A 56,796-nucleotide genomic window follows, 5' to 3' on the forward strand; every position below is an offset into this window, starting at 1 on the left:
CCGCGACCAAGGCTGCGCCTTCCCCAACTGCACCATCCCCGCACCCTGGTGCGAAGCACACCACATCACCTACTGGACACACGGCGGACCCACCACCACCAACAACGGCGTCCTGCTCTGCAGCCACCACCACCACCTCATCCACAAAGAACAATGGACCATCACCACCACCAACCACACCCCAACCTTCATCCCCCCACCCCACATCGACCCCACCCAAAAACCCCAACAAAACCACTACTTCAAACCACCACCACCACCCCACCAATACGAATGAACCAGACGGCCTTGCCACTACGGTTGCCCAGAAGTCCCGGCCGGGACCCCCCTTGCCATCAGGCTCTTCCGGCCCGGCCCGGCCCTTCCTTCGACAACACCACCCGGGGACCGGCAGCCTCAGTTAGGCTTCAAGCATGACGGGCACATCAGTGCGAACGTTGCTGAATTTCTCTGCCTAGATCAGTCCAGCGAGCCTATTCAGCCGGGCCAATCGAAGGAGCACATGGGCCTTGACCGGAAACTTGGGTGCCCCGGCAGTGTGGCCGCGGCCACCGGAACTTCCTGCACCGGTATTCTCCGACCAGCGGTGGCTCGACGCAGTCTTCCTCCACTGGCGCATCGCGGAGGAAGAGGCAGCAACTTTCATGCCCGATGGCGTCCGGCCGGACGTGTTCGATGGCAGTTCGTGGGTGGGCCTGATCGGTTTCCGCATGGAACAGGCGGGACTTGGACGCGGGCCGGGCATTCCCTATCTGGGGAGCTTCAACGAGGTCAACGTTCGGCTGTATTCGCGGGAACCAAATGGGACCCGCGGCGTAGTGTTCCTGAGCCTGGATGCGAACCGGCTGCCCGTCGTTCTGGCAACGCGAGCGGTGGGAATTCCCTACGTGTGGTCCCGTATCCGGCAAAGGCCGCCTTTTCCCGGCAGTAGCGTCGTCCGGCGCCAGCATGGCCACAGCGAGGTCGAGGCCGCCGCGATCACTGATGAATTTCCTGTGGGCTACTCCGTGCGCCGGTTCGGCAGCGCGGCGGCACGCAGCGACTTCATGGTGGTTCCCAGACTCCGCGCCGCCGCCGGCGATCCCCTGTCAGTCTTTCTGACCGCCAGGTTCGGCATGCATGGGCACTTCTTCGGAAGGACGGCCTTCATACCGAACACGCACCAAGCGTGGCCACTGTTCGGAGCTAATGTCCACCAGCTCAGCGACGGACTCATCAAAGCTGCCGGCATCAGTGTGGGCGGGCCGCCCGAGTCTGTCCTCTACTCGCCTGGAGTCCGGACCAGATTCGGCAGGCCACGCCTGGTCAGCGCCAGCGCCACCGGCTAAACCTCACGATCCGGCTGATGCAAACCTTTAGACGTCCTGCCAGCCCTGGCCTTCGCTGAAAGTACTCACCAGCGTGCCCACCCCCGCCTGCAGGGAGTTCGACGGGTCGAAGTACAAGGATGCCTCCGAGGCGCGGCTGTGGGTGATCAGCTGCTCAGCCTCGAGCTTCGCCTCGGGCACGGTAGCTCCGATAATTGCCGTACGGGCCGGGAGCTCGGGCGTGTGCACCACGTCGGCGCCGGTCTGGGTCAGCGGAACCGTGGTGCCGGTGTTGATCTCGTCGTGCGGGAACTCGAACTCGGCATCACCGGGAGCGGCAGGAACTGTGTACTCCAGGAAATAGGTCATACTCCACCCTTGCAGAAAAGCCGCCACTGCCAAAAGCCCTGATGGACTACTCGCCCAGGCCGGCCTTCCTGAGCGCCTCCGCCATTGCCGTGTTGACGGGCTGGGCTACAGGAGTGGGACGGCCACCACCCGCGGTCCTGCCTGACGGCTGCTTCCCTGGCTGTTGCCGGTCCGGGCGTCCACTGCGCTCACCCTTGCCGCCGCCCACTCCCCGGCGGTTGTCGTTCCCGGCCGGTCTCCCTGCCCCGGGCTTCGCCGAGCCGCTCCGCCCGGAACCTGCACCGCCCCTGGCCGGTTCGTCGTCGAGCTTTAGGGTCAACGAAATCCGCTTCCGCTCAGGATCAGCTTCCAGGACCTTGACCCTGACCACCTGGCCGGACTTCACCACCTCGCGCGGATCGGACACAAAGCGGTTGGCCAGGGCGGAGACGTGGACCAGGCCGTCCTGGTGGACTCCGATGTCCACGAAGGCACCAAACGCCGCAACGTTGGTCACGGTTCCTTCGAGAATCATGCCCGGCAACAGATCAGCGATCTTTTCGATCCCCTCCGAGAAGGTGGCGGCGGCAAAGGCGGGCCGGGGGTCGCGCCCCGGTTTGTCCAGCTCAGCCAAGATGTCCCTGACCGTCGGCAGACCGAAGGTATCGTCAACGAACTTCTGTGGGTCCAGGGACGACGCCGGGGCCGCGCCGGCGGCCTTCAAAACCTTGCGCGCGACGCCGTATGCCTCCGGGTGCACGCTCGACGCGTCCAACGGCTCGGCTCCTCCGGAGATCCTCAGGAAGCCGGCACACTGTTCGAAGGCCTTCGCGCCCAGCCGCGGTACCTTCTTGAGGTCGGTGCGCTTGTTGAAGGGTCCGTGCTCGTTCCGGTAGGCCACAATGTTTTCGCTCAGCAAAGGACCGACGCCGGCCACCCGGCTCAGCAGCGCGGGCGAGGCGGTGTTGACGTCAACACCCACGGCGTTGACGCAGTCCTCCACGACGGCGTCCAGGCTGCGGTCCAGCTTCGACGCCGTCACGTCGTGCTGGTACTGGCCCACGCCGATGGATTTGGGGTCGATCTTCACGAGTTCGGCCAGCGGATCCTGCAGCCGCCGGGCAATGGAAACGGCGCCCCGGAGCGAAACGTCCATTCCCGGCAGTTCCGCGGCGGCGAGCGCGGAAGCAGAGTAGACGGACGCGCCAGCCTCGGACACCACGAGTTTCTGCGGTTTCCGGTCCACGTCCGGGAGGAGCTTGATCAGTTCGGCAGCCAATTTGTCCGTCTCGCGGGACGCCGTGCCGTTGCCGATGGCTACGAGTTCGACGGCGTGCTGCCGCGCCAACCGCACCAGGGTGGCCAGGGCGTCGTCCCACCTGCGTGCCGGGGCGTGCGGGTAGACCGTGTCTGTGGCCACCACCTTGCCGGTGCCGTCCACCACTGCGACCTTGACGCCCGTGCGCAGTCCGGGATCCAGCCCCAGCGTGGCGCGGTTTCCAGCAGGGGCGGCCAGCAGGACGTCGCGGAGGTTTGCTGCGAACACCCTGACCGCTTCGTCTTCCGCCGCCGCGAATAATCTTGCCCGGAGATCAGAGGTGAGGCGGGACAGCACGCGCGAGCGCCATGCCACCTGCGCGGTCTGCAGCAGCCAGGCGTCGGCGGGGCGGCCGCGGTCGGCGACCCCGAGGAACCTGGCCACGGCGGACTCGTAGCGGGCGCGGGCGGCGGTGAGGGCGGCCTCGTCCGATGGATCGGCTTCGGCGAGGTCCAGCTCAAGGATGCCGTCCTTCTCCCCGCGGAACAGCGCGAGGACCCGGTGGGACGGCATCCTGTCCGGCGCCTGGGCGAACTCAAAGTAGTCCGCAAATTTCTGGCCTTCTGCCTCTTTGCCCTTCTTGACGCGGGACACCATCCGGCCCTGGACCCACAGCCGGTCCCGCAAATTCGCTGCGAGGTCGGGATCCTGGGCCACCCTTTCCACCAGGATGGAGCGTGCACCTGCGAGCGCGGCGGCGGCGTCATCAACGGAATGCGCGCTGTTGAGGTACTTCGCGGCCTCGCGGTCGGGATCCAGGTCCGGCCGCTTCAAGAGTGTGTCCGCGAGCGGCTCCAGGCCTGCTTCCCGGGCGATCTGGGCCTTCGTCCGCCGCTTGGACTTGAACGGCAGGTAGATGTCCTCAAGCCGCGACTTGGTGTCCGCCGCCAAGATTGCCTTGCGCAGTTCCGGCGTCAGCTGGCCTTGCGCTTCGATCGCGTCGAGGACGGCACGACGGCGGTCCGCCAGCTCCCGGAGGTAGCGGAGCCGTTCGTCGAGGTCGCGGAGTTGGGTGTCGTCCAGCGTCCCGGTGGCTTCCTTGCGGTACCGGGCGATGAACGGAACTGTCGAGCCGCCGTCGAGCAATTCAACTGCAGCCTTCACTTGCCAGGCCTTGACCCCCAGCTCAGCAGCGATCTGGGCAAAGAGTTCGTCCTCCCCTGATGCGCTGGGGCGGACGGAAGCGGCGGAAGGTCCTGGCATTTGGGTCACCAGAACATCTTGCCTTACCGGCCTGCGGGGCTCCACCGCCGCCGTACTCGCTGAGGCGCCATAGGGAGAAGCAGGTATTCCCCTGGGACGCGCAAAGTGCTGTAGTGGACTAGCCATCACTGGCACCCATGCTCGAGGAAGAGGCCACCATGCGGGAATTGCTGGTTGTGTTTCAGGACGGGTTCGACGAAGCGAACGTCACCGTGACCGTGAACGGGAAGGCTGTGCGCAGGGATGTGGGGATTTCCACGAATCCGCTTCTCGGCATCGCGTCAGAGGTCTCGGTGGAGCTGCCGGCCAAGGGTGCCCAGGTGGGCGTTGAGGTCACCAACCGTGGGCTGAAAGCCATCACCAAGGTCAGCGGCAGGCCCAAGAGTGTGCTGGTGTCCATCGAGGACGGGCGCTTGGTGATGAAGGAAGGGACCGGCCGGGAAGCCGTGCTCTAGCGCTTTTTCCTTGCGGCAAAACTGGCTCTGGTAAGAGTCCATTCGTTGGAGTAGCATCTGATCACCGCCGGCATCCGATGGAGTCCGGCGGGCCACATAATTCTTCAGCCGTGAGGTCGTCGGATGACCTTCCGGTGTTGCTGCCCGGGACCAGCACCCCAGACAGCCAACGACGGCGGCACCCATGATGGGTGCCGCCGTCGTCGTTTTGTTCAGCTCGGCCGATCCGCCGCTCAGCCCTGGTAGGCCGGGTAATCCGTGTAACCGGTGGCGCCTTCGGCGTAGAAGGTGGAGGCGTCGGGCTCGTTCAGCGGAAGGCTTTCCTTCCAGCGGCGGGCAAGGTCCGGGTTGGCGATCGCGGGGCGGCCCACCACCACGGCGTCCGCATGGCCCTCAGCCACCAGGCTCACGGCTTCTTCCCGGGTGGTGACCACGCCGAAGCCTGTGTTCACCAGGAAGGTGCCGCCGAAGCGTACGCGAAGGTCCTGGACAAGTTCGCCGGCAGGTTCGTGGTGCAGGATGCTCAGGTAGGCGAGGTTGAGCGGCGCAATGCTGTCCACGAGGACTTCGTACGTAGCACGAACATCCGCGGCGTCGGTCTCGGCAATGCCCTGGACGTTGTGCTCCGGGGAAATGCGCAGGCCCACCCGGTTTGCGCCGAGGGCGGCAACCACTGCGTTGACCGTTTCGATCACAAAACGGGCGCGATTCTCGGGTGATCCGCCGTAGCTGTCGGTCCGGATGTTGGAATTTGGCGCCAGGAACTCGTGCAGGAGGTAACCGTTGGCCGAGTGCAGTTCCACACCGTCGAACCCTGCCTCAATTGCGTTCAGGGAGGCGTTGACGATCTCCTGGATGACGACGGGGAGTTCGTCGGTGGTCAGTGCCTGCGGCACCGGGTAGGGCTTCTTGCCGGCCGGCGTCCGGACGTCGCCGTCAATCGCTACTGCACTGGGGGCGACGATGGGCAGACCGCCGGTGATGTCAGGGTGCGAAACCCGGCCGCCGTGCATGATCTGGGCGAACATGCGCCCGCCTTCGGCGTGGACGGCATCCGTAACCTTTTTCCACCCTGCAACCTGCTCCTGGGTGACGATGCCCGGCTGGCCGGGATAGGCCTGTCCTGCGGGAGTGGGGTAGGTGCCCTCGCTGACGATGAGGCCAAGGGACGCGCGCTGGCGGTAGTGCTCGACGACGAGCGGGCCCGGGATGCCTTCCTGACCGGCGCGGAGGCGGGTCAGGGGTGCCATCACCAGCCGGTTGGGAAGTTCAAGTTCGCCGAGGCTGAGTGGGGAAAACAGCATGCGCAGTTCCTTTCGAAGGCTGAAGACGTACTGCCTTTGCCAACTGTGGGGCGCGTGCAACTATTCCGGACATTCGCGGGTGCGATAGGGATCACAGCCAGTTCTGCCCTGCTTTTGAACCTACCGTGGTGCTCCGGCACCCGGACAGCCCTGCCCCTGGGGATTGGTGTTGCAGTCGTCGGCGTAGTTGCGGGTGAGCGAGCGCCAGACGCTGATCCCTTGCGGGGGCGCGCTGAACTGGCCCTGGCCGGGTATCGGAAGGGGTGGACCGGAGTTCACCGAATAGGTGCCTTGGAACGAGGTTGTCAGCACCGCCTGGAAATCGCCGGTGGATGCGTAGGCGTGGCTGGTCCGGGTCTTCTCGCCCCACCTGTCCTGCGGCAAGGCGCCGCCCATTGACGGCTGGGGGCCGAAAACCGTGCCGTCCCCGTAGTTCCAGGTGTATTGGACGGGTGTCGCCACCACGTGTACCTGTTGGCCGAACATGGTGATGTCGAACTGCTGTTCAATGGCTTCCGCGTAAAAGTTCGTCTCCGCGCCCCGGAGGGTATTGGGGCTGGGCTGCGCCACAACCTTCCCGGCGTTGACCGGCAGGTTCTGGAACTGGCGCTGGATATCGGCGGCGATCCGGGGCAGGAGGTCCTCGGGCTTCGGATCGTAAAGGCAGGTGGGTCCTGAGTGATGCGCCCAAACCGCGCCGGGTACGCCCCGCGGCCGCGACAGCCACACGACCGGAATGCCCTTGGCACCGTCCTCCCGGTCCTTGCAGTCGAGCTGGCGGGCAAGGCAAGGGGTGTCAAAGTCTCCTCCGCCGAGGTGGCATTGGAGCTCGTACTTGTACTCGTTGGGGTCGGAGACTCCAACGCTAGGTGATTCGAGTGATCCTTTCCCTGTGTCCGAATCAACAACCCAGGTGTCTACTCCAACGCCGTTGTCGACAAAGCCGGAATCAGTACCACTATCGGCGACGGCCGGTTGCAGGCCGATGAGCGCCAGGACTAGGACTAAAGCGACCCGTACAGGGCCCTTCACTAGGTGGTGGCTCCTCATCATCGAAGCGGGTGAAGCCCGTTGACACGCCAGGCAGAATCTTCAAAGCCAACGAGCAATACGTTGCCCGTATTCGAGGGCTTTGTCGCAGCTCTGAATTCTGCCCCTCCGCCCTCATAGTAGGTAATGGTGTCCTGGAGCACTTGGAGGATTACCTGGTAGTTGCCGTCTCCTGAACGCTCGAAAGTGGTGGTTGCGGCAGGAATGGTGATCTTACCCCCAGCCAGCCATCGGTCCCCCTGATAATTTGTTGTCAGGGAACTGGTAATGTTCGAGCAAAATTCGCAATTCGGCGAAGTTACAGCCTGTACAGACGAAATATCGCCCGTCTGGTACGCGAAGTTCAGGAGCTCAAACCAGTATCGTGTAAACGCCTCTAGTCCTTCCCTCGTTTCTGTCTTGGCTACTTCCGGCAGCACGGGGACGGGAACGTTTTGGGCAGGCCCGGACGCGTCGGCTGGCTTATAGACGGCGCTGGGTGTGGGGGTGGGAGTCGGCGTGGTGCTGGCTGTGGGCGTCTCGGCCGCCACGGGCGACGAAGTGCCGCCCGGCCCCGGAGAGCCCCCGGAATTGCAGCCGGACAGAGCCAGTGAAAGACCAATAACAAGGGCTGCTGCCCCGGACCGCACAGCGCGGGACGTAAAGAAGTTCTGTGATGTCATGGGCCGCTGTACCCCCAGTAAATTTCAAGACGGCTTGCTCCGGACAGTGAGTTAAGGGTAGCCCACGTCACAATTCGGCGACCGAACTTATCCACAGGCGGACCCGGTTCCGTTTCTACCATCCGGAATGCGACAGAAGAAGTCATAAAGGAAGCCGGCACACCACGTGCACCGGCTTCCTTTTTGTAATGACCGCCAGAACTAAAGCGCCTATTTTCCGGCCGGGAGCACCAACTCCCCTGTCTTGTCCGTCGACAAGGCGAGCGAAGAAACGTACTGGATACCGCCGTCGGGAGCGTCCTGCGCGGAACGCACCATGTCCGGCCGCTCGAATTCCAATCCCGTCACGTGGCACAGGAGCTTGGCGTCGCTCGGGTTCCCCTCGGCGTCGAACATGGGCAGATCAATGCCGTCTTCGGTGCGGCGAAGATAAAACCTGCCGCGGGTCAGCACAGCGAGAACCGGCGGCAGGACCAGCGCCAGGCCAACCGCGAAAATGGGCGAGTACGGCTGGATTGCGGCACCGAACGCACCAAAGAACACGGCAATGGAAATTCCTGCGGACACCAGCATGGACACGAATCCGACCGGGTTCACGGCGTACAGCATGCCGCGGCGGAACTCCGGCACCTTCGGCGAGATCTTCAGCAGGTACTTGTTGATGGCGATATCGGACGCCACCGTGACCACCCAGGCCATGGCGCAGTTGGCGTAGAAACCGAGGATGGTATTGAGGAAATCGAACATGTTCGCTTCCATCAGAACCAGCGCAATCAGCAGGTTCACCACGACGAACACCATCCGGCCCGGGTACGTCTTAGTGATGCGCGTGAACGAGTTGGTCCACGCCAGGGAGCCCGAATATGCGTTGGTGACGTTGATCTTGATCTGCGAGATGACCACCAGCACCACGGCCAGCGTCATGGCCAGCCAGGCCGGCATCATCTCCTGGTAGACGCCCAGGAACTGGTGCACGGGCTCATTGGCCGTGGCAGAGGCGGCGGGGTCCAGTGTGGCGATCAGGTAGATGGCGATAAACAGTCCCACAATCTGCTTGATCGCCCCAAAGATCACCCAGCCCGGCCCGGCAAGGATCACCGCACGCCACCAGGCTCCCTTGTTGGCCTCAGTACGCGGCGGCATGAACCGGAGGTAGTCGATCTGCTCGGCGATCTGCGCCATCAGGGACAGGCACACTCCGGCTGCGAGCATCACGGATGCCAGGTTCGGTCCGCCATCGCCGGACGCACCCGTGTACGCGAAGAAGCTGTCGATGCTCTCCGGATGGGACATCAGCAGGTAGCCCACGGGAACCACCATCAGCAGCAGCCACAGCGGAGTGGTCCACACCTGAAGTTTGGCCAGGGTGTTCATCCCATAAATCACCAGCGGGATGATGATCACGGTGGAGGCGGCATACCCCAGCCACTGCGGGACGCCGAGCCCGAGCTCCAGGCCCTGCGCCATGATGGAGCCCTCCAGCGCAAAGAAGATGAAGGTGAAGGTCGCGAAAATAACGTTCGTGACCACCGATCCGTAGTAGCCAAAGCCGGAACCGCGGGTGATCAGGTCCAGGTCGATGTTGTACCGGGCCGCGTAGTAGGCCAAGGGGAATCCGGTGGCGAAGATGACGACGGCTGCCACCAGGATCCCCAGGATCGCGTTGACAGTGCCGTACGAGATCCCGATGTTCGCGCCGATCGAGAAGTCCGCCAGGTAGGCGATGCCGCCCAGCGCGCTCGTTGCCACCACCCCGGCACTCCACTTGCGGTAGGAGCGCGGCGCGAACCGCAGCGTGTAGTCCTCCAGGCTTTCCTTGGTGGCGTTCAGCGCCGCGGTGTTGCCTGCCGTCGGGGTTGCCGGGGAATGTCCGACGACGGCGGCACCGGATGGCGCCGCCGGTTCCAGTAATTGCGTTGTATCTGAGTCGTTGCCCATTGGGTGCGTCGCTTTCGTTTGCGTTTAGCCATCACGGCCCTGGGTGCGACGCTATCCAGCAGGAAAGACAGTCCGGTCACAAGCCTGTTTCGGAAGTGTTAAGCCTTGACGGACCTGTCACAAACAGGCGGAGATGGGTACAAAGCCTCTGGCGCATTTCTACTGCGGGTAGAACAATGGCCGCATGATGTTTGAACACGCGGACGGCAATCCCGTCCTGGAACTCGATAACGAGCAGTCCTGGCGCCTGCTGGCGGCAACGCAGCACGGGCGGCTGGTGGTTTCTGTTGCGGGGGAACCGGACATTTTCCCGGTGAATTACGTGACCTCAAACCGGAAGGTCTACCTGCGCACGGCGCCGGGAAACAAACTCGCGCAACTGACCATCAACGCCCAGGTGCTGTTCGAGACCGACGGCATCCTCTCGCAGGAGGCCTGGTCGGTTGTCCTGAGGGGCACAGCGCGTGTGCTCAGCAATTCGGATGAGCTCGCAGCCATTGAGGAGCTTGGCCTGAAGACCTGGGTTCCAACACTCAAGGACTTCTACGTGGAGATCGAACCGAAGTCCGTCAGTGGCCGGCACTTCGTGTTCGGCGAACAGCCGGAACGGGAGATCTAACCGCTCCTAGACTGGAAGGATGGCGGACAGGTCCACTGCAGACAAGCTCACCCCCGAGCAGCGCAGCTGGAACATGTCCCGGATCCGCGGCAAGAACACCAAACCCGAGCTTCTGGTCCGCAGGTTGCTGCACGCCAAGGGCTATCGGTACCGCCTGCACGGCAGGTCCGGCGGCACCAAACTGCCGGGAAATCCGGATCTCGTCTTCGCCGCCCGGCACAAGGTGATCTTCGTCAACGGCTGCTTCTGGCATTTCCATGACTGCAGGGTGGGCCTGCACGCTCCGAAAGCCAACGCCGAGTTCTGGGCCGCCAAACGCGCCCGGACGCGAGAGCGCGACGAAGGTCAGCGCCGGCAGTTGGAAGACGCCGGCTGGGAAGTGCTGACAGTCTGGGAGTGCGAGCTGAAGGACCGTTCAGCCCTCGAAACCCAGTTGGTGAACTTCCTGGACGCCGGCGGCTGACGCAGGAATTCTTGAGGAAATCTTTAGCCGCTGCCGGCACTGTCCTTGATCCTGGCGAGGCAGGATGAACGGGTTGCCGCGATCAGGCAGCACGCCACTGGCAGTTTCGGAGCGGCTATCCCCTATCCCCTAGCTTCTCCGGGCCAACAGGGCGGACTTGAAGGCGGATGCCGACGAGTCACTGCTGTTGATGCGCCAGTCCGTTTCCTTCTGCAGATGGAACCAGACGAAGCCCATCACGTCCGGCTGCGCGGCCAGATAAGACACCAGGTCCGTGTTCCAGGCGGCTTTGGAACCACCCAACTCACTGGACGCTGTCTCCGCGATCAGGACGGGTTTTCCGGGTGCCAGGGTGCGGAGCTGGGAGATGCCGGGGCCAAGAAGATCCACCGGGGAAACCCAGCTGCTCCAGGTTTGGGACGTGCCCCAGTTGTAGCCGTCCAGCGCCACGATGTCCACGTAACCTGCCCCCGGGTACAGGCCGGCCAGGTCGGTCGAGCCCCAGTAGGGCACGTTCGGGGACCAAACCCACTGGACATTGGCGGCACCCGTCGCGGCGACAACGTCGTGCACATGACGCCAAGCGGCCACATAGTCTCCGGGCTGGTTGCCGTTGACGCCCTCGGCCCACGGATACCAGTTGCCGTTCATCTCGTGCGCAAAGCGCAGCATGACCGGCTTGCCCCAGGCCGCCAGCGACTGGCCCCACTGGGTGATATTTGCGTCGAAGTCACCGGCAGCCACCCGGTCAAGCGAATAGGCCGGCTGTTCCACCCCGCCGCCCCAAGCCCACGGCTCCCAGGTCACCAGGGGCGTGGCACCCCGCGAGCGCACCGCATCCATCTCGGTGATTGGCGGAGACTGCAGGAAATCCTTGTAGATCATGACCATCGAGGGACTTTCCCCGGCCAGGGTGGCCACCTCGTCAAGCTCGGTGCCGGCCAGCGCTCCCCCGGCGGTTGCCACTCCGAAGCGCAAGGGAGCCGTGCTGACTGTGGGCGGCTGCGGGGCGGGCGCTGGTGCTGGAGCCGGGGCAGCCTGAACCACGAAAATCGCGGAAGCCTTGATGGACGAGGTCTTGGCAGTGATGGTGAGGTTTCCGGTTGACGCCGCTGGAATGGTGATCCCCGTACTGAAAGCACCCGTCGATGTGGTCTGGAACGCGAAGGTCGTGGAACCCACAATCACCGTCCCGGTAGTGGAGACCTTGAACCCTGTTCCGGTAACGGTCACCGCGGAACCGGCCGGACCGGAAGCCGGGTTGAGCGTAACTTGAGGTGAAGTGGCTGCGCTGGCCGGCTGGATTATGGACACGGCCAAACCAGCCACGATTAAGAGCGCGGCAAATAAGGTCCTGAGCGTTCGGAACACGGCAATCTATCCCCAGATTGAAGGCGGCTTTGGGCCGCTGTTGACGTCAATGCGGAAAGCACTGGCCTTGATCCTATGGGCAGCAAACCGCACTCCCATCAAGAAAACCACAATTCTTGCCGAGTCTTCTGCAAGGTCAAGGGAACGGTCCTAACCTGAAAAAAGACGAAGCACCTCCGCATTACCACCCTGTTTTCCGAGTCAGCAATTCCAGCAGAAAGGAGTGTCATGAGCACTTCAGATGATGCGCCCAGGCCGCTGGTAGACCAGTCCGTCCTGGACCGGCTGCGGGAAGAGCTTGAGGAGGAAGAAGGCTACAGCAGGGTCTTCGTGGGGAACTTCATCGAGTACCTGCCACAACGGCTGGCCCGTTTGCGGCTTGCCCTGACCACCGGAGACCTCGACGGATCGATGGATGCCGTCCTCAGCTTGAAGACCTCAAGCCAGATGGTTGGAGCCGAGCGGCTGGCGGGGCTTGCCCTGGAACTGGAGAACGAGATCCGGGCCGAGGCGCGACACGCTGACATGACGGTGGCATTGCCCAGGCTGGCAGCCGCGTACCTGCGGCCCATCACCCAGTGCAGCAGGCAAACCACGCACCGGCTGCAGGCTCAGTGCTGCCCGGGCGCCAAGCGATAACCCACTCCGCGGACTGTTTGCAGCCACCGCGGCTGCTGCGGCGAGTCGCCCAGCTTTTTGCGCAGGTTTCCCATGTGGACCTCGACGGAACGTTCGTCGGCCTCGCTGATGTAACTGCCGACGTCGTAATCCTCATCCCGAAGCCTGCGCACCAGGTCGGACTTGGTCCGGACCGTCCGGCCGGCTTCCAGGAGCGCGTACAGGAGTTCGAACTCCGTGCGGGTCAGGTTCATCTCTTTGCCGTCGACGGCCACCGTGCGGGACGCGTAGCTAAGCTCCAGCCCGTTGTGGCTGAAGTTTCCACGCTCGGGGTGGGCAGTTCCGTCTTGGGAAGCATCCACCGTTACCTCGCCGGGGTCGGGAACGGAGCGTGGCCGCCGCATCATGGCCGCGACGCGGGCGCGCAATTCGCGCGGCCGGAACGGTTTGGTGAGGTAGTCGTCCGCACCCGATTCGAGCCCGATCAGGGTGTCCAGTTCCTCGGTGCGGGCCGTGAGCATCACGATGTAGGCATCCGAAAACTCGCGGATCTGCCGCGACACCTCGAATCCGTCGATGTCCGGCAACCCCAGGTCCAGGGTGATGACGTCAGGATTCAGGCTCTTTGCCATCAGGACGCCCTCCGCGCCGCCGCTGGCGACCGAGACGTCGAATCCAGCCTGGGTCAGCACAGTGCGAACCAGTTCCCGAATGTCGTGGTCATCCTCGATGACCAGACCCACACGTGCCTCACTCATAGAGCCCCCTCAGTGCCAACGTCAGAAGTATAGCTGGCTGCGGATATCCTGCTGGTATGGCCCTGCAAACCCCCACATCCGCGTCTTCCACCCCATGAGCGACCCCACAGCCTGGTCCTCCGGACGGCTGCGGTTTTTCAAGCGGCCCTTTCACGAGTACCGGCTGACGGACCGGGTGGCCATGAGCCAGATGCCGTTGTTCGTGACCACCATCCTGACGGCCCTGCTGGTCTGGGCGTTCTTCCCGGACACCATGGACAACTCCCTTTTCGTCACGTTCCTCATCTCCCAGCTGGCGATCATGGCGCTGTGCTACCTCATCCCATGGGAGCGGCTGCCCTACACCAGCTTCCTGGCCATCCCGCTGCTGGACTTCATCTCGATCGCCGCCGGCCGGGAGGGCGGACAGGAAAGCCTCGCGGGTATCAGCCTGCTGGCCGTGTTCCCGGTCATCTGGCTCTGCGCGTCGGGCTACTACCCGCGGGCCGCCTTGTGGCTCTCCTTCCTGGGACCGCTGGCCATTATCTGGGTGCCGTTGCTCCTGAAGGGAAACTACACGCCACAGGACTTTGCCCGGTCGCTCCTGCTGCCGGTCATGATGCTGGGCATTGGCGTCTCAGTGAGCGTCCTGACCCTGAGCATGATGCGCCAGCAGACGCAGCTGGAGGAAAAAGACGAGCAGCTGCGGGCCAACCTGCGCATCAGCAAGCGCCAGGAGGCCCTGTTAAACACCGTGCTGGAAACCGTGCACCTGGGCGTCCTTGCCGTCGACGCCGACGGCCACGACGTCCTGATGAACCGGAAACAGCGCGCCAACCATGAACTGGCCAGGCCAAAGAATATCGCGGACCCCAACGAGTCACAGCTGCTGGTCTTCGGCCCTGACCGCAAGACGCTGGTCGCCGTGGAGGAGCGGCCGGTCCGCCGGGCCGTCCTGGGGGAAACCTTCACCGATTACCTCGTCTGGCTGGGCGAGGGGAAAGAACAGCGGGCCTTTGTCACGACGGCACGCGCCATGAAGGATTCCGATGGCAACCTCGGCGGCTCCGTCATCGTCTTCAGCGACGTCACGGACCTGGTGAACGCGCTCACCGCCAAGGACGACTTCGTCTCCAGCGTCTCCCACGAATTCCGCACGCCATTGACCTCCATCCTCGGGTACGTGGAGATCCTGCTGGCCGATGAGCTGGAAGGGCCGCAGCGCGAGATGCTGGAGATCATCCGCCGGAACTCCGAGCGGCTCCTGACCCTGGTGTCGGATCTGCTGTCCAGCAGGAACGGCCAGTTGATCGTCACGCCCCACGCCGTCGATGTGGCCGAACTCGTGCGCAGCAGCGTCTCCTCCGCGATGCCGCGGGCCGCCGCCGCCGGCGTTGAACTGCGGGCCGAAACCCCGGAGCGCCTGGAAGCTCACGTGGACAGCGCCCGGATCTCCCAGGTCCTGGACAACCTGGTGTCCAATGCCATCAAGTACTCACCGGACGGCGGCGAGGTGGTGGTGTCGCTGGCGCAGGAGGACGGCCACGTGGCCTGCCGCGTCACCGACACCGGCATGGGGATGAGCCCGGAGGACGCCTCCGAAGTGTTCGCCAAGTTCTTCCGCACCAGCAGCGTCCGCCGCACCGCCATCCCCGGCGTGGGCCTGGGCCTGCCCATCAGCAAGGCGATCGTCGAGGCACATGGCGGCACCATCGGCGTCGACAGCACGCTGGGCGAAGGGACCACCTTCATGTTCCGGGTGCCGGTGTAGCGGCCCGCGCCCGCGGGGTTACCTGGCGGGGCCTGCGGGGGCAGGACGCGGGTGGGAAACCACCTCGCCCCAGGACTGGCGGGCGAGGTCCCTGACGGAGGCAAGGATGGCCGACGGCGGCTGGCTGAGATCCAGCGGGAACTCCACGATGTCGATATCGGTGTTAAGGATGCGGCGGAGTTTCATTTCGCCCTTGCCGGCATAGACGAGCCAGGCGGTGGGTACGGCCAGCGCCGTGCAGTGCGCCAGCATCTGGTAATGGTCTGCGGTGAGGGACGCACCGGCGTCCGACGCGGCCCGGTACTTGGCGTTATACGCCACCACCGGCCGCCCACCCAGCAGGTGGACAGCATCCGGGCGCACGGACAGGCGGTCCGAGTCGCGCACCGCCTCGCTGAGGAGGGCGTTGTACCGCAGCCGAAGCTCCCCCGGATACGCGGCCATCGCCGCCCGCAGTGCGGTGCCCACGAAGTCCCCGAACACCTGGGCCATGTCCACCACGAACGAGGCCGTCCGCTGCCTGCCCTCCCCCGCTTCCGCGGACGCGTTGCGCAGGATCAGCTCCGCCAGGCGCAGCACGGCGTGGTAGCGCAGGTTCATCCTGGTGGGCTTCCACGGCGGCACCGGCGCCCCGGACGGAAGGCGCGTGACGGCGTCGAGCTTTCCCTTCAGCTGCCGCAGCCGGCCCAGCACCTCCGGCCGTACCCCCGGCACCTGCCCCATCCGCTCCAGCGCAGCGCGCAGGATCCGGTTTTCCGCGATGTCCTCGGTGAACTCGTCGTAGGAGACCTCCAGGGGAACCAGCATTCCTGGACGGCGGGAGATCTGGTCCGAAATCCGGATGCGTCCCTTGACCGTCCGCAGCGACTCGTCCACGGTGAGGTAGCCCTGCAGGACACCACGGCCCAGGGCCCGTTCGGCCAGCTGCGCCAGCGACTCGGCCAGGGCGCTCCACAGGTCCCGGTCCTCGTCAGCGGCCACCAGGTCCGGCCGGAAGCCCTGATCCCCCGCATAACTGAGGAGGAAGAGGAGCCGGCTGAGCCCCAGCCTGTCCTTGGGCCGGACGTCCAGCTGGAGCGTGGGGGTCCGGACGGAGCCCACCTTGCCCACCGGTTCAATCCGGTACAGCCCCATGCCCATGGGGGATGCCTTGGCCAGCCCGCTGGAGTTCAGGAAGGAAGCACTTGGCGCGTCCAGCCGTTCCACCAGGCCGCCTGACAGCTCGTCCAGGACCAGGTGCCGCACGGACGCCCGGGGATCAGCGCGCTGCAACGCGTCCCAGCAGCTGGTCCAGCCCGAAGCGCTCCTCCAGCTGCGCCCGCGTGAGCTGGCCGTGGTAGTGCTCCTCCAGCAGCGGCATCAGCTCATACTTCCAGATCCGGCGGAGCCCGGCCGGGGTTTGGGCCGCCGGCTTCATGAAGTAGGACGGCCCGATCATCAGGTCCCGGTCCCACTCGTCGATGGCACCGTTCAGCGCATCCAGCAGCAGCGCCGGGGTGGTGTCCAGCTGCCGGGCCTGCAGGAACCGGAGCAGGGAGCCCTTGACCGGCTCGGTCTGCGGGTGCAGCTCAATGAAGGAGAACCGGCGGCGGATGGCTGCGTCCATCATGGCGATGGAGCGGTCCGCAGTGTTCATGGTGCCGATGATGTAGAGGTTGTCCGGCAGCGTGAACGGTTCGTTGGGGCTGTACTGCAGGTAGATCCGGTCGTCGCGGTATTCCAGCAGGAAGTACAGCTCGCCGAACACCTTGGCCAGGTTGGCGCGGTTCATCTCATCGATGATCAGGAAGTACGGCTTCTTCTCGTTCCCGGGCTTGGCGGCTTCCTCGGCCAGGCGGCGCAGCGGGCCAGCCACCAGCTTGAAGGACACCTGGCCCTCGTCCGTCTTGTCCGGCCGGTAGCCCTCGAAGAAGTCCTCGTAGGCATAGGACGGGTGGAACTGGACCAGCTTGACACGCTCGTCGGTGGTGTCGTCCGCCAGCTCGGCGGCGAGGTGCTTGGCCAGGTAGGTCTTGCCGGTGCCCGGAGGGCCGTAGAGGACCAGCTGGCGGTTCTCCTCCAGCAGGTCCGCGATCTCCTGGAGCGGTTCCAGCTCCATGTGCAGCGACGCCGCGAATTCCTGCGTCAGCGGGCGGAAGCCCTCCTGGACAGGCTGGACGACGGCGGCACCGTCAGTGTCGCCGTCGGGCTCGGTTTCCGCCTCGGCAGGCAGCAGCGCCTGCAGCGCCTGGACCACCCGGGTCACGTCCACCACGATGCCGGGGGTGGCGAGCTGGCGCTGGACGTGCCGGGGAAGGCTGGTGGTGGTGTGCCCGTCGTCGAACCAGCGCACCTTGCGCCGCAGCCGGCGGTTGTCGTCGTTGTACTCGGGCTCCCCCAGCACGCCGCCCAGCCGGACAGTTCCGGCGTGCTGGTAGAGCACCAGATCACCCGGTTTCATGACGGTCAGGAAGGCAAACACCGCAGTCTTGGTGTCCTCGCGTTCCACGTAGCCAAGGTGTTTGTAGTCCTCGTCCACGGCGTGCTGGACCAGGCCGGCGGTGACGCCGGGGTCCAGGTGCCGGAGATGTTCGACGTCGAGGGTCACCTTTTCCTCGCCGTGCCAGGCCGTGAGCAGCTCGGCGTGGTCGCTGTGCGTGCGGAGCAGCCAGGCCCGCCGGCCGGGGTCGCCCACTTTGCGCCACTGGCTGACCAGCTGGCGGGAGTACCAGTCCGTGCGCTGGCCCGCCTGCTCGTCCAGGTGCAGCCGGATGCGGTGGATGTCCGCCGTGATGTCCTCTTCGCTGTCGCCGTTGGCCCCGCCCACCAGCGACGCGAACGCGTCCCGGATTTCCTGCCGCTCCACGTCCGCCACCACCGGCTCGAAGTAGCTGGGCCAGGCCAGGAACTCAATGCTGCGGCGGATGGCGGGCTGATCGTCGGGAGTTGATGCAGCGAGGCGGTGGAACTGCACGGGGTCCTTGATGGCCGCCTGCACCACGCTTGCCGGCCGCTGCGCCACGTTCTGCACAAACCGGCACAGCCACTTCAGGTGGTCCCAGATGGTCCAGTTGAATTCGGCGGTCCGGTCGCGGATCACGCCGTGGTCCGTCATGCCGGCGTACAGCTCCTCGGGAAGCTCCAGCGGCGGCTCAAGCCAGCCCGCGGCCTCGGCCACGCGGGCGCGCTTGACCTTCAACGACTTCACTTCGTGGGCCAGCGGAAGCGACTGCAGGAACAGCAGCTCCACGGCCAACTGCTTGGCCCCGCGGGTGGCGCCCTCCAGGTTCTCGCGGAGGTTGGTCATCATCGGGGCCTTGGAGTCGGCGATGCCCCGGTCCAGGCGGTCGAGCAACTCCGCGGCCGCCGGAACCGACCAGGTCCGGGTGCGGCCGTCCAGGGGTGAAGCCTTGCCTTGGAGACCGGGCCCCAGCACGAACCACGCCGCATCCTCGATCTCCTTGGAGATGCCGAGGGCGCGGGTCATGGCAACAGTGGCAGTGGGGGTCATGCCTCCAAATTTACAGGGTCAAGCTGGGCGGCCGCTCCAAACCGTCCGGCCGCCCATCCGCCATGCCGGGCTAAATGCCGGTGGCGGGCCGCTTCCTGCCGAAGACGAAGTACCCCATGGGGCCGATGAAATTGATGAAGGAGGCCGCCCGCCAAACAGCCTTTGGGCCGTTGATCAGCTCGGCGGGCCTGCGCGAGATGTCCCGTTGGGCGGCAACCAGCAGGGACACCTGCATGATCGCGGTGAGGATGATGCCCGCCCTGCCGGATGGGGACATTTCCTTCCATGTCTTCTTGTTCCGGCGGCCATGGGTCTTGTTCTTGGCCATCTTGTTTTTAGCCATCTTGTTTTTAGCCATCGGGGCTTCCTTTCACCGTTCGCTGGTTGTTCCAGTCCAGTGTGTCCAGACCGGCCCTGTCCAGAGGCTTACTGCCTGTAGGGGGCCATCCGTTCCTTTTGTTCCTGGCTGAGTCTCTGCACCCGGCCGGTCGTTTCGTCCACGAACGCCAGGTGGCTGCTCGCCTTCACGCAGTCCTCGCGGGTGACGGGGTCCTGGAGCAGGTAGTGGATATCGAAGCTGGCTCCCTTGACGGCGCCGATCCAGAGCTGCACCACCGCCGGAATGTTGCGGTACTCCAGCGTCCGGACGTAGCGGATCTTGTGATCCACCACCAGCGCCATGGTTCCGGCCGGAACGTCGTTGAACAGCGATACCGGCGGCTCCACACCGGGCAGACCCGCGCCCCGGGGCGGCCCGAAGGCGGCGATCCTCGCCTCCTCCAGCATCCTGACGATCTGGACATTGTTGATATGGCCGTAGGCGTCCATGTCTCCCCAGCGCATCGGCACCAGGACCTCAATGCGCTTACCGCCGTCCGGCCCGGCCCCTTCCGCGGCCTCCCGTCCGTCTTCCTGCCGCTGCAGCCGCTGGGCTGCCTCGGCCTGCTGGGCGCTCAGCTGCGCACCGCCGTCGAGTCGTCCACCGGTACTTCTCCGGCATCTGCACCCGCGAACTGTGACATGTAGAGGCGGTGGTAGGCGCCCCGGGCATCGAGCAGCACCTGATGGTTGCCCTGTTCCACGATTTGTCCGTTTTCCATGACCAGGATGGTATCGGCATCGCGGATGGTGGAGAGCCGGTGGGCGATGACGAAGCTCGTGCGGTCCGAGCGCAACGCGGCCATGGCCTTCTGCACCAGGAGTTCGGTGCGGGTGTCCACGGAACTGGTGGCCTCGTCCAGGATCAGCAGCGAGGGGTTCGCCACGAAAGCACGGGCGATGGTGATGAGCTGTTTCTCGCCGGCGCTGACGTTGTTGCCCTCCTCATCAATCACGGTGTTGTAGCCCTCGGGCAGCGCCCGCACGAAGCGGTCCACGAAGGTGGCCTTCGCGGCGGCCATCACCTGCTCGTGCGTGGCGTTGAGGTTGCCGTAGCGGATGTTGTCGTAGATAGAGCCGCCGAACAGCCACGCGTCCTGGAGGACCATACCCACCTTGGAGCGCAGCTCGGAGCGGCTGAGGTGCGTAATGTCCACGCCGTCGAGCATGATGGAGCCGGCGTTGAGCTCGTAGAACCGCATCACCAGGTTCACCAGCGTGGTCTTGCCGGCGCCCGTGGGCCCCACGATCGCCACTGTGTTGCCGGGCTCTGCCGTGAAGGACAGGTTCTCGATGAGCGGCTTGTCCGGGGTGTAGCTGAAGGTGACGTTCCGGAAGTCCACATGCCCGTCGGTCTTCGGCGGCAGGTGTTCGGTGGCGGTCTCGGCGTCCTGTTCGTCGGCGTCCAGGAATTCGAAGACGCGCTCGGAGGATGCCACGCCGGACTGCAGCATGTTGGCCATGCCCGCCATCTGGCCCAGGGGCTGGGTGAACTCACGGGAGTACTGGATGAACGCGGTGGCATCACCCAGGGACATGGCGCCGGATGCCACCCGCAGGCCGCCCACCACTGCGATGCCCACGTAGCTCAAGTAGGAGACGAACTGCATGACGGGGAAGATGATTCCGGACACGAACTGCGCCCCAAAGCTTGCCTTGTAAAGGGCCTCGTTGCGTTCCTCGAACCGGGCCAGCATGTCCGCATCGCGGCCGAAGACGCGGACCAGGTCGTGCCCGGAAAAGGACTCCTCGATCTGGCCGTTCAATGACCCGGTGTTCTTCCACTGGGCAGCAAAGAGCTTCTGGCTCCGGACTCCGATCAGGCCAGCGGCCACCCCGGACAGCGGAAGCGCGATCAGGGCAATCAGGGCCAACTGCCAGGAGACGATGAACATCATGATCACGATGCCCACCACGCTCAGCACGGAATTGACCAGTTGGGCGAAGGCCTGCTGGAGTGCCTGCTGGATGTTGTCGACGTCGTTGGTCACCCGGGACAGCACGTCGCCGCGCTGCCGGGTGTCGAAGTAGTTCAGGGGAAGCCGGTTCAGCTTGGCCTCGGTGTCATCGCGCAGCCGCCGGATGACCTTCATGACGATCCGGTTCAGCACGTACCCCTGCAGCCACATGAAGATGTTCGCCACGAAGTACATGAGCAGCACGATGGCGATGAGCATGGTGAGCTTGTCGAAGTTGATGCCGGTGCCGGGCACAAGTTCCATGCGGGCCACCATGTCCGCAAAGTTGTCCTGCCCCTGCTGCCGGAGGCCGGCAACGAACTGCTCCTTGCTGGCCCCGGCGGGAAGTTGTTTGCCAACCACCCCGGCGAAGATCACGTCCATGGCCTGGCCCAGGATCTTGGGGGCGATGACGTTGAGGACCACGGAGATGACCACCAGCCCCACCACGGCATAGATGCCCAGCGCTTCGGGCTTCAGCAGCCCCATGAGACGTTTGGCAGACGGCCAGAAATGCTCGGCTTTCTTGGCCGGCATGGCACCGAACATGCCGCCGTCGGCTTCGGTGGGCTGGAACTCCTCTTCGACGTAGTCGTCATCCTCCGGCTGCCCTGCGCCCGGTTGTGCCTCCCCCGCGGGCGGCTGGACGGACATTGGCGTCTCTTCCACGGGACTGGAGTCCTTCTTGCGCGGGCTCATGCCACTTCCTCCACACTCAGCTGGGATTCGACGATTTCCTGGTAGGTGGGTGAGGTTTCCAGTAGTTCCTCATGGGTTCCACGGTCAACGATCCGCCCGTTGTCCAGGACCAGGATCTGGTCAGCCTCGGTAATGGTGGAGATCCGCTGGGCCACGATGATCACCGTGGCGTCCGAGGTGGTGCGTTTGAGGGCGGCACGGAGCCGGGCGTCGGTGGCAACGTCCAGGGCGGAGAAGGAGTCGTCAAACAGGTAGACGCGCGGTTTGGTCACCAGCGCGCGGGCGATGCACAGGCGCTGGCGCTGGCCGCCGGAGACGTTGGTGCCGCCCTGCGAGATCCGGGAATCGAGTCCGTTCTTCTTTTCCCGGACAAATGATTCACCCTGGGCTGTCCGGAGCGCCTCCCACAGTTCCTGGTCGGTCGCCTCGGTCTTGCCGAACCGGAGGTTGTGCCCGATGGTGCCGGAGAACAGATAGGGACGCTGCGGCACCAGGGCGACGCGTTTGGTGATCTCCGCACGGTCCAGCCTGTCCACCGGGACGCCGTCCAGCAGCACCTGGCCTTCTGCGGCGTCGTACAACCGCGGCAGGAGGGAAAGGAGGGACGTTTTGCCGGCACCGGTTGACCCAATGATGGCGATGGTCTGGCCGGGGCGTGCAGTGAAGCTGATGTTGCTGAGCACCGGGGACTCGGCTCCCGGGTAAGCGAACGTGACGTTGCGGTACTCAACCACGCCTTGCAGGGAGGCCGGGGCTTCGGGACGCTCGGGGTCGTGGATGGAAGGTTCGACGCCGAGCACCTCGCCGATGCGGTCAGCACAGACTGAGGCGCGCGGGATCATCATTGCCATGAAAGTGCCCATCATGACGGCCATCAGGATCTGCAGCAGGTACTGCAGGAATGCGGTCAGCGACCCCACCTGCATGGCACCGGCGTCCACCCGCTGCCCGCCAAACCACAGCACAGCGGCAGTGGACAGATGCAGGATCATGCTGATGGCCGGGAACATCAGGACGAACAGGGCGCCGATGCGGAGGGAGACGTCCGTGAGTTCCTTGTTGGCGCCACCGAACCGGTCCGTCTCATACGGTTCGCGGACGAAGGCCCGGACCACGCGGATACCGATGATCTGTTCGCGCAGGACGGCGTTGATCCGGTCGATCTTCCGCTGCATGGAGCGGAACAGCGGCATGAGGCGGACCACCAGGTACCCCACCACCACGGCCAGCAGCGGGACGGACACCCACACCAGCCAGGAGAGGTTGATGTCCTCACGCAGCGCCATGATGATGCCGCCGATGCACATGATGGGAGTGGCGACCATGAAGTTCAGCGCCATCAGCAGGAGCATCTGCACCTGCTGGACATCGTTGGTGCCGCGGGTGATGAGCGTGGGAGCGCCGAACGCGTTGACGTCCTTGGCGGAGAAGCTGGTGACTTTGCGGAACACCGCGCGGCGCAGGTCGCGGCCCACCGCCATGGCCGTCCTGGAGCCGAAGTAGACGCCGGCAATGGCCGCAGCTATCTGGGCGAAGGCCACCAGGAGCATCACTGCACCGGTGCGCCAGATGAAATCGGTGTCTCCGCGGGCCACCCCTTCGTCAATGATCTGCGCATTCAGGCTGGGCAGATACAGGGCGGCAATGGTGGACGCGAGCTGGAAAACGAGGACAGCCAGGATGTACGGCAAATACGGTTTGGAGTAGCGCCGTATAAGGGTGAGGAGCATGGACTCAACTCTAGTGATGCCCACCGACATTGGGTCCCCTTGGAAGCAGGTTTTCCGGCCGGAGCCACTGGTGGAGGGCCAGTCTACGGGGGCACCATGGGCAGCGGCATTCCCCGCAGTCCGCAGTAGAAGCCGCAGCCCGCACCGGAAAGTGTCTTCCCAGTGCGGGCTGCGGCGTTGGTGTTGCCGGTGCGGGGGGCCGCGCCCTGCTGTCGATGGCCTGGCAGGCGCTGCTAGGAGCCGGCCCCGGCGGACGGAGCCTCGGCTGACAGGGCATCGGCTGACGGTGCGTCAGGCGCTGCGGCACTGTGCTTCCCGCGCCCTGCCAGGTACAGCGCGGCCGCTGCCTGGATCTTGCGCTCCTTCAGGAGCTTGCGCTGCATCCTGCTGAGCTCTGCCGCGGTGGCCGCCTGCCTGGCCGCCACGTCCTGCTGGGAGCGCAGCTGTTCCTGGATGTCCAGCACCAGGCCGCCCAGTTCCGCCTGCTGGCGGGCCAGCAGGTGCTGGGTGTCCTGCAGTTTCTGCAGGGTGGCGGCGGCGCTGGCCACCGCGTCGGCAGCCTTGTCCATCGTGTCGGCAGAGCGCAGGTCCAGCCCTTCGGAACGGAAGCTCCTGGCGAAGACTTCCTCGAAGTCCTCCGTGGCTACCCGCCCGGACGCCGCCGCAGCAGCGGCAGCACCGCCGTCGTACATCCTGGCCGGCGCTGAACCCAGCCCTGCAGGTGTGGCACTCCTTGCGGGCAGTCCGTTCCCGGGGGCGTTCCCGACCGGCGGGACCACGGGCAGCTGGCCGGTCATGGCGGTCATTCCGGCTTCGCCGGCGGCGTTGGCCTGCAGTGTGGCCTCGGGGGTGATGTCCACGGTCCTGCGCAGCGGCACCTCCTTGATGAAGATCACGGCGATGAGGGCAACCGCGCTCACGACCGCGGAAATCATGAAGATGCCGGCAGTCGCGTCACCGTAGGCCGCCCGCATGATGTCCGCGACCGGTGCGGGCAGGTCCTTGAGGTCCATGCTGGCGCCGCTGTTGCCGGAAGCCTGGATGCCCAGCTTCGACAGTCCATCGGTGGCCAGGTCCTTGACGTGGTTGGCCATGACGGCGCCCAGGACGGACACGCCGATGGCGCCGCCCACCGAGCGGAAGAACGCGACGGAGGCACTCGCGGAACCGATGTCCTTGGCCTGGACCGTGTTCTGCACGGCGAGGACCAGGTTCTGCATCAGCATGCCCAGGCCGATGCCGAAGATGCCGGTATAAAGGCCGGTCAGCCAGAGTTCGGTGGTGTGGTCCATGGTTCCGGCTAGCGCCAAGCCGCCGATCAGCAGGACGGTGCCGCCGATCAGGAAGCGCTTCCACTTGCCGTAGCGGCTGATCAGCTGACCGGACAGGACGGAACCGACCAGGTTGCCGGCGATCATGGGCAGGGTCAGCAGGCCCGCCTCGGTGGGCGTGGCGCCGCGGGCCACCTGGTAGTACTGGCCCAGGAAGGTGGAGGAGCCGAACATGGCCACGCCCACGGCAACGGATGCCACGATGGCCAGCGCGGTGGTGCGTTCGGAGATGATCTTCAGCGGGATGATCGGCTGCGAGACCTTGGATTCAACCAGGACCAGCAGTGCGAGCAGGAGGACGCCGCCGCCCACCATTACCGCGGTCTGCCAGGACCACCAGTCGTAGTAGTCGGCTTTGCCTGCGAAGGAGACCCAGACCAGGAGCAGGCTGACGCCGGAGGTGAGCAGGATGGCACCGAGCCAGTCGATCTTGGCCGGGCGCTTGATGTGCGGAACCTTGAGCGTGACCTGGAGCAGGATCAGGGCGACGACGGCGAGCGGCACGCAGACGAAGAACGTCCAGCGCCAGCCAAGCGAGCTGTCCACGATGAAGCCGCCCAGCAGCGGTCCGCCGGCGGTACCGACGGCCATGACGGCACCCATGTAGCCGGAGTACTTGCCGCGTTCACGCGGCGGAATGATGGAGCCGATGATCGCCTGGGCCAGGGCAGTCAGCCCACCCATGGCGATGCCCTGGATCACGCGGGCGGTGAGCAGGAACGGGATGTTTTCGGAGAAGCCTGCCATCACCGAGCCGGCCACGAAAATCACGATGCTGAGCTGGACCAGGACCTTTTTGTCGAAGAGGTCGGCGAGCTTGCCCCAGATGGGGGTGGTTGCTGCGTTGGCCAGCAGCGCGGCTGTGATGACCCACGCGAAGTCCGTCTGGGTGCCCTTGAGCTCGGACATGATGGTGGGCAGCGCGTTGGCCACGATGGTGCTGCTGAGGATTGCGGTAAAGAAGGCAGCGAGGAGACCGGTCAGGGCCTCCATGATCTGCCGGTGGTTCATGGGTGCGCCGGGTTCGTGGCGCTTGGATTGCCGCGACTCCTGTTTGGCGCCGCGTTGGCGCTGGCGCTCCTGTTCCTGGTCCGCGGCGGCGGTGACGTTAGCCATTAATGGACTCCTGCGTTTCGTGTTCAATGGTGGTTCCGGCCGCCCTTGCCCGGATGGAATTCTTCAGGGATGTGGTGAGCTTGCTCAGCATCGCGGCTGTTGCCACGGCGTCGTCCTCGTTCCAGTCGGCGAGGTAGGCCTGCAGGGTCTCCGCCCGGTGCCGCACCAACTCCGCAAGCTTTTCCTTGCCGCGCGGGGAGAGTGCCAACAGCTGGGCCCGGCCGTCGTCCGGATCGGGGGTGCGGACCACCAGGCCCGCGTCCGCCAGCTCCGCCACATGCCGGCTCAGCACCGGAGGGCTGACCCCCAGCCGCTCAGCCAGGTGCGCGGCACGGGTCTCCCCTTCGCCGATGAACTTGAGCACGCCCTGGAGGGCGATGCCCGTGTCCTGGCCCTTGATGTTGATCATGGTGACGCAGCGCAATGCGCGCTGGAGGTCATAGATGTTGCTGACGAGGTCGGCTGCAGTGGCCGGCGCGACAGACATGATCCTCCCTAAAGAATTAGTTGCTGCAAGCAACTGTATCAGGAAAAGGTTGCTTAGGGAAACGAAGTTGTTGCCGCTGGCCCTTAAACACACACGCTCCCCCACTTCAGCCGTTGTGGCAGAAGTGAGGGAGCGTGTGAGCGTTATTGGCTACATCAGTCGCCCAGGTGGGTGGGCCCGAACATCTTTAAAAGCGTCTCAACCACGACGACGTTGGGCCCGTCCCCGGCGAAGCCCGCCTTCAGCGCGTCCCCCACATCCTCCGGGGCAACCCGGGTGGCGGGAATGCCGAAGGACTCGGCAAGCCTGACGAAGTCCGGGCGGGCCAGTTCGGTAGCGGTTGCCTTGCCGAAGGCACCCACCATGTATTCACGCAGGATGCCGTAGCCGCCGTCGTCCACGATCAGCCAGGTGACCGGCACGTTGTGCTGTTTCGCCGTAGCCAGTTCGGCGATGGAATACATCGAGGAGCCGTCGCCGGACACGGCGAGTACCCGGCCCGGCCTCCCCTGGGTTTCCAATCCCACGGCCGCTCCAATGGCGCCGGGAAACGCGAAGCCCAGGCCGCCGGCGCCCTGGGCTGAGTGGAACTGCCCCTGCCGCGCGTCCCAGCAGGACCAGCCCCAGTAGGCGGCGATGGTCATGTCCCAGAAGGTCTGCATGTCCGCCGGCACGGCCTCGCGGATGTCGGCCATGAACTTCAGTTCCTTGCCCAGGTCCTGGGATTCCAGCCGGGCGCGGACCTTGGCGAGCGATTCCTGCACCAGCGACTCCGGGGTGGCACCATGCCAGTCCGGGGCCGCGGCCCTGCCGGACTGCAGTGCTTCATCAAGGGCCGCGAGCGCCTGCCCGGCGTCGGCACGGATGCCAAGGCCAGGCCGGTTGGATTCCAGCACCCGCGGTTCGGCGTCGATCTGGATGATCCGCCCGCGTGGTTCGAACGTGAAGTAGTTGGACGTCACCTCGCCCAGCGAGGAGCCGATCACCACCAGGACGTCGGCGTCCTCCAGGACGTCGGTCATGTAGCGGTCCTCGATCCAGGCCTGGAGGGACAACTCGTGGTTCCAGGGGAACGCGCCATTGCCGCCCGGCGTGCAAATCACGGGAGCGCGGAGTTTCTCCGCGATGGACAGGAGGGACTTCTCCGCCTTGCCGCGGCGGGTGCCGCCTCCTGCAATGATTGCCGGGCGCCTGGCTGCTTCCAGCCACTTCACGGCCTCCCGCACCAGTTCGATCCGCGGCGGGTTGTCCGCTGCCTCCGCCAAGGCATCCTCCACTGGAGGCACCATGATGGGATCCAGCAGCACGTTTTGCGGAATCTCAAGCCAGACCGGGCCCTGCGGCGAGGAGATGGCCTCGGTCCAGGCGTCCTGGATGGCGGACGGGATGCCCGATGCATGCTGGATCAAGCGCTGGCTCTTGGTCACGTTCGCCGCCGACGCCTTCTGGTCATCAAGCTGGTGCAGCATCCCCTTGCGCCTGGCACCCAGCCCCTCCAGGGGAATCTGGCTGGCCACCACCACCATGGGCACGCCCGTGGCGTAAGCCTCCTGTAGGCCGGCCAGGGACGTCAGCGCGCCGGGGCCGGTGGACAGGAACAGCACGCCCACTTCCCCGGTGGCGCGGGAGTAGCCGTCCGCGGCAAAGGCGCTGTTGTTCTCGATCCGGGAGGAGACGAAGTGCAGGTTGCCGCGTCCCATCGCGTCGAACAGTCCCAGGGCATGCTGCCCCGGGATGCCGAACACCGTCTTGGCACCCAACGCTTCGAGGGTCTCGACGACGAGGTCCCCGCCATTGCGGGCACCCCTTCCCTCCGCGGGGGCGGGTGCCGCCAGTTCGGTCACCGCCCTACTCCTTGGTGGCCGCGGCGAAGCCGGCGGGACGGCGGGCCTCCTGGCCCAGGGCCTGCGCCTGGTAGCCCGTTTCGGCTCCGAAGCGACTCCCGGGAACGGCATTGTCCGCCATGAGGGTCACCAGTTCGTACGCCACGTGGCTGGCGGCAACACCGGTAATTTCGGCATGGTCGTAGGCGGGCGCTACTTCAACGACGTCGGCCCCCACCAGGTTCATGCCGCGGAAGCCGCGGATGATCTCCAGGAGTTCGCGGCTGGTGATGCCGCCTGCTTCCGGCGTGCCGGTGCCCGGTGCGTGTGCCGGATCCAGGACGTCAATGTCCACCGAGATGTAGAGCGGGCGGTTGCCGATCCGGTCGCGGACCTTGGCGACGGTTTCCAGCACGCCCTGGTAGTAGACGTCCGCTGAAGTGACAATGCCAAACCCAAAGCGGTGGTCGTCGTCGAGATCCTTCTTGCCGTAGAGCGGGCCGCGGGTGCCGATGTGGCTGATGGCTTCAGTGTCCAGGATGCCTTCCTCCACCGCGCGGCGGAAGGGCGTGCCATGGGTGTATTCGGCGCCGAAGTAGGTGTCCCAGGTGTCCAGGTGGGCATCGAAGTGGAGCATGGCAATGGGCCCGCCGGCGCGCTCGGCAGCGGCCCGCAGCAGCGGCAGCGCGATGGTGTGGTCCCCGCCCAGGGTCAACAGCTTGCTCCCGGCGGCGGTGAGGTCCAGCGCGTTCTGCTGGATGGTTTCGATGGCTTCGTTGATGTGGAACGGGTTGACGGCCATGTCGCCGGCGTCGGCCACCTGGATGTTCTCGAACGGGCTGACATCCCAGGCGGGATTGTAGGGACGCAGCAGCCGGCTGGCCTCGCGGACATGGTTGGCGCCGAAACGGGCCCCGGGGCGGTAGGAAACACCTGAATCGAACGGCACCCCCACCACGGTCACGTCAGCCTTGGCCACCTGGTCCAGGCGGGGAAGACGGGCATAGGTGGCAGCTCCGGCATAGCGGGGAATCCGGGATGAATCGATGGGGCCAAGGTTGCCGTTGGCTTCAATGCGCAGCTCTTCCAATGGAGGCCTCTCCTTCGAGGAGGTAAGGGACAGGTGTGACTGCAATCATACACTCCTGTTTCCCTTAGAGCATCAGGTGTTTACCATACCTACCCCCGAACCCCGAGGACAAGTCAGCGGCTGGCGGCGGGCACCAGGACCCAGAGCACCTCTACGGGCTTGTCCGTGGGGTTGACCCAGGTATGGGGTTCGCGGCCGGGAAAGGTTACGGTGTCGCCGGTGCTCAGGTCGTATTCCTCGTTGGTGAGGATCAGCTTGATGGACCCCTTGATCACATGCAGCACATCCACGTCGCAGTCCACCGCATAGAGCTCGGACTCGCCGCGGCCGTGCGGCTCGATCACGGCCTGGATGATCTGGACCCTGCGCTCCGAGCGCGCCGTCAGGAGCCGCTCCACGATGCCCTGGCCTCCGAGCGAAATCCGGGGGCCGTCGTTCCGCTTGGTCAAGTGGGTCTCGGGTGCCGCAAAAAGGTCGCCAATGGAAATGGACAGGACCTGGCAGAGCGTCACCAGTGAGGCCACCGACGGTGAGGTCAGGTCCCGCTCCACCCTGCTGAGGAAACCCTTTGTCAGGCCGGTGGCATCGGCAACCTGCTCGATGGTGAGCCGCTGGGACTGCCGGGCGGCCCGGATCCTTGAGCCGATGGCAACAGGGACGTTACTGGGCTCAACTGGCAGTGCCTTCATCTACGAACCTTTCATGGCCGGCAGTCCGGCTCCACTCTCGAGCCATACTAATCTGCGGCGCTTTTGTGACACGCGCATGCCACACGGGAGCGGCACCGGCGTTCCGATCCTTGACTGTTGCAGCCGTCACACTCTAGTCTTTGGAAACTCCTGTTGCCTATAAGGCAATACCAGGAACCCCTCTCCGTTCGTCCGCGGCGGTGCCGGGCGCCGTCGCCCCCGGCACCACACCCGGCCCACAGCTCCAAGGAGCCAACTATGGATGCAAGTGCCATCAACATCGCCATCGTGGTGGTGTATCTGCTCGCAATGCTGGCCTTCGGCTGGTGGGGCAAATCCCGCACCAGGAACAACAGCGACTTCCTCGTTGCCGGCCGTCGCCTGGGACCGTTCCTGTACACCGGGACCATGGCCGCCGTCGTCCTCGGCGGGGCGTCCACGGTGGGCGGCGTGGGCCTTGGCTACAAGTTCGGCATCTCCGGCATGTGGCTGGTGGTGGCCATTGGCGCCGGCGTCCTGCTGCTGAGCCTTCTCTTCGCCGGGACCATCCAGAAACTGAAGATCTACACCGTGTCCCAGATGCTCACCCTCCGCTACGGGAGCAAGGCCACCCAAGCCTCCGGCATCGTCATGCTCGCGTACACGTTGATGCTCTGCGCCACGTCAACCGGCGCCTATGCCACCATCTTCGTCGTGCTGTTCAACCTGGACCGGGCGCTGGCCATCGCCATCGGCGGCGCGATCGTCCTGGTGTACTCCACCATCGGCGGCATGTGGTCCATCACCCTTGCGGACCAGGTCCAGTTCGTGATCAAGACGGTGGGCATCTTCTTCCTCATGCTCCCCTTCACCCTGAACGCCGCGGGCGGCCTCGACGGGATCCGCAGCCGCGTGGATGCCAGCTTCTTCCAGATGGACGGCATCGGCGTCCAGACGATCATCACCTACTTCGTCGTCTACACCCTGGGCCTGCTGATCGGCCAGGACATCTGGCAGCGCGTGTTCACCGCCAAGACCCCAAGGGTGGCCCGTTGGGGCGGCGCCACCGCCGGCATCTACTGCATCCTCTACGGCGTGGCCGGTGCGCTGATCGGCATGGCCGCCAACGTGGCCCTGGCCAACGTCAAGATCGCGGCGAAGGACGACGTCTACGCCGAGGTGGCCCAGAACCTGCTCCCCGTCGGCATCGGCGGACTGGTCCTGGCCGCCGCCGTGGCTGCCATGATGTCCACCGCGTCCGGCGCCCTCATCGCCGCCGCCACCGTTGCCCGTGCCGACGTCCTGCCGTTCGTTGCCGGCTGGTTCGGCAAGGACGTCAACACCGGCGACACCGAAAACCCGGAGCACGACGTCAAGGCCAACCGCATCTGGGTCCTGGCGCTGGGCATTGTGGCCATCGTCATCGCCATCATCACCAAGGACGTGGTAGCGGCCCTGACCATTGCCTACGACATCCTGGTGGGCGGCCTGCTGGTCGCCATCCTGGGCGGCCTGGTGTGGAAGCGAGGCACCGGCGTGGCTGCCGCCGCGTCCATGGCTGTCGGTTCGGTCATCACCCTCGGCACCATGATCATCCTGGAAGTGAACGCCAAGGCCCCGCTGGACGGGATATACGCCAACGAGCCCATCTACTACGGCCTGATCGCCTCCGCGGTTGTCTACATCACGGCTTCGCTGCTCACCCGCCCCACGGACCCCGCCGTCATGCGTGCCTGGCAGCTTCGTGTTGCCGGCCAGGAGCCGGAAGAAGCGCCCGAGGAAGTCCTCGCCGGCCGCTGACTTGACCAAGCATTAAGCACGACGGCGGCGCCTCCTTTCGCATTCACGCGCAAGGAGGCGCCGCCGTCGTAAGTCCTACCCTCCTGGGTCCCTACCCCTCAGTGTCGCGGGGCTCGTCGTCATCCAGCGGGACCTCGCGGTCCTCGGCGTCGACGACTATCGGTGGCGGCTGGACCACCGGTTCCCCTTCATCAAGGACCCCGTCCTCCGCGTCCGCATCGTCTACCGGTGCATCCTCGGCGTAATCGTAGGCGGGGTCCGCTTCCACGGCGTCCAGGTGCGGCATGTCCGGGTGCTGTCCGGTGGTGCTCATGATTCAACCTCCGTTATTCGCCTGACGTGCTCTTTAGGGTAGGGCGCAGGATGCGCCACACCTTCATCACAGCACCCGCCGGGCGGACGGGTCAATAGTCGTGGCGGCGCCCGGAAGAGTGGCCAACGGGGGCGGTATCGGCCCCGGTTTTAAGGCATACCGAAAGTTCCCAGCGAGGTTGGCCAGCCAAAAAACCGCGGAAATACGCAGTACGCTGGCAAGGCAAAGGCGCGTAAAACATGCCCTTTCCAGCCCAGGAGTTACCAGTGTCGCAGCACGCACAGTCCAACAACGTCGGGTCCAATTCCCGGACCCCGCACCCGGAGGCCGCCGGCACCCCGCAAAGCCAGCCCTCGCCGTCGAACATCAAACGGTGGCGCCAATACCTGGCGGACGAGCGCGCGGAAGCAGCGGTCTACCGGGACCTCGCCCAGAACCGCGAGGGGGAGGAACGGGACATCCTCCTGGCCCTGGCCGAGGCCGAAGGCCGGCACGAAGCCCACTGGCTGGCCCTCCTGGGAGAGCACGCGGGCAAACCAAAGAGGGCCTCGGCGCGAAGCCGGTTCCTGGGGTTCCTGGCGCGGCACTTTGGCTCGGTGTTCGTGCTGGCCCTCGCCCAGCGCGCCGAGGGCCGCTCCCCCTACGCCAAGGACCCCAACGCCACTCCCGCCATGGCCGCCGATGAGCAGATCCATGAGGAAGTGGTGCGGGGCCTGGCAACGCGCGGCCGCAACCGCCTGGCCGGCACGTTCCGGGCAGCCGTCTTCGGCGCGAACGACGGCCTGGTCAGCAACCTCTCCCTGGTGATGGGCATGGCGGCGTCCGGCGTGGCCAGCACCGTGGTGCTGCTGAGCGGCATCGCCGGGCTGCTGGCCGGTGCCATGTCCATGGGCGCCGGGGAATTCATCTCCGTGCGTTCCCAGCGCGAGCTGCTGGCGGCCACCCGCCCCACGCAGATCACGCTGGCGGCCGCGCCCCAGCTGGACCTTGAACACAACGAACTCCTCCTGGTGTACCTGGCCCGCGGGATGTCCCGCGAGGCGGCGGAACACCGGGTGGCCGAGCGCATGGGGCTGCTGTCCTGCGACTGCGACCCCAGCCTGTCCCTGCAGCCGGACCTGCCGGAGGAAGAGGACCAGCACGAGGCCGTGGGGACGGCCTGGGGTGCGGCGCTGTCCAGCTTCTGCTTCTTCGCCTCCGGCGCCATCGTGCCCATCCTGCCGTTCCTGTTCGGCCTGACCGGGGTCGCCGCATTGGTGGTGGCCGGGGTGCTGGTGGGCATCGCCCTGCTGGCCACCGGTGCCGCCGTCGGCCTGCTGTCCGGCACCTCCCCGCTGACCCGCGGCCTGCGCCAGCTCGCCATCGGCCTCGGCGCCGCCGGCATCACCTACCTGCTGGGCCTGCTCTTCGGCACGGCGGTCGGATAGGGCTCAGCCCCGGAGGACCTCCACGGCCTGATCCACCGTATCCACCAGGTGAATGTAGTCCGCCATGGGCCGCCCGGCGGCCAGGCTGCGCAGCATGGGCCAGGCCGGGTACTCCTGCTCCCAGTGGCGCCGCCCCACCAGCACCATGGGCGCCACTTTCTCGCGGGCGCCATAGTAGTTTTCGCAGGCGTCCTGGAAGATCTCCTGGACGGTCCCGGCTGCTCCGGGCAGGAAGACGATTCCGCCGTGGCACAGTTCCAGCAGGATGGCCTCCCGGATGGCGTTGGCGAAGTATTTGGCGATGTGCGTGGCAAAGTAGTTGGGCGGTTCGTGCCCGTAGAACCAGGTGGGGATCCCCAGGGATGCAGTCCCGCCCGGATGGCGTTCGACGACGGCCGCCGCCGCGCGTGCCCACGCCGACACCGAGGGACGGAAACCGGGGACCGCGGCAAGCGTGCCTAGCGCTGCGTCCAGGTCGCCGTCGGACGCCTGGCTCAGGTAAGCGCCCAGGTTGGCCGCCTCCATGGCGCCGGGCCCGCCGCCGGTAGCCACCGAATACCCCTGGAGGGCCAGGAGCCTGCCCAGCCGTGCCGCCTCCGCGAACTCCATGCTGCCGCGCGGCGCTGCATGGCCGCCCATGACCCCGACGATGGAGCGGCGGGTCCAGGCCGCCGACCCCGTCAGCTCTTCCAGCGCGTCCCCGATGGCATGGTCGTGCAGGGCAGAGGCCAGGGTCGCATCCACGCGGCGCCGCTGGCCGGACTGGATGCTCCAGTGGTAGATGCGGGCGTCCGGCAGTTCCTCGTAGGGAGACGATGCCAGTCCGGCATACAGTTCAGCCGGGGAGTACAGCGATGCCCGGTAGGGGTCGAAGGGGACGCCTTCCAGCCGGGGAAAAATCAGGGCACCGCGGCTGCGCAGGTTGCCTTCCATGCCGTCGTCGAACAGGCAGCCGAGGAACATGGCACCTTCGACGGTGACGCTCTTCAGGGCGGCTGACCGGCCCCGCAGGTCCAGCGACTGCGCGTGCCAGCCATGCAGGTTAACTGCGCCGCCGGCCACCAGGCGGTCGAAGCTGGCCAGATCCTGGACCTCGAGGTTGCGGGGACGGGGACCAAGGCTTCCGGCGAAATTCACGGCTGCCGCCTTCCAGTCCACATCATGGAGTTAGCCTAGGCCACGCAACGCAACGCTGGCCGGACCTTGTTGCCTCTCAAATTCTCCCGGGGACCGGAAGCCTGCCACCGCGCCTGCTTCTGCCTGCCTCCCTTGACCCGGGAGTAGCGCCTGTTACGATCGTGGAAGAAGAGTATGTCCTATCAAGCGAACATATGGTGGCAGTGCGCCACTGGCGCAGGCGCCGGTCGGGCGGACGCGCAGACATGAACATGAGGGAACGCACCGTGGCGAACAATCTGGGACTCAGCATCGACCGCTCTTCTCCCGTGCCCCTGTACCACCAGGTGGTCCAGGGCATCGAAGCGGCCATCTACAGCGGGGTGCTGGAACCCGGAAGCCGGCTGGAGAACGAAATCGACCTGGCCGCCCAGCTCAACCTGTCCCGGCCCACCATGCGCAAGGCCATGGACGAGCTGGTCCGCTCCGGACTCCTGGTCCGTAAACGCGGCGTGGGAACCCAGGTGGTCTCCAGCCAGGTGCGCCGTCCGCTCGAGCTTTCCAGCCTCTACGACGACCTCACCAACGACGGCAAGAAACCCACCACCGAAGTCCTGAGCTTCTCCCACGTTGAAGCCGACGACGCCACCCGGGCAACACTGCAGCTTCCGGCAGGCTCAAAGGTCTATCACTTCACCCGGCTCCGGAAGGTAGGCGGCAATCCGCTGGCCCTCATGGAGAACTGGGTTCGGGACGACATCGCGGAAATGGATGAGGCCATGCTCGCCGCTGAAGGCCTGTATTCGATCCTCCGGCGCGGCGGGGTCAACTTCCGCCTGGCCAACCAGCGCATCGGCGCCGTCAATGCCAACGACTACCAGGCCTCCATGCTGGACACGACGCCGGGATCCGCGCTGGTCACCATGGAACGTACTGCCGTCGACGACACCGGGCGGCGCGTGGAAACGGGCCACCACGTGTACCGCGCCGATTCCTACAGTTTTGAAATGACTCTCGTACAGCGATAATCCAAGGAGCCAACTCCATGACCAACTGGGTTTACCCCCTGGGCACCGCCGCTGACGGCAAATGGGACATTTCGATCGGAACCTCCGACTCCTCCCTCGCCGTGGACGGCTGGGCGCACACCGGCCTAAAGGTGGCCACGGTGCCGGCCGGTGCCGCCGTCGAACTCTCCGCCGCGGACGAGGAACGGATCGTGGTGCCCCTCAACGGGGCCTTCACCGTGACGGTTGACGGCACCGACTATCCCCTGGCGGGCCGGCCCTCGGTCTTCTCCGGGCCCAGCGACGTCCTTTATTCCGGCGCCGGACGCGCTTTGAGGATCAAATCCGCCGACGGCGGCAGGGTGGCAGTGGCCACGGCCCCCGCGAAAGCCTCCTACCCCACCCGGCTGGTCCATGCCGCGGAGACCCCCGTGGAACTGCGCGGCGCCGGCAACTGCTCGCGCCAGGTCCACAACTTCGGCACCCCGGCAGCGCTGGAGGCCGACCGGTTCATCGTCTGCGAGGTCCTCACCCCCGCAGGGAACTGGTCTTCCTACCCTCCCCACAAGCATGACGAGGAAAAGGACGGCGAGACCCAGCTCGAAGAGATCTACTACTTCGAAACCCAGGTGGCGTCCGGCTCCGCAGCGCCACCCGACGCCGACGCCATCGGGTACCAGCGCGTCTACGCCTCCGATGAGCGGCCCATCGATGTGTCGGCCGAGGTGCGCACCGGCGACGTGGTCCTGGTCCCCTACGGCTGGCACGGCCCGGCGATGGCCGCGCCCGGCTACGACCTCTACTACCTCAACGTCATGGCAGGTCCGGGCCCGGTGCGGGAATGGCTGATCAGCGACGATCCCCACCATGGCTGGGTGCGTCAGACCTGGGAGACCCAAAACATCGACCCGCGGCTTCCGTTCGGTGCCTAAGGAACCCCGCCGCCTAGCGGCTGGCCAGCTCCTCGACAGGCACCGGCACCTGGCCTTCAGGCTGCCGTTCCCGCTTGGCCGCGGCGGCGGCGAACGCCATGACGGCCAGGCCGGCAACGGTGATCACGGCGCCCGCCCAGATGGGTGAGGTGTAGCCGAGGCCTGCGGTGATGGTGACCCCTCCCAGCCAGGCACCCAGGGCGTTGCCCACATTGAAGGCACCGATATTGGCGCCGGAGGCCAGGGTGGGAGCCCCGGAGGCATACTTCATCACGCGCATTTGCAGGCCCGGCACGGTGGCGAAGCCGAAGCCGCCCATCAGGACCAGCGACATGACCGTCAGGACAGGGCTGGCGGCCGTCAGAGCGAACACCACCATGACCACGGCCAGCGCGGCGAGCACCACCAGGAGCGTCCGGTCCACGTTGCGGTCTGCGGCTTTGCCGCCAAGGGTGTTCCCGGCGAAGAGGCCCGCCCCGAAGACAATGAGCAGCCATGGCACGGTGGAGGCCGCAAATCCGGATACCTCGGTGAGGGTGTACGCAATGTAGGTGAATGCGCCGAACATGCCGCCGAAGCCGAGGATGGTCACCAGGATGGAAAGCCACACCTGGCCGGAGCGGAAGGCCCGAAGCTCGGAGCGGAGGCTCCCCGCCTGCCCCGCTTCACGGGCCGGCTTGGGAACCAGGGCCAGGATGCCGGCGAGCGCAGCCACGCCAATGACCGTGATGGCCCAGAAGGTGGCACGCCAGCCGGCCGCCTGGCCCAGCAACGTCCCGAACGGCACGCCAAGGACGTTGGCCGCGGTCAGTCCCGTGAACATGAGCGCGATGGCGCCTGCCTTCTTGCTGGGCGGGACCATGCCGGCCGCCACCACTGCTCCGATGCCAAAGAAGGCGCCGTGCGAGAGGGCGGCAACAACGCGGCCCAGCATCATTGGCCAGTAACCGTCAGCAGTGGCGGAAAGCAGGTTTCCGGCAATGAACAGGACCAGCAGTGCGGCCAGTACGGGCTTGCGCTGGAATCGCGTCACGGCTGCCGTCAGGCCCAGCGCGCCCACCACCACGGAGAGTGCGTAGCCGGAGATGAACCAGCCGGCCTCCGCTTCGGTGACGCCAAAGTCGGTTGCCACCTGCGGGAGGAGGCCGGCGATGACGAATTCCGTGAGTCCTATGCCAAACCCGCCCAGGGCGAGTGCTATCAGGCCAACAGGCATGCGAATGCTCCTTTGAGCTGTACGTGTGGTTGTTCCGTGAAGTGGAAGGCGCCTAAGATAGTTGCAGGCGCGGTATTTATTGTTGCATATGCAAATATGCCGCGCAAGCAACTATCTCTACCCGCGGCTGCCGGAGGGCTCTCCCGCCGGGCCAATTCGTAAAGGAGCAACCATGGGCATCAAGGACGACGCCGTCGAGGTCCGCGCCCAGGGCTGGCGCACCCTGGCGGCCCTGCATGGGCTGATCGAAGGCGAGCTGGAGCGCTCCCTCCAGGCAGAGTCGAAGCTCTCCGTGGTGGAGTACACAGTGCTGGACGCCCTCAGCCGGCAGGACGGCTGGCACATGCGGATGCAGCAGTTGGCGCGTGCCACGGCGCTCAGCCCCAGCGCCACCACCCGGCTGGTGAACCGGCTTGAGGACCGCGGCCTCCTGACCAGGATCCTGTGCGACGACGACCGCCGTGGAATTTATACGGAACTGACGCCCACCGGCCTGCGCCTCCTTGAGGAAGCACGGCCCGTCCACGATGCCACGCTTGAGCGGGCCCTCGGCCAGGCGATGACCATGCCGGAACTCGCACCGCTGGTTGACGCACTGCCCGGGCTGCATGCGCGCGCATAAGACAGCAACGCCCCTTTGAGGATCCTCATAGGGGCTTTGCAAGGAGCAGCGGGGCGCTGGTCCGGTCAGGGAACCTTCGCCGCGGCGGCCTCGGCCTTGCTGCCGGCCACATTCTTGAAGTAGTGCTCCAGGTCCTCCAGGCTTTTGTCCTTGGTCTCGGGCACGTATTTGGCGGCAAAGGCGATTCCGGCAGGATCAGGGAGAAGAGACCGATGAGCAGCAGCGCCGTCGTGGTTCCCACTTGGCCGGTGATCTTGCTGGATCACCGCGAGGCCCAGGCCCACCACGAAGATCCTGCGGAGCCACGGGATGCCCAGGTCCTTCCATGAACCCATTTTGGACTTGTAGTCCTCCACGGCCATGGCCTTGACTTCCTCGAACTCCCTGCGGGCTTCCTCCTGCGACCGGATCCGCTGCAGCACGCTGAGCGTCTCGCCGAAGCTGCCGATGGAGGCCAGCCAGCGTGGACTCTCGGGCATGACGTTCATCCCGATCCACAGCGCGATGGCCGGCAGGGTGGCGATGACCAGCATCCAGCGCCAGATGCCGTGCGATTCGCCGAAGGAGTTGCCCAGGTAGGCGTTGAAAATGAAGGCCAGCAACTGCCCGGTGACGATCATGAGTTCGTTCTGGGTGACGATCCGGCCGCGCCGGTCGCGCGGCGATATCTCGGCCAGGTAGACCGGAACGGTAACGGATGCCCCGCCCACGGCAAGCCCCAGGATAAACCGCGCGGCGATTAACACTTCGGTGTTCGGCGCGAAGGTGCAGCCCAGGGTGCCCAGCAGGAAGACGACTGCCAGGACCATGATCATCCCGCGCCTGCCGTTGCGGTCTGCCAGGCGGCCGCCGAACAGGGCGCCAAACGCGGCGCCGAACAACAGGGACGAGGCCACCAGGCCCTCGGTCAGCGGGGTGAGGCCCAGATCCTGCCGCATATAGGGCAGCGCGCCGTTGATTACGCCGGTGTCGTAGCCAAACAGCAGGCCGCCAAAGGTGGAGATGATCGTGGCGGTCCGCAGGGCGCGCTGGTGGTTGCCGGGCTGCCGTATGGTCGTTTTCCCCTCCGTCCCCTTCTCCTGTCCTACTTGTAGAGGTCGGGCTTCGCAGCCAGCTTCACGGCGACCTTTTCGCCGTTCTTCTGCGCCTCGACGCCTGCCTCGCAGCATGCCGCGGTGGCGTACCCGTCCCAGGCGGAGGGGCCACCGATTTCGCCCCTCAGTGCAGCGTCCACCCATGACTGGATTTCGACGTCGTATGCGGCGCCGAAACGCTCTTCGAAGCCTGGGGTGACGCTGCCGCCCCAGCGGCCGGAACTGCGGGTGTAGGGACCCTTGTCGCCGCCGATGCTGACGATGCCGTCCTCGAAGGAGGCCTGGGTGGCCACCTCGTAACCGAATTTGGCGTTGACGTAGATCTCGACGTCCGCCAGGACGCCGGACTCGGTCTCGATCAGGACGTGCTGGGGGTCGTGCTGGCCGTTGGGAGCATTGCGGGTGGGCTTGCCCAGCCGGACCTGGATGCTGGTGATTTCCTCGCCGGTGAAGAACCGGATGGCGTCGAATTCGTGGACCACGGAGTCATTGATGAGCATCTCGTTGGTGAAGCCCTCAGGGGTGTTGGGGTTGCGGTGCTGGTGGTGCAGCATCAGCAGTTCGCCCAGCTCATGGTTGCGGATGATGGAACGGAGCGCTGCGTATTCGGCGTCGAAGCGGCGCATGAAGCCCACTTGGATGCGCTGGTGGCCCAGCGCCACTTCGGCTTCGACAATCTTCCAGGAGGATTCGGCGTCCGGGGTCAGCGGCTTTTCGCAGAGGATCGGAATGTCCCTGGCGATGGCCTTGAGCAGGATGTCCTGATGCAGGAAGCCCGGGGTGGCGATGAGAACGGCGTTGACGTCGCCGTTGTTGAGGGCTTCGTCAGCGTCGGCCAGGGCGACTGCGCCGGGGATGTCTTCGACGGCGGCCTCGGCGCGGGCGAGGTCGACGTCGACAACGGCGGCCACTTCGGCGCCATGGATCCGCTTGTTGAGGCGCTGGATGTGGTCGGCGCCCATGCGGCCGGCGCCGATGACGGCGACGCGGAGGGTTTCAGTCATTGTTTGGTCCTTTTGGCGTTGGCAGGAAGAGGTCAGTTGACGGCGGTGCGGGAGCCGCAGGTCAGCAGGTAGTTGCGGGTGCGCTTGGCGATCGGCATCGGGACGTCGAAGGCCACCGGGTACATGTCCTGTTCCACGATCCCGAAGATGGGGCGGTTCAGGGCTTCCACGGCCTCGATGACGGCGCGGAGGTCGGGCAGCCCGCTCGGCGGTTCGGTCATGACGCCGGCCAGGTTGGCCGCGGCCCAGGTCATGTTTTCCTCGTTGACTCGCCTAAGGATGTCCGGATTGATCTGCTTCAAATGCAGGTAGCCGATGCGGTCCGGGTAGTTCTTGATGAGCTCCAGGCTGGAGGCGCCGCAGTATTCCGCGTGGCCGGTGTCCAGGCAGAGGTTCAGGTACTGCGGATCGGTAGCTGCCAGCAGCGTTTCGATGTCCTCCTGCGCGCCAACGTGGGAGTCAGCGTGGGAGTGGAACTGCTGCTTCAGGCCGAAGTCCTCCAGCAGGGTCTTGCCCAGGCGGTTGTGGCCGGTGAACAGGTCGCTCCAGGCCCTGTCGCTCAAGGTGCCGCTCTCCACGGCCTCGCCGGTGACGTCGTCGCGCCACATGGCCGGAATGACCACGATGTGCCCGCCGCCCATTGCCGCGGTGAGTTCGGCGACCTTGCGGGCCGGCTCCCAGGCGGTCTCCCACTGGTCCACGCCGCGGTGGAAGGCGGTGAACACGGTGCCGGCGGTGACTTTCAGGTCGCGCTGCTTGAGTTCCTCCGCCAGGCGGGCCGGGTCGGTGGGAAGGTAGCCGTACGGGCCAAGTTCGATCCACTTGTAGCCGGACTCGGCCACTTCGTCGAGGAAGCGTTCCCACGGGGTCTGCTTCGGATCGTCCGCAAACCAGACGCCCCAGGAGTCCGGCGCCGTGCCGATGATCAGCTTGTTCTCAGTCATGACAGCGTTGTCTCTCTGGGTGTTAGTTGGACGGGAAGTTGTAGGAGGCTTCGGAGGCGTGGTGGGTTTCGGGCCAGCGGGAGGTGACGACTTTGCCGCGGGTGTAGAAGGAGACGCCTTCGGGGCCGTAGATGTGTTTGTCGCCGAAGAGGGATGCTTTCCAGCCGCCGAAGGAGTGGTAGGCCACGGGGACCGGGAGGGGCACATTGATGCCGATCATGCCAACTGTCACGGAGCGCTGGAACTTGCGGGCGGCTGCGCCGGAGGAGGTGAAGATTGCGGTGCCGTTGCCGTAGGGGTTGGCGTTGATCAGCTTGATGCCGTCTTCGAGGGTGTCAACGCGGACCACCACGAGGACCGGCCCGAAGATTTCCTCGGTGTAAGCCGTCATTTCGGTCTTGACGTGGTCGATCACGGTGGGCCCCACCCAGAAGCCGTCTTCGTGGCCGGGGATCACCAGGTCGCGGCCGTCCACCACCATGGCGGCGCCGGCGGTTTCGGCTTCGGTGACGATCCGTACGATGCGTTCCTTGGAGGCCGGGGTGATGACCGGGCCCATTTCGGCGTCGGGGGCGGTGCCGTTGTTGACCTTCACGGCCAGGGCGCGTTCTTCGACTTTCTTGACCAGCAGGTCGGCGGCGTCCCCGACGGCGACGGCGACGGAGATGGCCATGCAGCGTTCGCCGGCGGAGCCGAAGGCGGCGGCAGCGAGGTGGTCGGCGGCGTTGTCCAGGTCGGCGTCGGGCAGGATGATGGCGTGGTTCTTCGCCCCGCCCAGGGCCTGGACGCGCTTGCCGTGTTTGGTGGCGGTCTCGTGGACGTACTGCGCGATCGGGGTGGACCCGACGAAGGAGATGCCGTCCACGTCCGGGTGGGTCAGGAGCCCGTCGACGGTTTCCTTGTCGCCGTGCAGGACCTGGAACACGCCGTCGGGCAGGCCGGCTTCCTTCCAGAGCTTGGCCAGCAGCAGGGACGCGGAGGGGTCGCGCTCGGAGGGCTTGAGGATGAAGGCGTTGCCGGTGGCGATCGCCATCGGGGCCATCCACAGCGGCACCATGACCGGGAAGTTGAACGGGGTGATGCCGGCGACCACGCCGAGGGGCTCGCGGAAGTTGAACACGTCGATACCGGTGGAGACCTGGTCCGAGTAGTCGCCCTTGAGCAGGGTGGGGATGCCGCAGGCGTACTCGATGACTTCCAGGCCGCGGCCGATTTCGCCCTTGGCGTCGGAGAGGACCTTGCCGTGCTCGGCCGTGATTAGTTCAGCGAGGTCGTCCACGTGGGCGGCGACGAGTTCGCGGAACTTGAACAAAACGGCGGTGCGCTTGGCCAGGGAGATGTCACCCCAGCTGTCGGCAGCCTTCCGGGCGGCGGCGACGGCGGCGTCAAGGTCGGCGCGGTTGGCCAGGCGCAGCTCGCCGGTCACGGCCCCAGTGGCCGGGTTGTACACAAGGGTGGTGCGGTCGCCAGCGCCGGCGGTTTCGGCGCCGTTGATGAAGTGGTTGATCACGGTGGTCTGGGTATCGGTGGTCTGGGTGGTGGCAGTCATGGGGACTCTTCCTTGAGGGGGTGGTGTCTGGAGGAGGGTTAGCCGAGCAGTTTGCGCTGGCGGGACTTGTGGTCGACGTAGGTATGGAAGGCCTGCTTGGTGGAATCCAGTTCGGAGACCTGGGAGACGGGGACGTCCCACCAGGACTCGGAGGACGGGGCGTCCAGGAGCGGGTCGGATTCGACGTGGATCAGGATCGGTCCGCCGCGTTCGGGCGCCGCTTTGGCATCGCGGATGGCCTGTTCCAGTTCGGCGATCACCTTCTCCCCGGGTTCGATCCGGATGACCTTCACGCCCAGGGACTCTGCGTTCAGGGCAAGGTCCACCGGCAGGGTGTCCCCTTCGTCGAAGCTGTGCTGTTCTTCGTCCAGTGCCCGGTACCGGGTGCCGAAGCGCTGCGAGCCGAGGGACTCCGAGAGCGAGCCGATCGAGGCGTAGCCGTGGTTCTGGATCAGGACCACGATCAGTTTGATGCGTTCGGCGACGGCGGTGACCAGTTCGGTGTGCATCATCAGGTATGAGCCATCCCCCACCATCACCACGACGTCCCGCTGCTCGCCGCCGCGCGCGGCTTCGGCCAGGGCTGCGCGCTTGACCCCGAGGCCGCCGGGGATTTCGTAGCCCATGCAGGAGTAGGCATATTCGACGTGGTAGCCGAACGGGTCCCGGACACGCCACATCTTGTGCAGGTCCCCGGGCAGGGACCCGGCCGCGCAAATCACCACATCCGCAGCGTCCATGGCCCGGTTGGCGGCGCCGATGATTTCGTTCTGTGCCGGCAGCGGGGTGTAGCGGGTGTCAAAGGCCTCGTCCACAGTGGCGTTCCAGCGCTTTTTCTCGGCGGCGACCTTCTGCTCCAGGTCGGCGCCTACCCGGTAGCCGCCCAGTGCTGCGTTGAGCTTGACCAGTGCCTTGCGGGCGTCGGCGACGATCGGCAGCGTGGTGCCGTGCTTGTACGCGTCGATCGGGGCAACGTTGATGTTGATGAAGCGCACCTCGGGGTTCTGGAACGCTGTGCGTGACGCGGTGGTGAAGTCCTCGTAGCGGGTGCCGATGCCGATGATCAGGTCGGCGTCGGCAGCGATGGCGTTGGCCGCCGTCGTACCGGTGGAGCCGATGGCACCCAGGCTGAACTGGTGGTCCCACGGCAGGACGCCGACGCCGGCCTGCGTGTTGCCTACCGGGATGCCAGTCAGCTGGGCGAGCTTTGCGAGCTCGTCGTTGGCGTAGGCGTAGAGGACGCCGCCGCCGGCGATGATCAGCGGGCGCTTCGCGGCACGGATCGCCGCCGCGGCACGGGCGATGTCGTCGTCGTCCGCGTCGGGGCGGCGGATCCGCCACTCCCGCTCGGCCAGGAACTCCTCGGGGACATCGAACGCCTCGGCCTGGACATCCTGAGGCAGGGAGATGGTCACGGCGCCGGTCTCCGCCGGATCCGTCAGGACACGCAGGCCGTGGTGGAACGCGGAGAACAGCTGTTCCGGGCGGGTGACCCGGTCAAAGAACTTGGACAGTGGCCGGAAGGCGTCATTAACGGTGATGTCGTAGGCGTAGGGCTGTTCGAGCTGCTGCAGCACCGGGTCCGCGGCGCGGGTGGCAAAGGTGTCGCTGGGCAGCAGCAGCACCGGCAGCCGGTTCGTCGTGGCCAAAGCGGCACCGGTCAGCAGGTTGGAGGACCCCGGGCCGATCGAGGTGCTGATGGCGAAGGTCTGGCGGCGGCGGGTATGCCGGGCATACCCCACGGCCTGGTGCGCCTGGGCCTGCTCGTTCCGGCCCTGGTAGTACGGCATGATGGCCGGGTCCAGCTGCTGGTACTGCTTCAGGGCCTGCCCCACACCGGCAACGTTACCGTGCCCGAAAATACCGAACGTGCCGGGGATGAGCCGCTCCCGGTAGTCCACACCGCCCACCTTGTCGACGGTGTATTGCTTGGACAGGTATTCGACGACGGCCTGGGCCACCGTCATCCTGCGCGTTCCTGTTGTGTCCATGGGGAGGCTACTCCGATGCTTCCGGGGTGTGGTGCAGCAGCGAGGCGGCGGTGGCGACGGCGCCGGCGACGTCCCCGTCTGCGGGATAGAGAAGGGTGCGGCCAACCGTGAGGCCCTGGACGCCCGGGAGCGCCAGTGCCGCCTGCCAGGACGCAAAGACCTCGTCCTGGGACCCATCCGGGTCTCCACCCAGCAGGACGGTGGGCATGGTGGTGGCCGCCATGACGCGTTCCATCTCCGCCACGACCGGCAGCTTCATCCAGGTGTAGGCGCTGGTGGAGCCCAGGCCCGCTGCGATGGCGATGGACTTGATCACGGCGTTGGTGGACAGATCGTTGCGGACGCGGCCGTTTTCCCGGACCGACAGGAACGGTTCCACCATGGCAATCAGCTTGCGCTCCGCCAGCGAATCGATGGCCTTCGCGGTGGCTTCGAGAGTGGCCACGGTGTCCGGGTCGCCCAGGCAGATCCGGGTCAGCATCTTGCCGCCGTCAGCACCCAGGGCCTCCAGAGCGGCGGCGGTGTGGCCGGTGAAACGGTCATCGAACTCGTTGACCAGCCCGGACAGGCCGCCGCGGTTCATCGACCCAAACACCAGCTTGCCGTCCAGGGCGCCCAGCAGCAGCAGGTCGTCCATGATGTCCGGCGACGCCAGGACACCATCCACGGCCGGGTTGGCCAGCGCGATCCGCAGCCGGTCCAGCAGCTGACGCCGGTCAGCCATGGCCACGGGGTCGCTGCCGACGGCAAGGGCGCCGCGGGCGGGGTGGTCGGCGGCGACGATGAAGTTCTGCCGCCCCGACTTCAGGCCGGGGTGGCGCCGGCGGGACTTGGCCGCCCGGGCCACGGCACCAGGGTCTTCGAGCCGTATAGTGCTCAGGTGCTCATAGCGGCGCGGATCGTCGTCCACAGCGTTATTGGAAGCAAGAGAGGTGAGGGTCACAGTGCTGCTCCTTCGGGAATCGAGGCGCCCGGAACCGCGCGGCCGCGTTCGGCCAGCAGCGAGGTGACCTCCTCCGGCGTCGGCATGGCGTCGGCGCAGGAAAGGCGTGAGGCGACGATGGCGCCGGCGGCGTTGGCGTAGTCCAGGACCTGTGCCAGCGGCCAGCCGGAGAGGAGTCCGTGGCAGAAGGCGCCGCCAAAGGAGTCGCCGGCACCCAAGCCGTTGAGGGTTTCCACCGGGACGGGCGCGGAGACCACGCGTTCGGTGCGGGTCTTGGCCATCACGCCTTCGGGGCCGAGCTTGACGACGGCGATTTCCACGCCGGCAGCGAGTAGGCGGTCCGCCTGCTCATCGGGAGTCCCCTCGCCGACTGCCACGGCACATTCCTTGTCGTTGCCGATCGCGACCGTGACGTGCGGCAGGACCTTGGCAACCTCGGCCCGGGCCTCCTCCTCGGAAGCCCAGAACATCGGCCGGTAATCCAGGTCCAGGATGGTGAACTGGCCCTCAGCCAGCCCGGTCCGCGGCCGCGCCTCATGCGCGGCAATGTGCGCTGATCGCGAGGGCTCCTGGCACAGGCCGGTCACCGTGGACCAAAAGATCCCGGCCTCACGGATGGCGTCCAGGTCCAGCTCTTCAGCCTTGATCTGCAGGTCCGGCGCCGTGGGGAACCGGCCGTAGAAGTATAGCGGGAACTCGTCCGTGGCCGGCTTGATCGCGCAGAAGGTCACCGCCGTGGGCCAGTCCTTCACCGGGGTAACAAAGGCGTCATCGACGTTGAACTTGCGCAGCTCACGGTGCAGGTAGGCGCCGAACGGATCATCCCCGGTCCGGGTAATGACCCCGGTGCGGCGTCCGTGGCGGGCGGCGGCAACCGCGACGTTGGACGGTGAACCGCCAAGGTATTTGCCGAAGGAATTAACGTCCTCCAGGCCAACCCCGATGTCGTTCGGGTAGATATCAACGCTGATGCGCCCGATCGTAAGAAGCTCGTGGGTCACGGGAATCGTGGACCTTTCTGGTGTGGAACGCGGATCCTTCGAGGGGCAGGAGTTCCGGAACTGGCAGGCCGTGGCGCGGGCCACAGGCACTACTTTGCCTTAGATCCAATGTCCTGTCAAAAGTTTGTACTGACATACTTACAACTAGAGTTGCCGGGCGCCCCTGTCCCAATATTGCGGGTGCCGGAACTACTTTTTAGCGACGGCCAACTCTCCCGTGCGTGCTGCGCGCAGCCGAAGCCGAAGGACCAGCCACCGGGCACTGTTTTCCACGTAGCCGGAATCCCTGAAGACGCGGGTCTTGAATCGTCACCCTGGGACTCTTATGCTTAAACAACCTAAAGGTTGATAAACCTGGAGGTTGATTAGAAACGGGCAGGCAATGAACCCTGAAAGTGCGGCATTGGACTCGGCCTTCATGGCCCTGGCAGATCCCGTGCGGAGGAGCATCATCGCCCGGCTCAGCCGGGGCCCGGCAACAGTGAACGAATTGGCAGAACCGTTCGAGATCTCCAAGCAGGCGGTCTCGAAACACATCCAGGTACTCGAGCAGGCCGCGCTGGTGACCCGAAGCAGGGATGCACAGCGCAGGCCCGTCCACCTGAACCCGGCGCGGCTTGAGGAGCTGACCGCCTGGATTGACCGGTACCGGTTGGTCCGCGAAGGCCAGTTCCGCAGCCTCGACGCCGTTCTTAGGTCAAACGCTGCGGACAGCGGCGAAAAATCCTCCAAGGAGTCATGATGAGCAATTCCCTGAAACTCAGCGTTCCTGAGGGCGTCCCCTTCATCGATTACGAGCGCGAGTTTGATTTCCCGGTGGCGGACGTGTTCCGCGCCCACAAAGAACCGGACCTGATTGTCCAGTGGCTGGGCCCGCGGGGCTTGAAGATGGAGATCGACCATTACGATTTCCGCACCGGCGGCAGTTACCGCTACCTGCACACAGGACCGGACGGCGTGGCCTACGAGTTCAAGGGCATCTTCCACACCGTCCGGGACAACGAATTCGCCATCCAGACCTTTGAGTTCGGCGGATACCCGGACGTGGTCAGCCTGGACTTCATGACGTTTGAGGACCTGGGCAACGGAAGGGCCCGGTTGCGGGGCCATTCCGTCTACCCAAGCCAGGAGGCGCGCGACGGCATGGCCCAGTCCGGGATGGAGGGCGGCCTGAGCGAGGGCTACGAACGGCTGGAGGAATTGCTGGCCGGGGCGCGGGTCTGAGCCAGGGCGAGGGCTTCGTCCAGCACGCGGCCAAGGTTGGCGGCGTCGTGCGCAAAACGGCCCAGGAAGAGTCCGTCCGCTGCGGGAAGCTGCGGCAGCAGCCCTGGCCCGGCGCTGCCGCCATAGATCAGGGGGCAGTCCGGGCCCAGTGCGGCCCGGAGCAGGGTCAACACGGAGTTGATGTGCTGCGGCGGGGCGGGTGCAGGAGCACCGATAGCCCATACAGGTTCGTAGGCCAGGACCAGGCAGCTTAGGAGGCTGGGGTCGCCGCCAGTAGCGGCGTGGACCTGCCGCACGCAAAAGTCGGCGGCAGCACCGGCGTCGAGCCTGTCCGGCTCACCGATGCAAAGCAGCGGGGTAAGGGAACTGTCGACGGCGGCACGCACCTTGCGTGCCACCACGGCGTCGTCCTCGGCGAACAGGCTGCGGCGTTCCGCGTGGCCGATCTCGACGAGCTGGACGCCCAGTTCGGCCAGCATGCCGGGGCTGACTTCCCCGGTGAGGGGCCCGTCCCCCCAGGCGCAGTTCTGGGCGCCGAGCAGGACCGGTGAGCCGGCCAGGATCCGTGTGGCCGGCTCCAGGACGGGGAAGGAAGGGATGACGAAGACCCGGACCGGTGCGTCCTTGGCGGAATGCGCACCCAGCCCGGGCCTTTCGTCCACAACGGAGCGCACCTCCGACAGCCAGCGCAGGCTTGCCTGGTAACCCAGGTACATTTTGGTGCTGACGCCGATGTGGACGGTGCCGTTGCCTGTGCTGCTGCCGGAGGTGCGCATGAAGTTCCTTGCGGTGTGTTGTGACGGGCTCAGTCGAGCAGGTCGTCGGCCTTGTTCTTGAACCGCTTGGTGGCGTACATCATTGCGGCGGCCACGAAGGGCAGGACGCCCAGGGCGTACACACCCATGGATCCGGTGGGCGAGTGCGTGGCCTCGTTGACGGCGGTCCGCAGGATCGGGGCCACAAAGCCGCCCAGGTTGCCCAGCGAGTTGATCAGGCCGATGCCCGCCGCTGCTGCGGATCCGGCGAGGAACGCGGTTGGGTAGGACCAGACCACCGGACCGACGGCGAGGAAGCTGCAGACTGCCAGGGTTATGAAGATCATGCCCAGGACCGGCTGGTGGTTGGTTCCCGCCCAGGCCGAGCCGAAGATGCACAGGCCGGTGGAGAGAAACAGGATGGTGCCGAACTTCCGCCGCTTGGCAACGGTGTTAGCCGCCCGGCCGATGAAGTAGCAGGAGAAGATGCCGAAGAACCACGGGACCGCGATCAGCAGGCCGACGGCGAGGCCCACTTTCTGCCCGGTCAGGGACGACACCTGCTGCGGCAGGAAGAACGTCACGCCATAGACGGCGATCTGCAGGCAGAAGTAGATGGCGGTGAAGTACCAGACCCGGCCGTTGCGCATGGCGGCGGGGATGCCGCGGGGGCCGGTCTGGTCCTTGATGTTGTCCTCCAGTGCCATGACTTCCTTGAGCGCGTACTTCTCCTCCCGGCTGAGGAACTTGGCCTTTTCAGGACCGTTGATCAGGAAGAAGAAGGCGGCGATGCCGGCCAGGACTGCGAGCAGGCCCTCGACGAAGAACATGACCTGCCAGCCGCGCAGGCCCGGCACCTGGTCGCCGATGTTGATCAGCCAGCCGGAGAGGGGGTTGCCGATCATCTGGGAGAACGGCTGGGCCAGGTAGAAGATGGCGAACATCTGGACGCGCACCTTGTTGGGGAACCATTCGGCCAGGTACATGATCACGCCGGGGAACAGGCCGGCCTCGGTCACGCCGAGGAGGAAACGCAGGATCACGAACGAGGTCTCGCCCTGGACGAAGGCGAAGCACGCCGAAACGATGCCCCAGGTGATGGCGATGCGCGCCAGCCAGATCTTGGCGCCGACCTTCTTGAGCAGCAGGTTGCTGGGGATCTCGAAGATCGCGTAGCCAATGAAGAAGATGCCGGCGCCCAGGGCGAAGGCTGCGGCGGACACTCCTTTGTCCGCCCCGAGGGCCGCCTCGGCAAAGCCGACGTTGGTGCGGTCCAGGAACGAAACGACGTACAGGATGACCAGCATCGGCATGAGCCGGCGGGCCGCCTTGAAGATCGCGGACTTCAGGACCGGACGGGCCAGAAGTTCCTTGGATGTTGCGGTGGTTTCGGACACAACACTCTCCTTCGAGTGGTGACGTGGTGGTTTCCGCGGGCCGGCGGCCCGCATGTTGGTGGTGGCTCCGGTCTTCGTGATGCGAAGGGAAACGGAGCCCGTCAGTGCATGTACAGTCCGCCGTCGACGTTCAGCGTCTGGCCGGAGATATACCCGGCGTCCTCGCCAATCAGGAAATGGATGGCGGCAGCGATGTCGCGCGTGTTGCCCACGCGGTTCACCACCAGGTCCTTGACCAGCTCGTCCTTGCGTTCCTCGCTCAGGGTGCCGCCCATGATGTCGGTGTCGATCGGCCCGGGCGAGATGGCGTTGACAGTGATGTCGTACTCCCCCAGTTCACGGGCGGTGGCGCGGGTCAGGCCGATGACGCCGGCCTTGGCCACGGAGTACGGGGTCTTGCTGAAGGTTCCGCCACCGCGCTGGGCGGAGACGGAGGAAATGTTCACAATCCGGCCCAGCTGGTTCTTGACCATCGATTCGGCCGCACGGCGGGTGGCGTAGTGGACGCCGTTCAAGTTGATGCTGAGTACCCGGTCCCATTCGGCGGCGTCCAGTTCCAGGTACGGCACCGGGGAGCTGACGCCCGCGATGTTGGCCAGGGCCACCAGCTGCGGAAGTTCGGCTTCGATCTCGTCGATGGCCGCCCGGACCGACGCTTCGTTGCTGACGTCTGCGCCTGCTCCGTGGGCCTTGATTCCGTACTTTTCGGCCAGCTCCTTGGCCACGGCCTTGGTGGCGGCGTCATCGATGTCGATCACGCCGATGTTCCAGCCGCGCTCTGCCAGGTAGTCTGCGGTGGCCCGGCCGATGCCGCGTTCGGAGACAGCGCCGGTAACGATCACCGTGCGGTCTGTGGGAAATGCTGTCATGGAGGTGTTCCTTCGGATCAGGAAAGCGGGGCAGGGCCCAGCTCTTCGATGAGCTTCTGCATGGCGACGTACGCCTTGTTCCGGTAGGCAACCAGGGCTGCGGTCCGGTCTGCGGGGACGTCAAGGAAGCCGGAACCGGTCTTGGTGCCCAGCTGGCCGGCGTCGACCTTTTCCTGCAGGATCTTGGGTGTGGCGAACCGCTCCGGGAACCCGGTCTGGAGGGACTTGTAGCAGAACGCATATACGTCCAGGCCCGCCATGTCGGCGATCGCAAACGGCCCGAAGAACGGCAGCCGGAAGCCGAAGGTGGTGCGCACCAGGGTGTCCACGTCCTCCGCGGTGGCGATGCCTTCTTCCACCACTTGGGCTGCCTCGTGGAACAGGGCGTACTGGAGCCGGTTGAGCACGAAGCCGGTCACGTCCTTGACGGTGGCTGTTTCCTTGCCGGTCTCCCCCACGATGGTGCGGGCCGCCTGGATGGTGGCCTCGGAGGTGCCCTCGTGCGGGATGACTTCCACGCCGGGAATGAATGGTGCCGGGTTGGAGAAGTGGACGCCCAGGAAGCGCTCCGGGTTGTCCACCACCTCGGCCAGCTTGGCGATGGAAATGGTGGAGGTGTTGGAACCAATGATGGCCTCGGGGCGGGCGGCGGCGCTGATCCTGCCCAGGGTGGCGTGCTTGATCTCCAGGATTTCCGGCACTGCCTCCTCGATGTACTCGGCGCCGGCCACGGCTTCTTCGATGTCCTTGGCTGCCCAGAGGTTTTCCTTGAGCAGGTCGGTGGCGTTGTCCGGGAACAGGCCGGCGGCGACGAACTCGTCGGACTCCTTCAGGAGCCGCTCGTAGTTGCTTTGCGCGATTTCAGCGGAGACGTCGGCGAGTGCCACGCGGGCTCCTGCGAGTGCCAGGACCTGGGCGATCCCGCCGCCCATATAGCCTGAGCCGACGACGGCGATGTTGCGGTTGCTCATTTGTCTTCAAGTCCTTCCGACGCGTCCTCGTAGGAGGAGATTGCGTCTACTTTTGCCGCGGATGCGGAGTTTTCATCGAAGCGGTGGTCAAGCCACTCGCCCACCAGTTTCTTGGCCAGTTCCAGGCCGATGACGCGCTGGCCCATGGTCAGCACCTGGGCGTTGTTGGACAGCACGGAACGCTCCACTGAGTAGCTGTCGTGTGCGGTGACGGCCCGGATGCCGGGAACCTTGTTGGCCGAGATGGCCACGCCGAGGCCGGTTCCGCAGATCAGCAGGGCACGGTCCGCCTCTCCGGCTGCGACCTTGCGGGCTGCGGCGACGGCAAGGTGCGGATAGGCAGTAGCGTCGTCGGCGCCCACGCCCACGTCCTCCACCGAGGCGACCCGGGGGTCTGCCTCCAGCATCTCGCGCAGCGCGTTCTTGTATTCGACGCCGGCTTCGTCATTGCCGACGACGATGCGCCAGCCTTGCTGGGTGTGTTCGGTCATGCGATTCTCCTTAGTGGCTTTCGATGGTGGCGGCGTACTCGGCCACCCTGCGGGCAATGAGGCCGAACGAAACGGCGCCGGGATCCGGGTGGCCCAGGCTCTTCTCGGCCAACGGGCGCGCCCGGCCTTTCCTGGGGCTGAGTCCGGCAGTCGCGTCAGCGGCCTCGGCGGCGGCCTCCGCTGCCGCACGAAGGCTGCCGGCCAGGCTGCCGCCGTCGTCAATTGCTTTGGTGAAGGTCTCGGCGAACGGAAGGAGCGCGTCCACCATGGTCTTGTCTCCCGCCTCGGCCTTGCCCAAGGTGACAATGGCGTCGCGGAGGGCATTGACGGCCGCCGCTGCGTCGGCCGCGGTGTAGGCGTCCTTGCTGCCCAGGGTCCTGCCGACGGCGGTGACCGCCGCGCCCCAAAGGGCCCCGGAGGTACCGCCGGCACGCTCGGCCCACTGCTCCCCCGCCGCCGCGAGCACTTCCTCCAGGCCGGCACCGCCGGCATGGGACTTCTCCGCGGCAGCAACGGCAGCATCCACTCCGCGGCGCATTCCGATGCCGTGGTCGCCGTCCCCGGCGATGGCATCCAGCTTCCCGAGTGCCTCCTCGTGTTCGACGACGACGGACCGGGCTTCCTTCAACACTCCCACCGCCGTGGCAGCCAGCGCGGTGGACGCCGGCGTGGCGGCCAGCCCCGGCGTCGTGGCCGCCTCGGCCAGGGACTCGACGGCCCGGGCCCGGCGCGGGGCCAGGTTGCCCTTGCGGAAGGCGGGGGTGTCAGCCGGCGCGGCCCAGAACTTCTCCAGTTCCGCATCCAGCCAGAACAGCGTCAATGACAGGCCGGACATGTCCAGGCTGGTCACCAGTTCACCGCACTCCGGCTCAACGATCTCGAGTCCGGCAGCGGTGAGCAGAGCCTCGATCTTGCCGAACAACAGGAAGAGTTCGTCGTACTTGACTGTTCCCAGTCCGTTGAGGATGGGCACTAACCGGCGGCCTGCGGTTTCCGGCTTGTCCTTCAAAAGCCCGTCCACCAACAGCTTGGCCAGTTCACTGGCACTGGGCAGGGGCAGGTCTGAAATCCCCGGTTCGCCGTGAATGCCCAGTCCCACGGACATCATGCCTTCCGGCACGGTGAAGAGGGGCTCGGATGCTCCGGGGAGGGTGCAGCCGGCGAACGCCACGCCCAGCGAACGGGTGTGGTGGTTGGCCTTGATGGCAAGCCGCTCCACCTCATCCAGGTCCAGCCCGGCCTCTGCCGCCGCGCCGGCAACCTTGAAGACCGTCAGGTCGCCGGCGATGCCGCGGCGCTTGCCGATCTCCTCGAGGGGCGCGCTGGCGATGTCGTCAGTCACCAGGACGGTGCGGGTTTCGATGCCCTCAGCGTTCAGCTTCTCCTGGGCCTGGCCGAAGTGGAGCACATCGCCGGCGTAGTTGCCGTAGCTCAGGAGGACGCCGCCGCCGGTCTGGGATGCCTTGGCCACGCGGTACACCTGCCCGGCGGAGGGGGAAGCGAACATGTTGCCGCAGGCGCTTCCGGCGGCGAGCCCTGCCCCCACCAGGCCGGCGAAGGCGGGGTAATGGCCGGAACCGCCGCCAATGACCACTGCCACCTGGCCCTCTGGTGTTTCGGTGGAACGGACAACGCCGCCGTCGACTCGCGCCACATACTTGCGGTTGGCGGCCACGAAACCGTCGAGGGCGTCGTCTGCGAACTGCGCTGGATCGTCAAATATCTTTGTCATGATTCCTCGTTGAACCGGTTGGATCGGTTGGGAAGCCTGCCGTGGCTTAGCGTGCGGGGACAGCCGCCGGGGCCTGCCGGCCCTGCGCTACCATGCTGGTGCCCAGGGTGTAGCCATCGCGCTTGGGCAGGACCTGGCGGCGCAGGTAGTCCTGGTTGGCGGCGGTGACGCTCAGGCCGTCGCCGCCGTAGTGCTCGGTGCAGATGATGCCCTGGAAGCCCACCGAGATGGCGAACTGGAAGGCCTCGCGGTAGCTGATGAGGCCGGATTCCATGGGCGCCGGCATGGCGACGTAGTGGTTCCGGGCCTGGTCCTCGTCGCGGATGTAGTTCTTGACGTGCCAGTAGTTGGAGTAGGGCAGCGTCTTGTGCACCAGTTCGCGCCAGTCTTCGATGGGGCGGTGCAGGCGGATCAGGTTGCCCAGGTCGGGGTTCAGTCCAACGTTGGGCAGGTCGACGTCCTGGACGAGCTGCACGGAGGAGTCAGCAGTGCCGAGGTACGTGTCCTCGTACATCTCCAGGGACACCAGGAGGCCGAGTTCAGCGGCGTGCTTGCCGACCTCCCGGATGCGGGTGACGGCGTTGTTCCAGGTTTCCTTGTCCGCTACCGGGTCCTTGTGGCCTTCAACGGTCCAGAACCAGAGCTGTTTCTGCTGCTCCGGGGTGATGGCCTGGTGCAGGCCGATGGAGACGACCTCGCAACCGAGCTGCGCAGCGGCGTCGATGGTCCGGTGGGTGTAGGCCAGGTTTTCCTCCCACTTGCCTTCCTCAATCACGCTGCGGCGGATGGCGGAGATGGAGGGAAGCCCGAGGCCGGCGGCACTGGCCGCGGCCTTCAGTTCGTCCAGACGGGCGCTTGAGAGATCGCCCGGCCGCACCCAGCTGTCGGTGAGGTCGGCGTTGCTGAAGCCGGCGTCTGCGACTTCTTCAAAGACCTGCTGCCAGTCGCTGGCGGGGGCCTCCTGGGCGGTGGTCCCGTCCGGCCTTGTTCCCGGGAACTGCAGCAGGGCAGCAGCGATGGGCCAGTTTTCAGCGGTGTACGGCATTGTCACTCCAAATTTAGAATCGCATTTCCTATAGGATCTACGCTATTCGAGGCCCTGTCAAGGGCCTCTCTGTTCCTCCCGGGCGGAGGTTGGTGAAAAAGTCGGGCCATATTGGGCCCATGGGCGTGCGTGCTAGCTGCGCACTTCGCTGTCGTGCTGCGAGCGCTGCTTGACGCCTTCGATGTGGTCGATCATTTTCTGCCGGGCAAGATCGGCGTCGCCGGTCTCGAAGGCTTTGAGGATCTCGGTGTGCTCGGCAATGGCGTAGTCGGCATCGGTCACGCCCAGGCCGCCAAAGAAGCGGAAGCGCTGCACCTGCCCGCCCAGGGCGTTATATGCGGACAGCAGGAACTGGTTGTCAGCGGACTCGGCGATGAGCCGGTGGAACCGTTCATCGGCTTCCCAGTAGGCGCGGAACTCCGTGAAGGATGGACCGCGCGGGGCTGCCTTGAGGTCCTCGATGGCCTGCTCCAGCTGCCCGGTCAGTTCCGCGTCAGCATGCTTGCAGGCCATGAAGGCATTGGCCGGTTCGATCACCAGGCGGGCGTCCATCAGGTCGGCCAGTTCTTCCGGGGAGAACAGCGGTGCCACACGGTAGCCGCGCAGGGCCATCCTCCGCACCATCCCGGTCGCTTCCAGCCGGGCGAGCGCTTCGCGCACCGGCGTCGGGGAAACGTCCAGCTCCCTGGCCATCCCGTCGATGCTGACCGGGGTTCCCGCCTCCAGCCGGCCGTCCATCAGGGCAACAAGAAGCGCTTCGTAAACGTGGTCGGCGAGGACCTGCCTGCTCACGCCGCCGGAGGCCTGGTTCTTGGTTGCCATGTAGAAATCCTATAGCCGGAAAATGTGCGGGAGCGCGTGGGATGGGGTGTCCCCGGACACGTCCCGCTGGTGCCGTACGGCCGGTAGGCAGCACTGCACCAGCGGAAACCGGTGGTCAGGAAACCTGCAGGCCGCCGTTGATGTCGTAGGTGGCGGCAGTAATGTAGCCGGCGTCCTCGCTGAGCAGGAATGCGATCAGCGCCGCCACTTCCTCCCGGGTTCCCACCCGCCCCATCATGATGCCCTCGGACATCTGGGCCTTGCGCTCGTCCGTCAACGTTCCGCCCATGATGTCAGTGTCGATCGGACCGGGGGCGATGGCGTTCACGGTGATGTTGTGTTCACCCACTTCACGGGCCAGCGCACGGGTGAAACCGAGGATGCCGGCTTTCGAGGCGCTGTAGGCCACCTTGGAGTAGGTGCCGCCGCCACGCTGGGCCGAGATGGAGGAGATGCTGACGATCCTCCCGAGTTCGCGCTCGATCATGCCCCTGAGGACCCGCTGGGAAACAAGGAAGGTGCCGCGCATGTTGATGGCGAAGACCTTGTCCCATTCCGCCACCGTGGTCTCCATGAAGGGGGTGGGTGAGCTGATTC

Annotated in this window: 52 protein-coding genes (1 of these 52 only partly in view); 14 read left to right on the top strand and 38 right to left on the bottom strand. The window is 65.8% G+C overall.

The features are described from left to right. Both ASG79_RS05225 and ASG79_RS05230 read left to right on the top strand, forming a co-directional pair. Window positions 1–277: HNH endonuclease signature motif containing protein (locus ASG79_RS05225; protein ID WP_056389031.1), on the top strand; the 277-nt coding region annotated here is incomplete at its 5' end. 232 nt (window positions 278–509) lie between these two features. Further along, window positions 510–1,328, top strand: a complete 819-nt coding sequence (locus ASG79_RS05230) for a YqjF family protein (protein WP_056389034.1) — start codon at window positions 510–512, stop codon at window positions 1,326–1,328. A gap of 27 nt (window positions 1,329–1,355) precedes the next feature. Here the strand turns inward: ASG79_RS05230 and ASG79_RS05235 are convergent, their stop codons facing one another. Together ASG79_RS05235 and ASG79_RS05240 are read right to left on the bottom strand one after the other, a co-directional pair. Then, window positions 1,356–1,676: a hypothetical protein gene (locus ASG79_RS05235; RefSeq protein WP_018769623.1), complete on the bottom strand. Its 321-nt coding sequence runs from the start codon at window positions 1,674–1,676 to the stop codon at window positions 1,356–1,358. 46 nt (window positions 1,677–1,722) lie between these two features. Continuing rightward, window positions 1,723–4,176, bottom strand: coding sequence for a Tex family protein (locus ASG79_RS05240; RefSeq protein ID WP_056389038.1), 2,454 nt, complete (start codon window positions 4,174–4,176; stop codon window positions 1,723–1,725). 137 nt (window positions 4,177–4,313) lie between these two features. Between ASG79_RS05240 and ASG79_RS05245 the strand changes: the two genes are divergently transcribed. Further along, a complete protein-coding gene (locus tag ASG79_RS05245) occupies window positions 4,314–4,631 on the top strand; it encodes a hypothetical protein (RefSeq protein ID WP_018769621.1) in 318 nt (105 codons plus the stop codon). A gap of 233 nt (window positions 4,632–4,864) precedes the next feature. Here the strand turns inward: ASG79_RS05245 and ASG79_RS05250 are convergent, their stop codons facing one another. From ASG79_RS05250 to ASG79_RS05260, 4 genes are all read right to left on the bottom strand, one after another. Beyond that, complete coding sequence (locus tag ASG79_RS05250) at window positions 4,865–5,935, bottom strand: alkene reductase (protein ID WP_056389040.1); 1,071 nt, start codon at window positions 5,933–5,935, stop codon at window positions 4,865–4,867. Window positions 5,936–6,055: 120 nt separating this feature from the next. Beyond that, window positions 6,056–6,967, bottom strand: a complete 912-nt coding sequence (locus ASG79_RS05255) for a hypothetical protein (protein WP_235509743.1) — start codon at window positions 6,965–6,967, stop codon at window positions 6,056–6,058. A 17-nt stretch (window positions 6,968–6,984) separates the two neighbouring features. Next, complete coding sequence (locus ASG79_RS24455; protein WP_377204813.1) at window positions 6,985–7,647, bottom strand: DUF6318 family protein; 663 nt, start codon at window positions 7,645–7,647, stop codon at window positions 6,985–6,987. Between the two features lie 210 nt (window positions 7,648–7,857). Beyond that, window positions 7,858–9,585 carry a purine-cytosine permease family protein gene (locus ASG79_RS05260; protein ID WP_056389043.1) on the bottom strand — a complete coding sequence of 576 codons (1,728 nt, stop codon included), beginning with the start codon at window positions 9,583–9,585 and terminating at the stop codon, window positions 7,858–7,860. Between the two features lie 184 nt (window positions 9,586–9,769). Here ASG79_RS05260 and ASG79_RS05265 point away from each other — a divergent pair, with 184 nt between their 5' ends. Both ASG79_RS05265 and ASG79_RS05270 read left to right on the top strand, forming a co-directional pair. Further along, window positions 9,770–10,204 (top strand): pyridoxamine 5'-phosphate oxidase family protein, encoded by a 435-nt coding sequence (locus tag ASG79_RS05265; RefSeq protein ID WP_056389044.1) that lies wholly within the window; start codon window positions 9,770–9,772, stop codon window positions 10,202–10,204. A 19-nt stretch (window positions 10,205–10,223) separates the two neighbouring features. Beyond that, a complete protein-coding gene (locus tag ASG79_RS05270) occupies window positions 10,224–10,667 on the top strand; it encodes a very short patch repair endonuclease (RefSeq protein ID WP_056389047.1) in 444 nt (147 codons plus the stop codon). A 129-nt stretch (window positions 10,668–10,796) separates the two neighbouring features. Here the strand turns inward: ASG79_RS05270 and ASG79_RS05275 are convergent, their stop codons facing one another. After that, window positions 10,797–11,981 (bottom strand): glycosyl hydrolase, encoded by a 1,185-nt coding sequence (locus ASG79_RS05275; RefSeq protein ID WP_377204812.1) that lies wholly within the window; start codon window positions 11,979–11,981, stop codon window positions 10,797–10,799. A gap of 285 nt (window positions 11,982–12,266) precedes the next feature. Between ASG79_RS05275 and ASG79_RS05280 the strand changes: the two genes are divergently transcribed. After that, complete coding sequence (locus ASG79_RS05280) at window positions 12,267–12,677, top strand: Hpt domain-containing protein (protein ID WP_018769614.1); 411 nt, start codon at window positions 12,267–12,269, stop codon at window positions 12,675–12,677. On the opposite strand, the gene ASG79_RS05285 is transcribed toward ASG79_RS05280, so the two are convergent. Then, window positions 12,650–13,414: a response regulator transcription factor gene (locus tag ASG79_RS05285; protein WP_026265822.1), complete on the bottom strand. Its 765-nt coding sequence runs from the start codon at window positions 13,412–13,414 to the stop codon at window positions 12,650–12,652. The two genes, ASG79_RS05280 and ASG79_RS05285, sit on opposite strands and share 28 nt — an antisense overlap. A 94-nt stretch (window positions 13,415–13,508) precedes the next feature. Here ASG79_RS05285 and ASG79_RS05290 point away from each other — a divergent pair, with 94 nt between their 5' ends. Continuing rightward, window positions 13,509–15,164: a sensor histidine kinase gene (locus ASG79_RS05290; protein ID WP_056389051.1), complete on the top strand. Its 1,656-nt coding sequence runs from the start codon at window positions 13,509–13,511 to the stop codon at window positions 15,162–15,164. Window positions 15,165–15,182: 18 nt separating this feature from the next. On the opposite strand, the gene ASG79_RS05295 is transcribed toward ASG79_RS05290, so the two are convergent. The 11 genes from ASG79_RS05295 to ASG79_RS05345 form a co-directional block, all read right to left on the bottom strand. Further along, a complete protein-coding gene (locus ASG79_RS05295) occupies window positions 15,183–16,436 on the bottom strand; it encodes a 5-methylcytosine restriction system specificity protein McrC (protein ID WP_186447836.1) in 1,254 nt (417 codons plus the stop codon). Next, window positions 16,423–18,654, bottom strand: a complete 2,232-nt coding sequence (locus ASG79_RS05300) for an McrB family protein (protein ID WP_056389054.1) — start codon at window positions 18,652–18,654, stop codon at window positions 16,423–16,425. Before ASG79_RS05300 ends, ASG79_RS05295 begins: the two co-directional genes overlap by 14 nt. 70 nt (window positions 18,655–18,724) lie before the next feature. Then, a complete protein-coding gene (locus tag ASG79_RS05305) occupies window positions 18,725–18,982 on the bottom strand; it encodes a membrane protein (RefSeq protein WP_026265820.1) in 258 nt (85 codons plus the stop codon). Window positions 18,983–19,080: 98 nt separating this feature from the next. Beyond that, window positions 19,081–19,497: an acyl-CoA thioesterase gene (locus ASG79_RS05310; RefSeq protein WP_018769608.1), complete on the bottom strand. Its 417-nt coding sequence runs from the start codon at window positions 19,495–19,497 to the stop codon at window positions 19,081–19,083. 110 nt (window positions 19,498–19,607) lie between these two features. Next, on the bottom strand, window positions 19,608–21,644 hold the full coding sequence (locus ASG79_RS05315) for an ABC transporter ATP-binding protein (RefSeq protein WP_056389187.1): 2,037 nt from the start codon (window positions 21,642–21,644) through the stop codon (window positions 19,608–19,610). Between the two features lie 41 nt (window positions 21,645–21,685). Further along, window positions 21,686–23,419: an ABC transporter ATP-binding protein gene (locus ASG79_RS05320; protein ID WP_056389055.1), complete on the bottom strand. Its 1,734-nt coding sequence runs from the start codon at window positions 23,417–23,419 to the stop codon at window positions 21,686–21,688. A 233-nt stretch (window positions 23,420–23,652) separates the two neighbouring features. Beyond that, a complete protein-coding gene (locus tag ASG79_RS05325) occupies window positions 23,653–25,866 on the bottom strand; it encodes an MDR family MFS transporter (protein WP_082581685.1) in 2,214 nt (737 codons plus the stop codon). Then, complete coding sequence (locus tag ASG79_RS05330) at window positions 25,859–26,353, bottom strand: MarR family winged helix-turn-helix transcriptional regulator (protein WP_018769604.1); 495 nt, start codon at window positions 26,351–26,353, stop codon at window positions 25,859–25,861. Before ASG79_RS05330 ends, ASG79_RS05325 begins: the two co-directional genes overlap by 8 nt. Window positions 26,354–26,508: 155 nt before the next feature. After that, window positions 26,509–28,197, bottom strand: coding sequence for a thiamine pyrophosphate-binding protein (locus ASG79_RS05335; RefSeq protein ID WP_056389058.1), 1,689 nt, complete (start codon window positions 28,195–28,197; stop codon window positions 26,509–26,511). A gap of 4 nt (window positions 28,198–28,201) precedes the next feature. Continuing rightward, window positions 28,202–29,266: an agmatinase gene (gene speB, locus ASG79_RS05340; RefSeq protein WP_018769602.1), complete on the bottom strand. Its 1,065-nt coding sequence runs from the start codon at window positions 29,264–29,266 to the stop codon at window positions 28,202–28,204. Between the two features lie 113 nt (window positions 29,267–29,379). Next, window positions 29,380–29,955 carry a helix-turn-helix domain-containing protein gene (locus ASG79_RS05345; RefSeq protein ID WP_018769601.1) on the bottom strand — a complete coding sequence of 192 codons (576 nt, stop codon included), beginning with the start codon at window positions 29,953–29,955 and terminating at the stop codon, window positions 29,380–29,382. A gap of 258 nt (window positions 29,956–30,213) precedes the next feature. Between ASG79_RS05345 and ASG79_RS05350 the strand changes: the two genes are divergently transcribed. Further along, window positions 30,214–31,734 carry a sodium:solute symporter gene (locus tag ASG79_RS05350; RefSeq protein WP_018769600.1) on the top strand — a complete coding sequence of 507 codons (1,521 nt, stop codon included), beginning with the start codon at window positions 30,214–30,216 and terminating at the stop codon, window positions 31,732–31,734. Window positions 31,735–31,825: 91 nt separating this feature from the next. On the opposite strand, the gene ASG79_RS05355 is transcribed toward ASG79_RS05350, so the two are convergent. Further along, window positions 31,826–32,047, bottom strand: coding sequence for a hypothetical protein (locus ASG79_RS05355; protein WP_056389059.1), 222 nt, complete (start codon window positions 32,045–32,047; stop codon window positions 31,826–31,828). A 266-nt stretch (window positions 32,048–32,313) separates the two neighbouring features. Here ASG79_RS05355 and ASG79_RS05360 point away from each other — a divergent pair, with 266 nt between their 5' ends. Next, window positions 32,314–33,474 carry a VIT1/CCC1 transporter family protein gene (locus ASG79_RS05360; protein ID WP_056389060.1) on the top strand — a complete coding sequence of 387 codons (1,161 nt, stop codon included), beginning with the start codon at window positions 32,314–32,316 and terminating at the stop codon, window positions 33,472–33,474. A 3-nt stretch (window positions 33,475–33,477) separates the two neighbouring features. Here the strand turns inward: ASG79_RS05360 and ASG79_RS05365 are convergent, their stop codons facing one another. Then, window positions 33,478–34,611 carry an LOG family protein gene (locus ASG79_RS05365; protein WP_056389189.1) on the bottom strand — a complete coding sequence of 378 codons (1,134 nt, stop codon included), beginning with the start codon at window positions 34,609–34,611 and terminating at the stop codon, window positions 33,478–33,480. Window positions 34,612–34,877: 266 nt separating this feature from the next. Here ASG79_RS05365 and ASG79_RS05370 point away from each other — a divergent pair, with 266 nt between their 5' ends. Together ASG79_RS05370 and iolB are read left to right on the top strand one after the other, a co-directional pair. Continuing rightward, window positions 34,878–35,618, top strand: coding sequence for a GntR family transcriptional regulator (locus ASG79_RS05370; protein ID WP_056389192.1), 741 nt, complete (start codon window positions 34,878–34,880; stop codon window positions 35,616–35,618). 17 nt (window positions 35,619–35,635) lie between these two features. Continuing rightward, complete coding sequence (iolB, locus tag ASG79_RS05375; protein WP_056389063.1) at window positions 35,636–36,529, top strand: 5-deoxy-glucuronate isomerase; 894 nt, start codon at window positions 35,636–35,638, stop codon at window positions 36,527–36,529. A 13-nt stretch (window positions 36,530–36,542) separates the two neighbouring features. On the opposite strand, the gene ASG79_RS05380 is transcribed toward iolB, so the two are convergent. Next, entirely contained in the window at window positions 36,543–37,745 is a 1,203-nt protein-coding gene (locus ASG79_RS05380; RefSeq protein WP_056389066.1) for an MFS transporter, read from the bottom strand. 172 nt (window positions 37,746–37,917) lie between these two features. Here ASG79_RS05380 and ASG79_RS05385 point away from each other — a divergent pair, with 172 nt between their 5' ends. After that, window positions 37,918–38,367 carry a MarR family winged helix-turn-helix transcriptional regulator gene (locus ASG79_RS05385; protein ID WP_018769593.1) on the top strand — a complete coding sequence of 150 codons (450 nt, stop codon included), beginning with the start codon at window positions 37,918–37,920 and terminating at the stop codon, window positions 38,365–38,367. A 65-nt stretch (window positions 38,368–38,432) separates the two neighbouring features. On the opposite strand, the gene ASG79_RS05390 is transcribed toward ASG79_RS05385, so the two are convergent. Genes ASG79_RS05390 through iolC form a run of 7 tightly spaced genes read right to left on the bottom strand, consistent with a single transcriptional unit; the run spans window position 38,433 to window position 46,893 of the window. After that, window positions 38,433–39,536 (bottom strand): MFS transporter, encoded by a 1,104-nt coding sequence (locus tag ASG79_RS05390; protein WP_321165507.1) that lies wholly within the window; start codon window positions 39,534–39,536, stop codon window positions 38,433–38,435. Continuing rightward, window positions 39,452–40,465 carry a Gfo/Idh/MocA family protein gene (locus tag ASG79_RS05395; protein ID WP_018769591.1) on the bottom strand — a complete coding sequence of 338 codons (1,014 nt, stop codon included), beginning with the start codon at window positions 40,463–40,465 and terminating at the stop codon, window positions 39,452–39,454. The genes ASG79_RS05390 and ASG79_RS05395 overlap by 85 nt, the downstream gene beginning before the upstream one ends. A 32-nt stretch (window positions 40,466–40,497) precedes the next feature. Next, window positions 40,498–41,409, bottom strand: coding sequence for a sugar phosphate isomerase/epimerase family protein (locus ASG79_RS05400; protein WP_056389069.1), 912 nt, complete (start codon window positions 41,407–41,409; stop codon window positions 40,498–40,500). Window positions 41,410–41,431: 22 nt separating this feature from the next. After that, on the bottom strand, window positions 41,432–42,958 hold the full coding sequence (locus ASG79_RS05405; protein ID WP_056389072.1) for a CoA-acylating methylmalonate-semialdehyde dehydrogenase: 1,527 nt from the start codon (window positions 42,956–42,958) through the stop codon (window positions 41,432–41,434). Between the two features lie 38 nt (window positions 42,959–42,996). Then, window positions 42,997–44,925 (bottom strand): 3D-(3,5/4)-trihydroxycyclohexane-1,2-dione acylhydrolase (decyclizing), encoded by a 1,929-nt coding sequence (gene iolD, locus ASG79_RS05410; RefSeq protein ID WP_056389074.1) that lies wholly within the window; start codon window positions 44,923–44,925, stop codon window positions 42,997–42,999. Between the two features lie 31 nt (window positions 44,926–44,956). Beyond that, entirely contained in the window at window positions 44,957–45,892 is a 936-nt protein-coding gene (locus ASG79_RS05415; RefSeq protein WP_056389077.1) for a hypothetical protein, read from the bottom strand. Continuing rightward, window positions 45,889–46,893, bottom strand: coding sequence for a 5-dehydro-2-deoxygluconokinase (iolC, locus tag ASG79_RS05420; protein WP_018769586.1), 1,005 nt, complete (start codon window positions 46,891–46,893; stop codon window positions 45,889–45,891). The genes ASG79_RS05415 and iolC overlap by 4 nt, the downstream gene beginning before the upstream one ends. A gap of 382 nt (window positions 46,894–47,275) precedes the next feature. Between iolC and ASG79_RS05425 the strand changes: the two genes are divergently transcribed. Beyond that, entirely contained in the window at window positions 47,276–47,635 is a 360-nt protein-coding gene (locus ASG79_RS05425; protein ID WP_056389079.1) for an ArsR/SmtB family transcription factor, read from the top strand. Then, window positions 47,635–48,117 (top strand): SRPBCC family protein, encoded by a 483-nt coding sequence (locus ASG79_RS05430; RefSeq protein WP_056389081.1) that lies wholly within the window; start codon window positions 47,635–47,637, stop codon window positions 48,115–48,117. The genes ASG79_RS05425 and ASG79_RS05430 overlap by 1 nt, the downstream gene beginning before the upstream one ends. On the opposite strand, the gene ASG79_RS05435 is transcribed toward ASG79_RS05430, so the two are convergent. The 9 genes from ASG79_RS05435 to ASG79_RS05475 form a co-directional block, all read right to left on the bottom strand. After that, entirely contained in the window at window positions 48,075–48,893 is an 819-nt protein-coding gene (locus ASG79_RS05435) for a triose-phosphate isomerase family protein (protein ID WP_056389084.1), read from the bottom strand. The genes ASG79_RS05430 and ASG79_RS05435 overlap by 43 nt on opposite strands. Window positions 48,894–48,922: 29 nt before the next feature. Continuing rightward, window positions 48,923–50,269 (bottom strand): MFS transporter, encoded by a 1,347-nt coding sequence (locus ASG79_RS05440; protein ID WP_056389087.1) that lies wholly within the window; start codon window positions 50,267–50,269, stop codon window positions 48,923–48,925. A 101-nt stretch (window positions 50,270–50,370) separates the two neighbouring features. Continuing rightward, window positions 50,371–51,138, bottom strand: a complete 768-nt coding sequence (locus ASG79_RS05445) for an SDR family NAD(P)-dependent oxidoreductase (RefSeq protein WP_018769581.1) — start codon at window positions 51,136–51,138, stop codon at window positions 50,371–50,373. Window positions 51,139–51,155: 17 nt separating this feature from the next. Next, window positions 51,156–52,109 (bottom strand): 3-hydroxyacyl-CoA dehydrogenase family protein, encoded by a 954-nt coding sequence (locus ASG79_RS05450; protein WP_056389088.1) that lies wholly within the window; start codon window positions 52,107–52,109, stop codon window positions 51,156–51,158. After that, window positions 52,106–52,600 carry a ribose-5-phosphate isomerase gene (locus tag ASG79_RS05455; protein WP_018769579.1) on the bottom strand — a complete coding sequence of 165 codons (495 nt, stop codon included), beginning with the start codon at window positions 52,598–52,600 and terminating at the stop codon, window positions 52,106–52,108. Before ASG79_RS05455 ends, ASG79_RS05450 begins: the two co-directional genes overlap by 4 nt. Window positions 52,601–52,610: 10 nt before the next feature. After that, the gene (dhaL, locus tag ASG79_RS05460) at window positions 52,611–54,332 is read right to left on the bottom strand and encodes a dihydroxyacetone kinase subunit DhaL (RefSeq protein WP_056389091.1); all 1,722 of its coding nucleotides are present in this window, start codon (window positions 54,330–54,332) and stop codon (window positions 52,611–52,613) included. Between the two features lie 46 nt (window positions 54,333–54,378). Beyond that, window positions 54,379–55,377 carry a sugar phosphate isomerase/epimerase family protein gene (locus ASG79_RS05465; RefSeq protein ID WP_018769577.1) on the bottom strand — a complete coding sequence of 333 codons (999 nt, stop codon included), beginning with the start codon at window positions 55,375–55,377 and terminating at the stop codon, window positions 54,379–54,381. Window positions 55,378–55,509: 132 nt separating this feature from the next. Next, a complete protein-coding gene (locus tag ASG79_RS05470) occupies window positions 55,510–56,199 on the bottom strand; it encodes a GntR family transcriptional regulator (protein WP_056389095.1) in 690 nt (229 codons plus the stop codon). A 115-nt stretch (window positions 56,200–56,314) separates the two neighbouring features. Then, window positions 56,315–56,796, bottom strand: partial view of an SDR family NAD(P)-dependent oxidoreductase gene (locus tag ASG79_RS05475; protein WP_056389098.1) — the 3' portion only. It continues 295 nt past the right edge of the window; only the last 482 of its 777 coding nucleotides appear in the window; its start codon lies beyond the right edge, outside the window — the gene reads right to left on this strand; the stop codon is at window positions 56,315–56,317.

The organism is Arthrobacter sp. Soil761, from assembly GCF_001428325.1.
GTDB lineage: Bacteria > Actinomycetota > Actinomycetes > Actinomycetales > Micrococcaceae > Arthrobacter.

Excerpts from the sequence above, each read along its gene's own strand:
- ASG79_RS05280 (WP_018769614.1), top strand. The coding sequence starts at position 12,267 with ATGAGCACTTCAGATGATGCGCCCAGGCCGCTGGTAGACCAGTCCGTC.
- ASG79_RS05385 (WP_018769593.1), top strand. The coding sequence starts at position 37,918 with ATGGGCATCAAGGACGACGCCGTCGAGGTCCGCGCCCAGGGCTGGCGC.
- ASG79_RS05240 (WP_056389038.1), bottom strand. The coding sequence starts at position 4,176 with ATGCCAGGACCTTCCGCCGCTTCCGTCCGCCCCAGCGCATCAGGGGAG.
- ASG79_RS05390 (WP_321165507.1), bottom strand. The coding sequence starts at position 39,536 with ATGCTGCGAGGCAGGCGTCGAGGCGCAGAAGAACGGCGAAAAGGTCGC.
- ASG79_RS05405 (WP_056389072.1), bottom strand. The coding sequence starts at position 42,958 with ATGACTGCCACCACCCAGACCACCGATACCCAGACCACCGTGATCAAC.
- iolB (WP_056389063.1), top strand. The coding sequence starts at position 35,636 with ATGACCAACTGGGTTTACCCCCTGGGCACCGCCGCTGACGGCAAATGG.
- ASG79_RS05285 (WP_026265822.1), bottom strand. The coding sequence starts at position 13,414 with ATGAGTGAGGCACGTGTGGGTCTGGTCATCGAGGATGACCACGACATT.
- iolD (WP_056389074.1), bottom strand. The coding sequence starts at position 44,925 with ATGACGGTGGCCCAGGCCGTCGTCGAATACCTGTCCAAGCAATACACC.
- ASG79_RS05445 (WP_018769581.1), bottom strand. The coding sequence starts at position 51,138 with ATGACAGCATTTCCCACAGACCGCACGGTGATCGTTACCGGCGCTGTC.
- ASG79_RS05300 (WP_056389054.1), bottom strand. The coding sequence starts at position 18,654 with ATGACCCCCACTGCCACTGTTGCCATGACCCGCGCCCTCGGCATCTCC.
- ASG79_RS05320 (WP_056389055.1), bottom strand. The coding sequence starts at position 23,419 with ATGCTCCTCACCCTTATACGGCGCTACTCCAAACCGTATTTGCCGTAC.
- ASG79_RS05260 (WP_056389043.1), bottom strand. The coding sequence starts at position 9,585 with ATGGGCAACGACTCAGATACAACGCAATTACTGGAACCGGCGGCGCCA.
- ASG79_RS05305 (WP_026265820.1), bottom strand. The coding sequence starts at position 18,982 with ATGGCCAAGAACAAGACCCATGGCCGCCGGAACAAGAAGACATGGAAG.
- ASG79_RS05250 (WP_056389040.1), bottom strand. The coding sequence starts at position 5,935 with ATGCTGTTTTCCCCACTCAGCCTCGGCGAACTTGAACTTCCCAACCGG.
- ASG79_RS05395 (WP_018769591.1), bottom strand. The coding sequence starts at position 40,465 with ATGACTGAAACCCTCCGCGTCGCCGTCATCGGCGCCGGCCGCATGGGC.
- ASG79_RS05345 (WP_018769601.1), bottom strand. The coding sequence starts at position 29,955 with ATGAAGGCACTGCCAGTTGAGCCCAGTAACGTCCCTGTTGCCATCGGC.
- ASG79_RS05435 (WP_056389084.1), bottom strand. The coding sequence starts at position 48,893 with ATGCGCACCTCCGGCAGCAGCACAGGCAACGGCACCGTCCACATCGGC.
- ASG79_RS05270 (WP_056389047.1), top strand. The coding sequence starts at position 10,224 with ATGGCGGACAGGTCCACTGCAGACAAGCTCACCCCCGAGCAGCGCAGC.
- ASG79_RS05355 (WP_056389059.1), bottom strand. The coding sequence starts at position 32,047 with ATGAGCACCACCGGACAGCACCCGGACATGCCGCACCTGGACGCCGTG.
- ASG79_RS05470 (WP_056389095.1), bottom strand. The coding sequence starts at position 56,199 with ATGGCAACCAAGAACCAGGCCTCCGGCGGCGTGAGCAGGCAGGTCCTC.
- ASG79_RS05350 (WP_018769600.1), top strand. The coding sequence starts at position 30,214 with ATGGATGCAAGTGCCATCAACATCGCCATCGTGGTGGTGTATCTGCTC.
- ASG79_RS05400 (WP_056389069.1), bottom strand. The coding sequence starts at position 41,409 with ATGACTGAGAACAAGCTGATCATCGGCACGGCGCCGGACTCCTGGGGC.
- ASG79_RS05430 (WP_056389081.1), top strand. The coding sequence starts at position 47,635 with ATGAGCAATTCCCTGAAACTCAGCGTTCCTGAGGGCGTCCCCTTCATC.
- ASG79_RS05265 (WP_056389044.1), top strand. The coding sequence starts at position 9,770 with ATGATGTTTGAACACGCGGACGGCAATCCCGTCCTGGAACTCGATAAC.
- ASG79_RS05380 (WP_056389066.1), bottom strand. The coding sequence starts at position 37,745 with ATGCCTGTTGGCCTGATAGCACTCGCCCTGGGCGGGTTTGGCATAGGA.
- ASG79_RS05290 (WP_056389051.1), top strand. The coding sequence starts at position 13,509 with ATGAGCGACCCCACAGCCTGGTCCTCCGGACGGCTGCGGTTTTTCAAG.
- ASG79_RS05235 (WP_018769623.1), bottom strand. The coding sequence starts at position 1,676 with ATGACCTATTTCCTGGAGTACACAGTTCCTGCCGCTCCCGGTGATGCC.
- ASG79_RS05310 (WP_018769608.1), bottom strand. The coding sequence starts at position 19,497 with ATGCGCTGGGGAGACATGGACGCCTACGGCCATATCAACAATGTCCAG.
- ASG79_RS05315 (WP_056389187.1), bottom strand. The coding sequence starts at position 21,644 with ATGTCCGTCCAGCCGCCCGCGGGGGAGGCACAACCGGGCGCAGGGCAG.
- ASG79_RS05425 (WP_056389079.1), top strand. The coding sequence starts at position 47,276 with ATGAACCCTGAAAGTGCGGCATTGGACTCGGCCTTCATGGCCCTGGCA.
- ASG79_RS05465 (WP_018769577.1), bottom strand. The coding sequence starts at position 55,377 with ATGCCGTACACCGCTGAAAACTGGCCCATCGCTGCTGCCCTGCTGCAG.
- ASG79_RS24455 (WP_377204813.1), bottom strand. The coding sequence starts at position 7,647 with ATGACATCACAGAACTTCTTTACGTCCCGCGCTGTGCGGTCCGGGGCA.
- ASG79_RS05325 (WP_082581685.1), bottom strand. The coding sequence starts at position 25,866 with ATGGCTAACGTCACCGCCGCCGCGGACCAGGAACAGGAGCGCCAGCGC.
- ASG79_RS05450 (WP_056389088.1), bottom strand. The coding sequence starts at position 52,109 with ATGAGCAACCGCAACATCGCCGTCGTCGGCTCAGGCTATATGGGCGGC.
- ASG79_RS05455 (WP_018769579.1), bottom strand. The coding sequence starts at position 52,600 with ATGACCGAACACACCCAGCAAGGCTGGCGCATCGTCGTCGGCAATGAC.
- dhaL (WP_056389091.1), bottom strand. The coding sequence starts at position 54,332 with ATGACAAAGATATTTGACGATCCAGCGCAGTTCGCAGACGACGCCCTC.
- ASG79_RS05330 (WP_018769604.1), bottom strand. The coding sequence starts at position 26,353 with ATGTCTGTCGCGCCGGCCACTGCAGCCGACCTCGTCAGCAACATCTAT.
- ASG79_RS05245 (WP_018769621.1), top strand. The coding sequence starts at position 4,314 with ATGCTCGAGGAAGAGGCCACCATGCGGGAATTGCTGGTTGTGTTTCAG.